The organism is Paenimyroides marinum (genome assembly GCF_900108395.1).
In the GTDB taxonomy this organism is placed as follows: Bacteria; Bacteroidota; Bacteroidia; order Flavobacteriales; family Flavobacteriaceae; genus Flavobacterium; species Flavobacterium marinum.
The window spans coordinates 1-51,704 of record NZ_FNXE01000022.1; the positions used below are offsets into that span (position 1 = coordinate 1).

The 51,704-nt window shown below is 34.4% G+C and carries 52 protein-coding genes, 12 tRNA genes, 1 other RNA gene and 1 pseudogene; 39 read left to right on the plus strand and 27 right to left on the minus strand.

The window, feature by feature from the left end:
• Nucleotides 1–183 precede the first annotated feature (183 nt).
• Complete coding sequence (locus BLW20_RS08320) at nucleotides 184–1,530, plus strand: DEAD/DEAH box helicase (protein WP_091098937.1); 1,347 nt, start codon at nucleotides 184–186, stop codon at nucleotides 1,528–1,530.
• Between the two features lie 34 nt (nucleotides 1,531–1,564).
• On the opposite strand, the gene BLW20_RS08325 is transcribed toward BLW20_RS08320, so the two are convergent.
• Nucleotides 1,565–2,434 (minus strand): PPK2 family polyphosphate kinase, encoded by an 870-nt coding sequence (locus BLW20_RS08325; protein ID WP_091098941.1) that lies wholly within the window; start codon nucleotides 2,432–2,434, stop codon nucleotides 1,565–1,567.
• A 40-nt stretch (nucleotides 2,435–2,474) separates the two neighbouring features.
• Here BLW20_RS08325 and BLW20_RS08330 point away from each other — a divergent pair, with 40 nt between their 5' ends.
• The gene (locus tag BLW20_RS08330) at nucleotides 2,475–3,326 is read left to right on the plus strand and encodes a DUF6929 family protein (protein ID WP_091098944.1); all 852 of its coding nucleotides are present in this window, start codon (nucleotides 2,475–2,477) and stop codon (nucleotides 3,324–3,326) included.
• 61 nt (nucleotides 3,327–3,387) lie between these two features.
• Here the strand turns inward: BLW20_RS08330 and BLW20_RS14690 are convergent, their stop codons facing one another.
• The gene (locus BLW20_RS14690) at nucleotides 3,388–3,549 is read right to left on the minus strand and encodes a hypothetical protein (protein WP_177165058.1); all 162 of its coding nucleotides are present in this window, start codon (nucleotides 3,547–3,549) and stop codon (nucleotides 3,388–3,390) included.
• 156 nt (nucleotides 3,550–3,705) lie between these two features.
• Here BLW20_RS14690 and fumC point away from each other — a divergent pair, with 156 nt between their 5' ends.
• A complete protein-coding gene (fumC, locus tag BLW20_RS08335; protein WP_091098948.1) occupies nucleotides 3,706–5,103 on the plus strand; it encodes a class II fumarate hydratase in 1,398 nt (465 codons plus the stop codon).
• A gap of 138 nt (nucleotides 5,104–5,241) precedes the next feature.
• Complete coding sequence (locus tag BLW20_RS08340; RefSeq protein ID WP_091098952.1) at nucleotides 5,242–6,531, plus strand: UDP-N-acetylmuramoyl-tripeptide--D-alanyl-D-alanine ligase; 1,290 nt, start codon at nucleotides 5,242–5,244, stop codon at nucleotides 6,529–6,531.
• 125 nt (nucleotides 6,532–6,656) lie between these two features.
• Here BLW20_RS08340 and BLW20_RS08345 read toward each other — a convergent pair.
• A tRNA-Ile gene (locus BLW20_RS08345) sits at nucleotides 6,657–6,730 on the minus strand.
• Between the two features lie 79 nt (nucleotides 6,731–6,809).
• The gene (gene mce / locus BLW20_RS08350; RefSeq protein WP_091098956.1) at nucleotides 6,810–7,211 is read right to left on the minus strand and encodes a methylmalonyl-CoA epimerase; all 402 of its coding nucleotides are present in this window, start codon (nucleotides 7,209–7,211) and stop codon (nucleotides 6,810–6,812) included.
• 69 nt (nucleotides 7,212–7,280) lie between these two features.
• Between mce and rbfA the strand changes: the two genes are divergently transcribed.
• From rbfA to BLW20_RS08365, 3 genes are read left to right on the plus strand one after another with little or no spacing between them, the layout of a single operon-like run.
• Nucleotides 7,281–7,673: a 30S ribosome-binding factor RbfA gene (gene rbfA, locus BLW20_RS08355; RefSeq protein ID WP_091098960.1), complete on the plus strand. Its 393-nt coding sequence runs from the start codon at nucleotides 7,281–7,283 to the stop codon at nucleotides 7,671–7,673.
• 3 nt (nucleotides 7,674–7,676) lie between these two features.
• The gene (locus BLW20_RS08360) at nucleotides 7,677–8,870 is read left to right on the plus strand and encodes an ABC transporter permease (protein WP_091098962.1); all 1,194 of its coding nucleotides are present in this window, start codon (nucleotides 7,677–7,679) and stop codon (nucleotides 8,868–8,870) included.
• Nucleotides 8,871–8,930: 60 nt separating this feature from the next.
• Nucleotides 8,931–9,311 (plus strand): hypothetical protein, encoded by a 381-nt coding sequence (locus tag BLW20_RS08365; RefSeq protein WP_091098965.1) that lies wholly within the window; start codon nucleotides 8,931–8,933, stop codon nucleotides 9,309–9,311.
• 34 nt (nucleotides 9,312–9,345) lie between these two features.
• Here the strand turns inward: BLW20_RS08365 and BLW20_RS08370 are convergent, their stop codons facing one another.
• Together BLW20_RS08370 and BLW20_RS08375 are read right to left on the minus strand one after the other, a co-directional pair.
• Nucleotides 9,346–10,029, minus strand: coding sequence for a sterol desaturase family protein (locus BLW20_RS08370; protein WP_091098968.1), 684 nt, complete (start codon nucleotides 10,027–10,029; stop codon nucleotides 9,346–9,348).
• Nucleotides 10,030–10,084: 55 nt separating this feature from the next.
• Nucleotides 10,085–11,092 (minus strand): 3-oxoacyl-ACP synthase III family protein, encoded by a 1,008-nt coding sequence (locus tag BLW20_RS08375; protein ID WP_091098972.1) that lies wholly within the window; start codon nucleotides 11,090–11,092, stop codon nucleotides 10,085–10,087.
• Between the two features lie 104 nt (nucleotides 11,093–11,196).
• On the opposite strand from BLW20_RS08375, the gene BLW20_RS08380 reads away from it, so the two are divergent.
• Nucleotides 11,197–13,614: an alpha/beta hydrolase family protein gene (locus BLW20_RS08380; protein WP_091098976.1), complete on the plus strand. Its 2,418-nt coding sequence runs from the start codon at nucleotides 11,197–11,199 to the stop codon at nucleotides 13,612–13,614.
• 55 nt (nucleotides 13,615–13,669) lie between these two features.
• On the opposite strand, the gene rpmA is transcribed toward BLW20_RS08380, so the two are convergent.
• Both rpmA and rplU read right to left on the minus strand, forming a co-directional pair.
• Entirely contained in the window at nucleotides 13,670–13,930 is a 261-nt protein-coding gene (gene rpmA / locus BLW20_RS08385) for a 50S ribosomal protein L27 (protein WP_091098980.1), read from the minus strand.
• 41 nt (nucleotides 13,931–13,971) lie between these two features.
• Entirely contained in the window at nucleotides 13,972–14,283 is a 312-nt protein-coding gene (rplU, locus tag BLW20_RS08390; RefSeq protein ID WP_091098983.1) for a 50S ribosomal protein L21, read from the minus strand.
• 190 nt (nucleotides 14,284–14,473) lie between these two features.
• On the opposite strand from rplU, the gene BLW20_RS08395 reads away from it, so the two are divergent.
• The 4 genes from BLW20_RS08395 to ssrA all read left to right on the plus strand — a co-directional run bounded on the left by BLW20_RS08395 (nucleotide 14,474) and on the right by ssrA (nucleotide 19,006).
• Nucleotides 14,474–15,799, plus strand: coding sequence for a M16 family metallopeptidase (locus tag BLW20_RS08395; RefSeq protein WP_091098987.1), 1,326 nt, complete (start codon nucleotides 14,474–14,476; stop codon nucleotides 15,797–15,799).
• 13 nt (nucleotides 15,800–15,812) lie between these two features.
• Nucleotides 15,813–17,867, plus strand: a complete 2,055-nt coding sequence (locus tag BLW20_RS08400) for a M16 family metallopeptidase (protein WP_091099104.1) — start codon at nucleotides 15,813–15,815, stop codon at nucleotides 17,865–17,867.
• Between the two features lie 63 nt (nucleotides 17,868–17,930).
• Nucleotides 17,931–18,440 carry a gamma carbonic anhydrase family protein gene (locus BLW20_RS08405; RefSeq protein ID WP_091099107.1) on the plus strand — a complete coding sequence of 170 codons (510 nt, stop codon included), beginning with the start codon at nucleotides 17,931–17,933 and terminating at the stop codon, nucleotides 18,438–18,440.
• A gap of 166 nt (nucleotides 18,441–18,606) precedes the next feature.
• Nucleotides 18,607–19,006, plus strand: a transfer-messenger RNA (tmRNA) gene (ssrA, locus tag BLW20_RS08410).
• A 153-nt stretch (nucleotides 19,007–19,159) separates the two neighbouring features.
• Here the strand turns inward: ssrA and BLW20_RS08415 are convergent.
• The 11 genes from BLW20_RS08415 to BLW20_RS08460 form a co-directional block, all read right to left on the minus strand.
• Nucleotides 19,160–19,687, minus strand: a complete 528-nt coding sequence (locus BLW20_RS08415) for a hypothetical protein (protein WP_143037761.1) — start codon at nucleotides 19,685–19,687, stop codon at nucleotides 19,160–19,162.
• A 92-nt stretch (nucleotides 19,688–19,779) separates the two neighbouring features.
• Nucleotides 19,780–20,091: a hypothetical protein gene (locus BLW20_RS08420; RefSeq protein WP_091098995.1), complete on the minus strand. Its 312-nt coding sequence runs from the start codon at nucleotides 20,089–20,091 to the stop codon at nucleotides 19,780–19,782.
• Nucleotides 20,092–20,441: 350 nt separating this feature from the next.
• Nucleotides 20,442–23,279, minus strand: a complete 2,838-nt coding sequence (locus BLW20_RS08425) for a type I restriction endonuclease subunit R (RefSeq protein WP_091098998.1) — start codon at nucleotides 23,277–23,279, stop codon at nucleotides 20,442–20,444.
• 12 nt (nucleotides 23,280–23,291) lie between these two features.
• Nucleotides 23,292–24,506 (minus strand): restriction endonuclease subunit S, encoded by a 1,215-nt coding sequence (locus tag BLW20_RS08430; protein ID WP_091099002.1) that lies wholly within the window; start codon nucleotides 24,504–24,506, stop codon nucleotides 23,292–23,294.
• A 3-nt stretch (nucleotides 24,507–24,509) separates the two neighbouring features.
• A complete protein-coding gene (locus BLW20_RS08435) occupies nucleotides 24,510–26,096 on the minus strand; it encodes a type I restriction-modification system subunit M (protein ID WP_091099006.1) in 1,587 nt (528 codons plus the stop codon).
• Between the two features lie 115 nt (nucleotides 26,097–26,211).
• Nucleotides 26,212–26,511 (minus strand): DUF6371 domain-containing protein, encoded by a 300-nt coding sequence (locus BLW20_RS08440; RefSeq protein WP_262492799.1) that lies wholly within the window; start codon nucleotides 26,509–26,511, stop codon nucleotides 26,212–26,214.
• Nucleotides 26,499–26,660, minus strand: a complete 162-nt coding sequence (locus tag BLW20_RS14970; RefSeq protein WP_397334305.1) for a DUF6371 domain-containing protein — start codon at nucleotides 26,658–26,660, stop codon at nucleotides 26,499–26,501. The genes BLW20_RS08440 and BLW20_RS14970 overlap by 13 nt, the downstream gene beginning before the upstream one ends.
• Before the next feature lie 482 nt (nucleotides 26,661–27,142).
• Nucleotides 27,143–27,997: an IS4 family transposase gene (locus BLW20_RS08445; RefSeq protein ID WP_143037762.1), complete on the minus strand. Its 855-nt coding sequence runs from the start codon at nucleotides 27,995–27,997 to the stop codon at nucleotides 27,143–27,145.
• 85 nt (nucleotides 27,998–28,082) lie between these two features.
• A complete protein-coding gene (locus tag BLW20_RS08450; RefSeq protein WP_091099013.1) occupies nucleotides 28,083–28,724 on the minus strand; it encodes a CPBP family intramembrane glutamic endopeptidase in 642 nt (213 codons plus the stop codon).
• A 16-nt stretch (nucleotides 28,725–28,740) separates the two neighbouring features.
• Complete coding sequence (locus tag BLW20_RS08455; RefSeq protein ID WP_091099017.1) at nucleotides 28,741–29,502, minus strand: C40 family peptidase; 762 nt, start codon at nucleotides 29,500–29,502, stop codon at nucleotides 28,741–28,743.
• A gap of 67 nt (nucleotides 29,503–29,569) precedes the next feature.
• The gene (locus BLW20_RS08460) at nucleotides 29,570–30,748 is read right to left on the minus strand and encodes a thiolase family protein (protein ID WP_091099020.1); all 1,179 of its coding nucleotides are present in this window, start codon (nucleotides 30,746–30,748) and stop codon (nucleotides 29,570–29,572) included.
• Nucleotides 30,749–31,004: 256 nt separating this feature from the next.
• On the opposite strand from BLW20_RS08460, the gene BLW20_RS08465 reads away from it, so the two are divergent.
• From BLW20_RS08465 to BLW20_RS08570, 22 genes are all read left to right on the plus strand, one after another.
• Nucleotides 31,005–31,088: transfer RNA gene (locus BLW20_RS08465), tRNA-Ser, on the plus strand.
• A 17-nt stretch (nucleotides 31,089–31,105) separates the two neighbouring features.
• Nucleotides 31,106–31,183 (plus strand) — tRNA-Pro (locus tag BLW20_RS08470).
• Between the two features lie 23 nt (nucleotides 31,184–31,206).
• Nucleotides 31,207–31,280 (plus strand) — tRNA-Arg (locus BLW20_RS08475).
• A gap of 29 nt (nucleotides 31,281–31,309) precedes the next feature.
• Nucleotides 31,310–31,382, plus strand: a tRNA-Lys gene (locus tag BLW20_RS08480).
• 16 nt (nucleotides 31,383–31,398) lie between these two features.
• Nucleotides 31,399–31,480 (plus strand) — tRNA-Leu (locus tag BLW20_RS08485).
• Between the two features lie 24 nt (nucleotides 31,481–31,504).
• A tRNA-Lys gene (locus BLW20_RS08490) sits at nucleotides 31,505–31,577 on the plus strand.
• A 37-nt stretch (nucleotides 31,578–31,614) separates the two neighbouring features.
• Nucleotides 31,615–31,687, plus strand: a tRNA-Lys gene (locus tag BLW20_RS08495).
• Nucleotides 31,688–32,087: 400 nt separating this feature from the next.
• A complete protein-coding gene (locus BLW20_RS08500) occupies nucleotides 32,088–32,750 on the plus strand; it encodes a MarR family winged helix-turn-helix transcriptional regulator (RefSeq protein ID WP_091099023.1) in 663 nt (220 codons plus the stop codon).
• Nucleotides 32,747–34,228, plus strand: coding sequence for a phytoene desaturase family protein (locus BLW20_RS08505; RefSeq protein WP_091099027.1), 1,482 nt, complete (start codon nucleotides 32,747–32,749; stop codon nucleotides 34,226–34,228). Before BLW20_RS08500 ends, BLW20_RS08505 begins: the two co-directional genes overlap by 4 nt.
• On the plus strand, nucleotides 34,225–35,061 hold the full coding sequence (locus BLW20_RS08510; protein WP_091099030.1) for a phytoene/squalene synthase family protein: 837 nt from the start codon (nucleotides 34,225–34,227) through the stop codon (nucleotides 35,059–35,061). The genes BLW20_RS08505 and BLW20_RS08510 overlap by 4 nt, the downstream gene beginning before the upstream one ends.
• Nucleotides 35,058–35,516, plus strand: a complete 459-nt coding sequence (locus tag BLW20_RS08515) for a hypothetical protein (RefSeq protein WP_091099034.1) — start codon at nucleotides 35,058–35,060, stop codon at nucleotides 35,514–35,516. Before BLW20_RS08510 ends, BLW20_RS08515 begins: the two co-directional genes overlap by 4 nt.
• A gap of 3 nt (nucleotides 35,517–35,519) precedes the next feature.
• Nucleotides 35,520–35,987: an SRPBCC family protein gene (locus tag BLW20_RS08520; RefSeq protein WP_091099037.1), complete on the plus strand. Its 468-nt coding sequence runs from the start codon at nucleotides 35,520–35,522 to the stop codon at nucleotides 35,985–35,987.
• A 1-nt stretch (nucleotide 35,988) separates the two neighbouring features.
• On the plus strand, nucleotides 35,989–36,447 hold the full coding sequence (locus BLW20_RS08525) for a sterol desaturase family protein (RefSeq protein ID WP_091099041.1): 459 nt from the start codon (nucleotides 35,989–35,991) through the stop codon (nucleotides 36,445–36,447).
• On the plus strand, nucleotides 36,444–37,145 hold the full coding sequence (locus tag BLW20_RS08530) for a lycopene cyclase domain-containing protein (protein ID WP_091099044.1): 702 nt from the start codon (nucleotides 36,444–36,446) through the stop codon (nucleotides 37,143–37,145). The genes BLW20_RS08525 and BLW20_RS08530 overlap by 4 nt, the downstream gene beginning before the upstream one ends.
• Nucleotides 37,129–37,692, plus strand: coding sequence for a lipocalin family protein (locus BLW20_RS08535; RefSeq protein ID WP_091099048.1), 564 nt, complete (start codon nucleotides 37,129–37,131; stop codon nucleotides 37,690–37,692). Before BLW20_RS08530 ends, BLW20_RS08535 begins: the two co-directional genes overlap by 17 nt.
• Nucleotides 37,682–38,989 carry a cryptochrome/photolyase family protein gene (locus tag BLW20_RS08540; protein ID WP_091099051.1) on the plus strand — a complete coding sequence of 436 codons (1,308 nt, stop codon included), beginning with the start codon at nucleotides 37,682–37,684 and terminating at the stop codon, nucleotides 38,987–38,989. Before BLW20_RS08535 ends, BLW20_RS08540 begins: the two co-directional genes overlap by 11 nt.
• A gap of 18 nt (nucleotides 38,990–39,007) precedes the next feature.
• Complete coding sequence (idi, locus tag BLW20_RS08545) at nucleotides 39,008–39,526, plus strand: isopentenyl-diphosphate Delta-isomerase (protein ID WP_091099055.1); 519 nt, start codon at nucleotides 39,008–39,010, stop codon at nucleotides 39,524–39,526.
• Nucleotides 39,523–40,425: a TIGR01777 family oxidoreductase gene (locus BLW20_RS08550; protein ID WP_091099059.1), complete on the plus strand. Its 903-nt coding sequence runs from the start codon at nucleotides 39,523–39,525 to the stop codon at nucleotides 40,423–40,425. The genes idi and BLW20_RS08550 overlap by 4 nt, the downstream gene beginning before the upstream one ends.
• A 434-nt stretch (nucleotides 40,426–40,859) precedes the next feature.
• Nucleotides 40,860–40,932: transfer RNA gene (locus BLW20_RS08555), tRNA-Lys, on the plus strand.
• Between the two features lie 22 nt (nucleotides 40,933–40,954).
• Nucleotides 40,955–41,038: transfer RNA gene (locus tag BLW20_RS08560), tRNA-Ser, on the plus strand.
• Between the two features lie 17 nt (nucleotides 41,039–41,055).
• Nucleotides 41,056–41,133: transfer RNA gene (locus BLW20_RS08565), tRNA-Pro, on the plus strand.
• Nucleotides 41,134–41,156: 23 nt separating this feature from the next.
• Nucleotides 41,157–41,230, plus strand: a tRNA-Arg gene (locus BLW20_RS08570).
• A 132-nt stretch (nucleotides 41,231–41,362) separates the two neighbouring features.
• Here the strand turns inward: BLW20_RS08570 and BLW20_RS08575 are convergent.
• From BLW20_RS08575 to BLW20_RS08600, 6 genes are read right to left on the minus strand one after another with little or no spacing between them, the layout of a single operon-like run.
• Entirely contained in the window at nucleotides 41,363–42,472 is a 1,110-nt protein-coding gene (locus BLW20_RS08575) for a TlpA disulfide reductase family protein (RefSeq protein WP_143037763.1), read from the minus strand.
• A 60-nt stretch (nucleotides 42,473–42,532) separates the two neighbouring features.
• Nucleotides 42,533–43,693, minus strand: coding sequence for a TlpA disulfide reductase family protein (locus BLW20_RS08580; protein WP_245725295.1), 1,161 nt, complete (start codon nucleotides 43,691–43,693; stop codon nucleotides 42,533–42,535).
• A 60-nt stretch (nucleotides 43,694–43,753) separates the two neighbouring features.
• On the minus strand, nucleotides 43,754–44,128 hold the full coding sequence (locus BLW20_RS08585) for a DUF423 domain-containing protein (RefSeq protein WP_091099062.1): 375 nt from the start codon (nucleotides 44,126–44,128) through the stop codon (nucleotides 43,754–43,756).
• 2 nt (nucleotides 44,129–44,130) lie between these two features.
• Nucleotides 44,131–45,060 (minus strand): transglutaminase-like domain-containing protein, encoded by a 930-nt coding sequence (locus BLW20_RS08590; protein WP_091099065.1) that lies wholly within the window; start codon nucleotides 45,058–45,060, stop codon nucleotides 44,131–44,133.
• 9 nt (nucleotides 45,061–45,069) lie between these two features.
• Nucleotides 45,070–45,915: a substrate-binding domain-containing protein gene (locus tag BLW20_RS08595; RefSeq protein WP_091099068.1), complete on the minus strand. Its 846-nt coding sequence runs from the start codon at nucleotides 45,913–45,915 to the stop codon at nucleotides 45,070–45,072.
• A gap of 30 nt (nucleotides 45,916–45,945) precedes the next feature.
• Nucleotides 45,946–46,149 carry a hypothetical protein gene (locus BLW20_RS08600; protein ID WP_143037764.1) on the minus strand — a complete coding sequence of 68 codons (204 nt, stop codon included), beginning with the start codon at nucleotides 46,147–46,149 and terminating at the stop codon, nucleotides 45,946–45,948.
• 80 nt (nucleotides 46,150–46,229) lie between these two features.
• On the opposite strand from BLW20_RS08600, the gene BLW20_RS08605 reads away from it, so the two are divergent.
• From BLW20_RS08605 to BLW20_RS08615, 3 genes are all read left to right on the plus strand, one after another.
• Nucleotides 46,230–46,580, plus strand: a complete 351-nt coding sequence (locus tag BLW20_RS08605) for a translation initiation factor (protein WP_091099076.1) — start codon at nucleotides 46,230–46,232, stop codon at nucleotides 46,578–46,580.
• A 1-nt stretch (nucleotide 46,581) separates the two neighbouring features.
• Nucleotides 46,582–47,454, plus strand: a complete 873-nt coding sequence (locus BLW20_RS08610) for a nucleoside phosphorylase (protein ID WP_091099079.1) — start codon at nucleotides 46,582–46,584, stop codon at nucleotides 47,452–47,454.
• Nucleotides 47,455–47,617: 163 nt separating this feature from the next.
• Nucleotides 47,618–49,120, plus strand: coding sequence for a succinate CoA transferase (locus BLW20_RS08615; protein ID WP_091099083.1), 1,503 nt, complete (start codon nucleotides 47,618–47,620; stop codon nucleotides 49,118–49,120).
• Nucleotides 49,121–49,135: 15 nt separating this feature from the next.
• Here the strand turns inward: BLW20_RS08615 and BLW20_RS08620 are convergent, their stop codons facing one another.
• Nucleotides 49,136–49,366 carry a hypothetical protein gene (locus BLW20_RS08620; protein ID WP_091099091.1) on the minus strand — a complete coding sequence of 77 codons (231 nt, stop codon included), beginning with the start codon at nucleotides 49,364–49,366 and terminating at the stop codon, nucleotides 49,136–49,138.
• 3 nt (nucleotides 49,367–49,369) lie between these two features.
• On the minus strand, nucleotides 49,370–50,752 hold the full coding sequence (locus BLW20_RS08625) for an MATE family efflux transporter (RefSeq protein ID WP_091099097.1): 1,383 nt from the start codon (nucleotides 50,750–50,752) through the stop codon (nucleotides 49,370–49,372).
• 79 nt (nucleotides 50,753–50,831) lie between these two features.
• Between BLW20_RS08625 and BLW20_RS08630 the strand changes: the two genes are divergently transcribed.
• Both BLW20_RS08630 and BLW20_RS15000 read left to right on the plus strand, forming a co-directional pair.
• The gene (locus tag BLW20_RS08630; protein WP_245725296.1) at nucleotides 50,832–51,320 is read left to right on the plus strand and encodes a DUF3570 domain-containing protein; all 489 of its coding nucleotides are present in this window, start codon (nucleotides 50,832–50,834) and stop codon (nucleotides 51,318–51,320) included.
• A gap of 204 nt (nucleotides 51,321–51,524) precedes the next feature.
• Nucleotides 51,525–51,704, plus strand: a pseudogene (locus tag BLW20_RS15000) (IS982 family transposase); the annotation flags it as partial.

The following is a 51,704-nucleotide window of genomic DNA, read 5'->3' on the forward strand; positions in this document are numbered from 1 at the left end:
CGCCGCCTTTTTTTCAAAAGAGGATTACTAAAAAGTAATCCTCTTTTTTCGTTATAGCTTCGGCGTGTCGCTACGGTCGGTTGCTTCGCTAATTCTAAAGCTCGGGGGGAAGTTTTTTTTTCAGGATAACTTTAACAAGAAATATTCCTTTAAGAATGCGTATCTTTGCCGAAAATATTTTTTATGGCAACATTTGAGCAATTCAATTTACCCAAATCTTTACAAAAAGCATTAGACGAATTAGGTTTCATTCATCCTACTCCTATTCAGGAGAAATCTTTTAACATTATCTTATCAGGTAAAGACGTTATGGGAATTGCTCAAACAGGAACCGGAAAAACTTTTGCCTATTTACTTCCTATTCTAAAACAATGGAAATTTCAACCAACCGATGCACCACGTGTCGTTATCTTAGTGCCAACACGCGAATTAGTGGTTCAAGTGGTTGAAGAAGTAGAGAAATTAACTAAATATATGTCAATCCGCGTATTGGGCATTTACGGTGGCGTGAACATCAACACCCAAAAAACATCGGTTTATGACGGCATTGATATTTTAGTGGGAACACCCGGAAGGACTATGGATTTGGCGTTAGACAACGTACTGCGATTTGATGCTTTGCAAAAATTGGTCATTGACGAATTTGATGAGATTCTGAATTTAGGTTTCCGTACCCAGCTAACATCTATTCTTTCCATGATGAAAGATAAAAAGCAAAACATCCTTTTTTCGGCGACAATGACCGAAGAAGTAGATGAAATTTTAGATGATTATTTTAATTTTCCTGAAGAAGTTTCATTAGCACCATCGGGTACACCATTAGAAAAAATCAAACAAAGTGCGTATGCTGCACCTAATTTTTTGACCAAATTAAATATTTTAAAAGATATTTTAACAAATGATGAATCTTCAACACGGGTTTTATTATTTGTAAACAATAAACGATTGGCAGATTATGTTTTGGAACAATTAGAAGAAGATTTTCCGGAACAATTTGGCGTTATCCATTCCAATAAAACACAAAATTATCGTTTAAACACCATGGAATTATTCCAAAATGGTGAATTGCGTGGCTTGGTAACTACCGACATAATGGCTCGCGGATTGGACATTACCGATATTACTCACGTTTTTAATTTGCAGCTGCCCGAAATTCCTGAACAATACATTCACCGCATTGGTAGAACCGGACGTGCCGACAAAGAAGGTTTTGCTGTGAGTTTTGTTAGTCCAAAAGAAGAAGAAGCCCAGTTGGAAATTGAAGAATTAATGGATTATGAAATTCCAATGGTCGAAATTCCTTCACATGTTAAAATCGCCGAACAAAAACTGGAATTTGAAAAAGACCGTGTGAAAATGAAAACCAACAAACGTAAAATTGACACGGAACGCGGTGAAGCCTTTCACGAGAAAAAAGACAAAAATAAAAAGGTAAATTTAGGTGGTCCCGGCAAAAGGAATCCTAGAAAATCGGCTCCAAGAAACCGGGCAGTGGAACGCAAACGAAACGAAAAACGTAAAAAGAAATAAATAAAAACAAAGCTACCAATTGGTAGCTTTGTTTTTATTTATTTTGAAGTAATTCCGCCTTATAATGTGAAATGCGTTCTAAAATTTCAGGTTCAGGTTGCGGATAAGCAATATCTTTATATTCTTTAAGGGTTTCGTAAATTATTTTTGCAACAATTAATCTACTTACATCTTTATCGTCACTTGGAATAATGAACCACTCTCCTTTTTTATGGTTGCTATTTTTTAAAACTTCCTGATAACAAAACTGATATTTATCCCAAAGGTCTCGTTCTTCTAAGTCACCAGGAGAAAATTTCCATTGGTGTTTTGGCTTTTCAATTCGTTTTAACAAACGTTCTTTTTGTTCATTTTTACTAATGTGCAAATAAAATTTTAAAACAATTGTACCATTTTCAGCCCAAAATTTCTCAAACTGGACCATACGTTTCATTCGATCGTTCCAAAAATCAGCAGTCAGCAAATTAATATCTATGTGAGGGTTTCGTTCATTTTCTAAATATTGAGGATGTACCCTTGTTACCAAAACATTCTCGTAATGCGTGCGGTTAAATACTGTAAATTTTCCTTTTTCGGGTAATTTGGTATAATGCCGCCACATAAAATCGTGCTGTAATTCTTTATATGAAGGCGTTTTAAAACTTTCGACCACCACTCCGCGTGCATTAAATCCTTTAAAAACTTCACGAATCATGCTGTCTTTTCCAGCAGTATCCATTCCCTGAAAACAAATCAGAACCGAATAACGGTCATCAGCATACATCATATCCTGAAATTCGGCTATTTTTTTTCGATATTTTTTCAATTCTTTTCTTACCGATACTATATCCAATCCGGTTTCATAAGTTGTTGCAATATTCTTTAAATCTAAATCTTCCGGAACTTTAAAATATTTTCGCTTCATATAAATCTTTTTCTCTAAATTAGTCAATAAAATTTTAACAATGAAAAAATATTTGCTTTCATCGTGGTTAAAAATCGCCGGAATTGTAGCTGCTTCAGGAATTGGTTATGAAAACAACCAGTTACAGTTGGTCTCAGACAATAGCAATGCACTTTATCATTATTTTATAGCTAATGATTCTTTAGCAAAATACAGTTTTGACGAAAATCCGGTCAGCAATTTCATAGAAAAAAAGCAGAAATATGATTTAGAATCGTTTACAAAAATTGACAATACATGGTACGCTTTTGGTTCCGGATCAACCGAAAACCGAAACACAGGATTCATGTTTAACAAGTTTTCTAAATATTCTACAAAGATTGATTTAACTGATCTTTACAGTGAAATGAAAAGTTTTTCTGATTTACAGGATGATGATTTTAACATTGAAGCTGTAACAACTTATAACGAGGACTGGCTTTTTATTAACAGAGGAAACGGACTTAAAAATGCGAATTATATTTTTGTGGTGCAGGGAAAAAACCTGACGGATGAATACAATATTTATTATTTTGAATTTGATTTGCCTAAAATAAATAATGTTCAATCCGGGTTTTCTGATGGTACCGTTATAAACAATACGCTTTACTTTATTGCGACTGCTGAAGATGAGCAATCTACATTTGATGATGGAGCGATAAAAGGAAGCTTGTTTGGAGCGATTGATTTAAAGAAAATGAAAGTCCTTTTCACAGAAAAAATCAGCGATACCAATAAGTTTGAAGGAATTACCGTATTGGAACAAAACAAAAAAAGCATTGTATTTGCCTTGTGTGAAGACAATGATGATGCTTCAAATACACATTCGGTTATTTATAAACTTCAGGTTGATTTAAAGGGAAAAATAAAGTAATTGTTATCAATAAAAAAATCCTTTTCAGTACTGAAAAGGATTTTTACTTTACATAAATTTCTTATGCTTCTTCTCTTTTAGCTTTTCTCTCTTTGATTAAATCAATTGCTCCACCCGCAGCCCAGTAAAACACAAAGCTTACAAGGAAAAACATCAACCAAAATCCCATTGTTAAAACGCCAAGACCGATTAAAAAAGCGATAAATTGTTGAAATTCGAACATAATTTCCGGAATTTTTGTATATACGTTTACAAAGATAGAACGAAACTTTGACTACCCAAACAAAATTCATAATTTATTCTAAAAATTATCTTTTTTCATTTGAAAATGATTTTTTTAAAGTACCTTTATTTAAATTAATTATAAATAACAAACATAATGGAATATAGAATTGAAACCGACACCATGGGTGAAGTAAAAGTTCCTGCCGATAAATATTGGGGAGCACAAACAGAACGTTCCCGAAACAATTTTAAAATTGGTTCTTCTGCCTCGATGCCCCATGAAATAATTGAAGGTTTTGCGTATTTAAAAAAAGCGGCTGCTTATGCCAATCATGAATTAGGCGTTTTATCTATTGAGAAAAGAGATATCATTGCTGCAGTTTGTGATGAAATTTTGGCTGGGAAACTAGACGATCAATTTCCTTTGGTCATCTGGCAAACCGGTTCGGGTACCCAATCAAACATGAATGTGAATGAAGTTATCGCCAATCGGGCACAAGTAGTAGCCGGAAAAAAAATTGGGGAAGGCGAAGCTGTTTTAAAGGCCAATGACGATGTAAACAAATCGCAATCATCAAACGATACTTTTCCAACAGGCATGCACATTGCAGCCTATAAGGCTGTGGTTGAAGTGACTATTCCGGGTGTTGAAAAACTACGAGATACATTGGCAAAAAAAGCCGAAGAATTCAAAAATGTAGTAAAAATTGGTCGTACACATTTAATGGATGCAACCCCCCTTACTTTAGGACAGGAAATTTCTGGATATGTAGCCCAATTAACACATGGCTTAAAAGCATTAAAAAACACTTTACCCCACTTATCTGAAATTGCTTTAGGAGGAACCGCTGTTGGTACTGGTTTAAACACTCCCGAAGGATACGATATTTTGGTAGCCAAATATATTGCTGATTTTACCGGGCATCCGTTTGTTACTGCAGAAAATAAATTTGAGGCCTTAGCGGCACATGATGCCATTGTTGAAACTCATGGAGCTTTGAAGCAATTAGCTGTATCGTTAAACAAAATTGCAAACGATATCCGTATGCTGGCTTCAGGTCCCCGTTCAGGAATCGGAGAAATTCTAATTCCTGAAAACGAACCTGGATCATCGATTATGCCGGGTAAAGTCAACCCTACCCAATGCGAAGCTTTAACAATGGTTGCTGCCCAGGTGATGGGTAATGATGTTGCTATTACCATTGGCGGTACACAAGGTCATTATGAGCTAAATGTTTTTAAACCTTTAATGGCTGCTAATTTCTTACAATCGGCACGTTTACTGGGCGATGCCTGTATCTCTTTTGATGAACATTGTGCACAGGGAATTGAACCAAATTATAATCGTATCAAAGAATTAGTGGACAATTCATTGATGTTGGTGACTGCTCTAAACACCAAAATTGGTTATTACAAAGCAGCCGAAATTGCTCAGACTGCACACAAAAATAATACTACCTTAAAAGAAACGGCTATTGCATTAGGTTATGTAACCGCTGAAGAATTTGACCAATGGGTAAAGCCTGAAGAAATGGTAGGCAGCTTAAAATAAAGTTTAATTGTTTTTTCTGAATAGTCCTTAATTTATTTTTAAGGATTATTTTGTTTTAATGAAAGGTTGTCCTATAAATAAAAATTAGTCTTAAATTTGTTCATCAAAAAAAAGGATTATAATACCTTCTATTTCATTATGCAAACATTTGAACTTTATTCCATATACAATCAATGTAACGGCGTTAGTACCGACACACGCAATATCACTGAAAACAGCCTGTTTTTTGCTTTAAAAGGTGATCATTTCGATGCCAATGACTTTGCCCTGCAAGCGTTAGAAAAAGGTGCTGCTTTTGCAGTTGTTGACAACAAAGAATTATTGAAATTAAACAACAATAAGCTCATTGTTGTTGATGATGTACTTAAAACACTACAAGATTTAGCTTCTTTCCACAGATTTCATATAGGTTTGCCCGTTATTGCACTTACAGGAAGCAACGGCAAAACAACGACCAAAGAATTATTACATACGGTTTTAAATAAAAAATACAACACCATTGCAACCATTGGAAATTTAAACAATCACATTGGTGTGCCTTTAACTTTGTTGAGATTAAACGAAGATACCGATTTGGCAATTATTGAAATGGGAGCTAATCATCAAAATGAAATCGAACGTTTATGTGAAATTGCCCAGCCTGATTTTGGGTTGATTACCAATTTTGGACGTGCCCATTTAGAAGGTTTTGGCGGCGTAGAAGGTGTTATTAAAGGAAAAAGTGAAATATATGATTACTTGCAAGCAAATAGTAAAACCGCTTTTGTGAATTTCGATGATGCTATTCAAAATCAAAAAAGCCTGGACATCTCACGTTTTGGGTTTTCAGTAGAAAATAATTCATCGGCTAATATTCAAATTTCTAAAGCATATGCCCAACCAATGGCAACTATTGAAATTGACAACACAAAAATCACTTCTCAGCTTACAGGACTTTACAATTTGCCAAATATTTCTTTTGCGATTACCATAGGACAATATTTTAATATTTCTTTAGATGATATAAAAGAAGCTATTGAGTCCTACACTCCTCAAAACAATCGGTCTCAGTGGGTAAATATCAACGGTAAAAAAATCTTACTCGATGCTTACAATGCCAATCCAAGCAGTATGCAGGTTGCAATTCAAAACTTTAAACAATTAGAAGGAGATTCTAAACTAATGATTCTAGGCGATATGTTTGAACTAGGAACCGAAGCTAATAAAGAACATTTAACAATAATCAACGAAACGATTGATTCAAACATTTCAACAATCTTTATCGGAGATCATTTTTTTGAGAATCAAATAACAAATAATCAAATCAGATATTTTAAAAACCTCGAAGAAGTTTTTTCTCATTTAGAAACACATCAATTAAATCAAAATTTAATATTGATAAAAGGCTCAAGAGCAATGGCTTTGGAAAAACTTTTAGAACATATATAAATTCTTACAACTCTTGCTTTGGCAGGAGTTTTTTTATTTTTTGAGTTGCAAAACCGCCTTTATAAACACGTTTTGCTCTGTTTAAATATAAAAAAGCCTCACATTTCTGTAAGGCTTCTAAAAAGTGGTCCCACCTGGGCTCGAACCAGGGACCACCTGATTATGAGTCAGGTGCTCTAACCAACTGAGCTATAGGACCGCTGTCAGTTGTTTTTGACGAGTGCAATATTACTACGTTTTTTTAGCTTTTGCAAGCAATGTCTAACTTTTTTTAATTTTTATTTTATTTCCTGACACAGTTCAATTAAAACGCCGTTAGTCCCTTTTGGGTGCAAAAACGCAACTAATTTATTATCAGCTCCTTTTTTGGGTGTTTCATTTAAAACGATGAAACCTTCATTTTTCAATCGGTCAATTTCAGCAAGAATATCCTCCACATCAAAAGCAATATGATGAATCCCTTCTCCTTTTTTTTCTAAGAATTTAGCAATAGGCGAATCGGGTTTTGTGGCTTCTAACAGTTCAATTTTATTTGGTCCATTCATAAAAAACAACGTTTTTACTCCTTCACTTTCCACTTCTTCCTCTTTATAAGCAGATACTCCAAGCAATTTTTCAAATAAATTGTTCGATTCTTTTAAATTCTTAACTGCTATTCCAATATGTTCAATTTTTCGCATGATAAACTAAAAATTTTGTTTGCACAAAGATAGATATATTATCTGCACTAATTTTGTATTTTTGCAGATATGGAAACAAACAGACAAAAAAAAATGGGGGCTTTATTACAAGCCGACCTGGTTGATATATTACAAGGCGAAGTTCGTAAAAACGGAATTTCTAATTTGATTATTTCAGTTTCAAAAGTTAGTGTAACCACCGATTTATCTATTGCAAAGGTATATTTAAGTGTTTTTCCAACCGATAAAGCTCCTGAATTGTTAAAAGCTATCCAATCAAACGCTCCGTTAATTAAGCATGATTTATCGCAACGGGTTAAAAATCAATTAAGAAAAGTCCCGAATTTAATTTTTTATATTGATGATAGCTTAGATTATATCGAAAAAATCGACAGTGCTTTAAAAGGTGATGAAAATCCGATTGAAAACAGAGAATTGCTGGATCGCAGAAAGAAAAAATAACTATTGAATACGGTATTTTACATAGCAAAACGCTACGCTTTCAGTAAAAGTAAAACGAAAGCCATCAACATTATTTCTCGAATTTCAGCTATTGGAATCGTGGTAAGCAGTATGGCATTGTTTGTTGTACTGTCGGTTTTCAGCGGTTTAGAAAACTCGCTTATTTCATTTACCAATGTCATTGATCCTGATCTGGTTCTTCTTCCTTCAAAAGGAAAAATTTTGAAATTAAGTTCTCAACAGGAAAATCAATTAAGGGATCTAAACATTTCGTATTCAAAAATTATTGAAGACCGTGTTATTTTTACTTATGGCGATAAACAAATTGTGGCTTTTGTTAAGGCTGTTGATAGTAATTATATCCATACAGTTGCTGTTACCGATCATATTGTTTACGGACAATGGTTACAGCCAAATACCAACGATGCCGTTTTGGGAAATGTTTTAGCAAACGAATTATCGGCAGGAATGTACTCTAACGATAAATTACTGGAAGTTTTAGCCATGAAACCTGGTAGTGGTTTAATTACGATGCCAAGCGATGCGTATGTGAAATTACCTTTATATACATCCGGGATTTACAGTTTAAATAATATAGAGATAGACAACCGGTACATTTACACAGATATTAATGTAGGTAAAGATTTATTGTTATTTGGTCCGAGTGAATATTCAAAAATTGAATTTAAACTGGAAAACGATACATCAGAAAAATCAATTATTTCTTCTTTAAAAGATATTTTTCCTGATAGCACCATAAAAAATCGTTCGCAGTTAAACGAAGGCTTGTATAAAATGCTAAAAACAGAAAGTTTGGCAATTTATTTGATTTTTACATTAATCATCATCGTCACGCTTTTCTGTTTAACAGGTGCTTTAATTATGATTATCCTTGAGAAAAAAGAGCATTTAAAAACCTTGTATGACCTTGGTCTTTCACAAAAAAAAATAAAAAAGATATTTTTATATCAAGGATTGATTTTATCGGTAGGTGGAATTGTTTTAGGATTGATTTTAGGAATAGCCATTACTTTGTTACAACAACACTTTGGATTTGTAGAAGTATCAGAAGGATTTCCTTATCCTGTTGTTTTTAACTGGCAAAACGGCTTTGTTGTTGTTACAACCATATTAATTCTAAGTATAATTGCTTCATTTATTGCCGCAAACAGAATTAAAATTTTGATGAATAAATAATTTTTGTATTTTTATAGCATTATTTTAAATTTTCAATTAATTAACCTTAAATATTTTAAGATGAAAAAGCTTTTTTTCTTTATTGCAATAGCCTCTTTTTCAACAATTGGTTTCACATCGTGTTCTGAAGACGACCCTGTGGTTGAAATACCTACACCAAACCCTAACCCTAATGTAGAACAGCAATTAGTACTTTCTTCAAATGCAACTTATGTAAAAGAAAAAGATATACTTTTCTCTGAATTAAATAAAGAGGTAACTTTTACAACAAAAAGTGACGGCACTACAATTACAGACGCTACTTATTATGTAGATGGTGTTGAGATTGTTGGAAACAAATATGCACATAAAACCATTGCTATTGTTAAAGTACAGGCTAAACGTGCCGGTTATTTAGATAGTAATATCTTAGAAATACAATTTGCTCAGAAACCTTATTAAATTAAACAAAATAAGAAAAACAAAAAAGTGAAGCTTAAACGGCTTCACTTTTTTGTTTTTTATCAAACATTAATTCTTTTGATTTTTGTCGGTCTATACGGTCTTTTTTAAAATCGAACATTGTTCCAAAAACTTTATCCCAAATGGTGTTACTTACTCCAAATCCAAGGTTTTCATTGCGGTAATGGTGTAAATGGTGATTGCGCCATAAAGGTTGTAAAAATTTAAAAGGTGGTTCAATGGCGTGAATCAAGTAATGCATCGAAGCGTACATTAACCATCCTAAAATAAATCCGGGATAAAAAGCAAAGGCGTATTTTCCTAAAATTAAATACTGCAAAGCAAACAATGCTGCGGCAATAATTAAACTGGGTACCGGTGGCATAAACAAACGCGTTTTATCTTTGGGATAATGGTGGTGGTTTCCGTGCATAATGTATGCAAACTTTTGTAAGCTTTCTTTTTCACTTATTAAATGAAAAATATAACGATGTGCAATATATTCAAAAAAAGTCCAGAAAAACAAAGCGAAGACCGAAACTCCTAACATTGCTAAAAAAGACATGTTATAATTTTCATATCCGTAATAGAAACAATAAATCAAAATAGGTACATGCAATCCCCAGCTAATTGCCGGATGCCCTTTTGTTAACAACTCTAAAAACGGGTTTTTAAATAACCTCGCCTGTCCTGAATTTTGTACTTTTTGTCCTTTCATTACTCACTTTTTTCGCCCTCGAATTTACTAAGAACTATTCTAAACCACAACTTTTTTACCAACGAATAATTGCACTTGCCCAGGTAAAACCACTTCCAAAAGCTGCAAGTACCACTAAATCATTATCTTTAATTTTACCTTTTTCCCATGCTTCGGTCAATGCGATAGGTACCGATGCTGCTGTGGTATTCCCGTAACTTGTTATATTGTTATACACCTGATTGTCGGTTAACTGGAATTTTTGTTGGATAAATTGTGATATTCGCAAATTAGCCTGATGCGGAATTAACATATCAATATCCGAAACTTGCAAATGATTGGCTTCTAATCCTTCATTGATTACTTCTGAAAAACGAACCACCGCATTTTTAAACACAAATTGTCCGTTCATATATGGATAATACGTTTCATCGTTAGGATCGTTATCCCTTAGAATATCAGTAACCCAACGTTTCCCCATTCCCGGAGCCGTTAAAGCCAGTTCTTCAGCATGTTCTCCTTGTGAATGTAAATGAGTAGATAAAATTCCTTTTGACAAATCTTGCGTTCTGCTTAAAACAACTGCACCTGCTCCATCACCAAAAATAACCGATACACTTCTGCCTCGTGTGGTCATATCCAATCCTTTTGAATGAATTTCAGATCCCACTATTAAAACATTTTTATACATTCCGGTTTTTATAAACTGATCGGCAACCGATAAAGCATAAATAAATCCGGAACATTGATTGCGAATGTCTAATGCACCCACATTTTTAATACCCAAATCTTTTTGAAGGGTTACTCCCGGACCCGGAAAATAATAATCAGGACTCAAGGTAGCAAAAACAATAAAATCAATATCGTTTTTATCAATTCCGGCACGCTCAATGGCTATTTTTGAAGCTTTTAATGCCATACCCGAAGTGGTGTCTTCTGGTAAAATCACATGCCTGCGTTCTTTTATACCCGTCCGTTCCTGAATCCATTCGTCATTGGTATCCATCCGTTTAGACAAATCGTTATTGGTCACAATATTTTCAGGAACATAGAACCCCAATCCTGTTATTTTAGAATGATACATAATTTCTTACCTTAGAGATGAAAGCTAATGTACTTAATTTTTTGAAAAGATGAACGATATAAGTGCTATCTTTAAAATACTTATTTTTGTACAAATTAATCAAAATGAAAAGATTTAAACAAACACTATTAGCATTATTATTAGCCACAGCGCCTATGATTGCACAAGAGAACATTACCTATCAAAAACCATCGCACGAAATTTTACAATTGGCAGATTACGAACGTGCACCTTCTGTTTCAATGAGCAGTAATAAAGAATGGATGGTTTTATCGTACCGCAACACCTATAAAAGTTTAGATGAATTAAATCAGGACGAATTGCGTTTAGGTGGTTTGCGAATTAATCCAAATACCAATATATCCAGTACGGCATCGTTTATTAATACTATCAAAATAAAAAAAGTTTCAGATCAAGCAGAAACTAATGTAAAAGGGTTGCCTGCCAATGCCTTAATCAGTAATTTAATTTGGGCACCAAACGAAACCATGCTGGCTTTTACAAATACTACAGCTACCGGAAACGAGTTATGGATTTTAGATTTGAAAACGGCAACAGCAAAGAAACTGACCGACGCTGTTTTAAATGCCAATTTAGGAAATCCGATTACATGGTACAAAAACAGCGATAAATTATTAATTAAAGTGATTCCTGCCGATCGAAAAGCATTGATTAATGCAGAAAAGGCAATTCCAACCGGACCCATTGTTTCCACAGCCGAGGAAGGCGTAATTTCGCAGAACAGAACGTATCAGGATTTATTGAAAAACAAAACCGATGAAGCCAATTTTGAAACCATTGTAACTTCTGAATTATATACGATTGACTTAAACGGAAATAAAAAACTGTTTAAAAATGCCGATTTGTATGCCGGAGAAACTTTTTCGCCCGATGGAACTTACATTTTACTTACCACCATTCAAAAACCGTTTTCATATTTGGTTCCGTTAAATCGTTTTCCTATGAAAACCATAGCTTATACCGCAGAAGGAACCGAAGTAAAACTGGTAAACAATGTACCGTTAAGTGAAGTAATGCCTAAAGGTTTTATGGCAGTTCGCACCGGGAAACGCAGTATGACTTGGCGGGCAGATAAACCTGCAACCTTGTTTTTTGTAGAAGCTTTAGATGAAGGCGATCCGGCAAAAGCAGTTGAATTTCGCGATGCCTTATACACTTGGGAAGCTCCGTTTAACAATCAACCCGAATTACTGACGAAAACTCCACAACGTTACGGAGGAATTTTGTGGGGAGATGATCAAACGGCGATTGTTTACGACCAGTGGTACGATACCCGAAATATTAAAACCTACTTGTTTAATCCTTCTAAAAAATCAGTATTAACAACCATTTGGGATAGAAATTATCAGGATATTTACAGCGATCCCGGCGATTTTCAAACAAAAAAGAATGAATTTGGCAGATATACCCTGCAAAAAGAAAATAACAAACTGTATTTAATTGGCGAAGGGCATACAAAAGAAGGACAGTTTCCTTTTATCGATGAATTTGATCTGGAATCTTTAAAAACCAAACGTTTGTATCAATCAGATGCTACTGATCGTATGGAATCGATCACCGAAATTATTGATGCAAAAAAAGGAGAAATTTTAGTGAATATTCAGTCTAAAACCGATTATCCAAATTATTTCTTCAGAAACATAAAAAACAAAAAAGGATTAAAACAAATCACTTTCAATCAAAATCCGTTCGCAAGTATTAAAAATGTGCACAAAGAAGTGATTAAATACAAACGAAAAGACGGCGTGGAATTATCGGGCACTTTATATTTACCTGCGAATTACAACCGCAAAAACCCCACCGAAAAATTACCGTTATTGATCTGGGCATATCCTGCAGAATATAAAGACAAGAACAGTGCAGGGCAATCATCAGCCAATCCAAACGAATTTACATTTCCTTATTACGGATCATTTGTTTACTGGGCTGCCAAAGGTTATGCTGTTTTAGACGATGCGGCTTTCCCGATTATTGGCGAAGGCACTCAGGAACCTAACGACACTTTTATAGAACAATTGGTAATGAACGCCGAGGCAGCTATTGATGCGGTGGATCAATTAGGATATATCGACAGAACTCGTGTGGGTGTTGGCGGACATTCATACGGAGCATTTATGACAGCAAATTTATTGTCACACTCTAACTTGTTTGCTTGCGGAGTGGCTCGTTCAGGAGCTTACAACCGTACCTTAACTCCGTTTGGTTTTCAAAGTGAACAGCGAAATTATTGGGAAGTTCCCAATGTTTACAATGCCATGTCGCCTTTTATGAATGCCGAAAAAATGAAAACACCTATGTTATTAGTCCACGGAGAAGCTGATAATAACCCAGGAACCTTTACTTTACAAACCGAACGCTATTTTCAGGCTCTAAAAGGTTTAGGCGCACCGGTGCGTATGGTAATTTTACCTAAAGAAAGCCACAGCTATGTTGCTAAAGAAAATATTCTGCACTTACTTTGGGAACAAGAGCAGTTTTTAGATAAGTATTTGAAGAAGTAAGAATCAATAAAAAAGCATCTCAATAGAGATGCTTTTATTTTTTTGTCTAAGAAGATTAAGCTTCAAAAGGAATTACAGAAACAAAAGATTTGTTATCTCTCTTTTTTGTAAACTGTACAACTCCGTCAACTTTAGCGTGTAACGTATGGTCTTTCCCCATATAAACGTTTTCGCCCGGGTTATGTTTTGAACCTCTTTGTCTTACAATGATGTTACCGGCAATAGCTGCCTGTCCACCATAAATCTTAACGCCTAAACGTTTCGATTCTGATTCTCTACCGTTCTTAGAACTACCGACACCTTTCTTGTGAGCCATGATGTTTGGGTTTTAAATTGTTAATACTTTTTGGTTACAGATTAAATGTTGATTCCTTCGATAACGATTTGAGTCAACGCTTGTCTATGACCATTTTTCTTTTTGTATCCTTTTCTTCTTTTCTTTTTGAAAACGATAACTTTATCACCTTGAAGGTGCTTTAAAACTTTCGCTCCTACTGAAGCTCCTGTTATAGCTGGGGCGCCTAAAGTAATTGCTCCGTCGTTGTCAACTAAAAGAACTTTGTCAAAAGTAACATTTGCTCCTTCTTCTGTTGCCAAACGGTGAACATACACTTTTTGGTCTTTGCTAACTTTGAATTGTTGCCCTGCTATCTCTACGATTGCGTACATAACAATAAATTAAAATTATTTTTAAGACTGCAAATATACAAAAAATATCTAAAAACCAAACGTAAGTTGTTCGTTTATACAAAATTAATCGTTTTGAAAAAATATTTCAAAAAAAGAAGAATATAAATGTAACAAAATCACGAAATTGCACACTAATTACAATAATATCAAATTAATTTAAATCGAAGTTATGAGAAAATCTTTAACAGCTTTAGCATCTGCGCTTTTAATTAGTAGCGTAGCAGTTGCTCAGAAAGTTGAATTTGAAGAGTATACACTTGACAATGGTTTACATGTGGTTTTACACCAAGATAAATCAGCGCCTGTTGTAGTTACTTCAGTTATGTACCACGTGGGTGCAAAAGATGAAAACCCTGAACGTACAGGTTTTGCGCACTTTTTTGAACACCTTTTATTTGAAGGTACCGAAAATATTGCTCGCGGAGAATGGTTTAAACTGGTAACGTCAAACGGAGGGCATAACAACGCCAACACGTCTGATGACCGTACGTATTACTACGAAGTATTTCCATCAAACAATTTAGAATTAGCCATTTGGATGGAATCTGACCGTTTGTTGCAACCGGTAATCAATCAAATTGGTGTTGATACACAAAATGAAGTGGTTAAAGAAGAAAAACGTTTGCGTGTTGATAACAGTCCGTACGGAAACTGGATCACTGAAGTTAAGAAAAACTTGTTTAAAAAACACCCTTACCGTTGGGCACCAATTGGTTCTATGGATCATTTAGATGCTGCAACTTTAGAGGAATTCCGTGCATTCAATAAAAAATTCTATGTACCAAACAATGCTGTTTTAGTAATTGCCGGTGATATTGAATTTAACCAAACTAAAGAATTGGTTGAAAAATATTTTGGTGTAATTAAACGCGGAGCCGATGTGCCAAAAGTAAACATTCAGGAAGACGCAATTACCCAACCAATTATCGCAACAGCCGAAGATCCAAACATTCAGATACCAATGTACATCACCGCTTATAGAACACCTTCTATGAAAACACGTGATGCAAGAGTATTGGATATGATTTCTTCTTATTTATCTGGCGGAAAATCATCGCCAATGTATAAAAAGATAGTTGACGAGAAAAAAATGGCGTTGCAATTATTCGCTTTCAATTATGCACAGGAAGATTACGGTATGTACCTAATCGCCGGATTGCCAATGGGCGATACCACTCGTGAAGCATTGCAAAGCGAAATCGATGCTGAAATTACGAAATTACAAACCGAATTGATTTCAGAAAGAGATTACCAAAAATTACAAAACGATTTTGAAAACCGTTATGTAAACGGAAATTCAAACCTTGAATCATTAGCTGAAAATTTAGCAACTAACTATTTATTGTATGGCGATATTAATTTAATTAACGAAGAAATTAATATTTATCGCTCTATTACGAGAGAAGAAATTCGCGATGTTGCTAAAAAATACTTAAACAGCAATTCTCGTTTATTATTAGATTATGTACCTGCAAAAGATGAATCGGCTAAATAAGACAGTAAACAAAATGAAAAAAATATTATTATTCGCATCAGCTTTGTTACTAACAATTAGTGTCGAAGCTCAAATTAAACGCCCGCAACCACAACCTGGTCCAATGCCAACGGTTCATGTAAAAAAACCGCAAGAGTTTACCATGAAAAACGGGTTAAAGGTAATGGTTGTAGAAGATCACAAATTACCTCGCGTAAGCTATATGTTAACTATTGATACCCCACCTTATGTAGAGGGTGATAAAGCCGGAGTATCAAGCTTAACAAGTGCTGTTGTGGGGAACGGAACTACAAAAACATCTAAAGAAAAATTCAACGACGAAATTGATTTCTTGGGTGCCAATGTAAGTTTTTGGAACACCGGAGCATCTGCAAGCGGATTGTCTAAATACAGTTCACGTTTGTTAGAATTAATGGCAGAAGGATCATTAAATCCGTTATTTGCACAAGATGAATTCGATAAGGCAAAACAACAAGCTATTGAAGGATTAAAAGCTGATGAAAAATCGGTAGCTTCAGTAGCTGCTCGTGTAACAGATGCTTTATTGTATGGAAAAGATCACCCAAATGGTGAATTTGTTACCGAACAATCTTTAAACAACGTAACATTAGAAGATGTTAAACAAAACTATGCAACATTCTTTGTGCCGGAAAACGCTTATTTAGTAGTTGTTGGTGATGTTCATTTTAAAGATGTTAAAAAACAAGTAGAGAAATTATTCAAAGGATGGAAGAAAGCTTCTGCACCTGTAGCTACTTATCCTGAAGCAAAAGATGTTGCTAAAACACAAGTTGATTTCGTGGATATGCCAAATGCTGTTCAGTCTGAAATTGCTTTAGTAAACACAGTAAATTTAAAGTTAACCGATAAAGATTATTTTGCAGGATTAATTGCCAACCAAATTTTAGGTGGTGGTGGTGAAGGACGTTTGTTCTTAAATTTACGTGAAGCACACGGATGGACTTACGGGGCTTACTCTTCTTTAGGTTCAGGAAAATACACTTCTAAATTCAAATCATCTGCATCGGTTCGTAATGTGGTTACCGATTCTGCCGTGGTAGAATTTGTAAAAGAAATCCAAAAAATCAGAACCGAACCTGTAACACAGGCAGAATTAGATCTTGCAAAAGCAAAATACATTGGAAACTTTGTAATGGAAACGCAAAAACCCGGCACTATCGCAAGTTTTGCTTTAAGAACTAAAACACAAAGCTTACCAGCCGATTTTTATGAAAACTACATAAAAAACATAGAAGCTGTTACGGTTGAAGATGTTCAGCGTGTGGCAAACAAATATTTTAAAGCTGATAACCAACGTATTGTTATTGTAGGAAAAGGAGCTGATGTTGCCGGAACGTTAGATCGTTTAGGGTATCCTGTAAATTATTATGATCCTTTTGCAAATCCGGTTGAAAAACCTGTGTTTAAAAAAGCAGCTCCTGCAGGCGTAACTTCAAAAACAGTGATCGAAAACTTTATCAATGCAATTGGTGGTGAGAAAAAATTAAAAGAAGTTAAATCGTTAAGCGTTGCTTCAAAAGGATCTATGCAAGGAATGGAATTGACAATGACCCAAAAACAAACCAATAAAGGACAATCTATGATGTCTTTAAACGGAATGGGAATGGAAATCATGAAACAAGTAGTTACTCCATCAATGGGATATGCCGTTCAACAAGGTCAAAAACAAGACTTGACGGGTGACGATTTAAAAGAGGCTCAGGAGTCATCTAAATTATTTGATGAATTAGACGATTTAAAAAATGCTGATTCATTTGAATTAACCGGTATTGAAACATTTAACGGAGAAGAAGTTTATGTGCTTAAAAAAGATAAATCAACTGTTTATTACAGCGTAGCTACAGGTTTTAAAGTAGCCGCAACAGAAGTTGTTGAAGTACAAGGACAAACTTTTGAAATGACTTCTACTTATGGTGATTACAAAGAAGTTAAAGGAATTAAAATTGCTCACGCAACATCTTTACCTTTAGGACCAGGTATGTCGTTAGAATTAAAAGTATCTGAAGTAAAAATCAACGAAGGAGTTTCTGACGCTGATTTTAAATAACATATTTTACAAACAACATAACCGCCTCTAATTTTTTATGAGGCGGTTTTTATTAAAATGCCTATGCCTTTAATTAAAACAATAAACGGAAAAGAACCCAAGTATCCCGAAAGTTGCTTTATAGCAGAAAATGCCACAATAGTTGGAGATGTAGAAATGGGAGAACAATGCAGCGTTTGGTATAATGCAGTAATACGTGGTGATGTGCATTTTATTAAAATGGGTAACAAGGTAAATGTTCAAGATGGGGCAGTAATTCATTGTACGTATCAAAAACACCCAACGGTGATAGGAAATAATGTTTCGATAGGGCATAATGCTATTGTTCATGGTTGTACCATTCACGATAACGTTCTTGTGGGAATGGGTGCAATTATAATGGATAATTGTGTTGTCCATAGCAATGTAATTGTTGCAGCAGGTGCTGTAGTTACACAGAATACGGAATTGCTCCCTAACGGAATTTACGCAGGAGTACCCGCCAAAAGGGTAAAAGAACTTAATGCTTCCAGTTTTTCCGGTGAAATAGACCGCATAAGTAATAATTACGTTTTGTACAGTAGTTGGCAATAACTATTCATCAAGCTTTATTTTACTAAAATTCAATCACATAAAATCGATTCATTCTGAAACGGAATTACAATAAACTAAATTTTGATTGAAATCATATTTTTTAATCAAATATGAAAGAAATCTTGCTCGTTCAATAGTATTTTTTAGTAATTTTACACCTCTTTTTGGGGCCGATCGGTTTTGACAGCAGGTGGAATTAAAAAGTAAGCACGTCGAGCGCTCATTTACAGCTCGTAAATCTCATAAATGAACTTTTTTTACACGGCGAAGAAAACTACGCTTTAGCTGCTTAATTCTGAATTATAGTAAGATCAAGCCTTTGTCCTGTTAGACAGGAAAGCTGAATTCCTTAAAAAAGCCTTGATTTATGGCGTTTTGTAATAAGGAACCGTAAAATAAATCTAGGCAGGTTAGCGTTTCGAACATCTGTCGAAATTTTAGAAACTAAGCAAAAAGCGGTTGTTTTTGACCAAACTTTTTGACGAAAATGTAATCAAAAACTAAACGTGTAGAAAGCTCTTTGATTGCCTGTTTGGACCAGGGTTCGATTCCCTGCGGCTCCACTGAATTAAAATATAACGTGTTGATTTTTAAATCAATGCGTTTTTTATTGCTTTTTTTTTGCACACGATTTGCACACGTGTTTGTGATATACTACTCTTATAAAATAAAGAAAGAGGACTTCAAGCCCTCTTTTCGTATTTAATTCTTTTGCAAATTTACCAATCTTCATTTTTTTCATCAGACATAGCTAATTTGTAAGATAAGACAAATTTTTGTGCGAAAAGTTCTAAACCTTCTTTAGCACGTTTATAATTTACCTGTCCTTTCTTATTAAATATATTATCATTTCCATTAGATATACTTAATTTATAGCCTTTTTTGTTAAATAGATTTACATTAGGCTCGTCAATTTTTACTTTACCGTCTTTAAAAGAAAATGTGATTGAATATTGGTTGTAAAATTCACTAATCATTGCACGAATTAAAGTAGAAGATAATGCAGATACGGTTATAGTTTCATTATCAACAGTGCTAATAATATCTTGAGGAGAAAAATAACTCTTATTTAAATAAATCATAGTTTCTTTAAACAACTCTTCTTTTGTTTTGTTTGGAAATTCTAATACTAAATAATTTTTAGTATGGTCTTCACTATCCACAAAACCTTGAGGGGTTAATTCAAACTTTTGAGAAAACCCATTAAAAGACATTAATATTACAAATAATAGTAGTAGTTTTTTCATATTCAATTATTAAAGTTTAACAAATGTAAACAAGTTTACAAGATTTAATAAAAACAACCCCACACGTAATAAATAATTGAGGGGTATAATAATTAATTCGTAAGAACCAAAAGAGCTGAACCTTTGTGAAATCTGTACCAATAGATATGTGAACCTTGTTCGTTTTCAACTTCTTTAAGTTCATCTCTATTAATATGATACTTTATTTTTCTCCAATTAGTAACTGAGAAATAATTACTCCCAATAGTATAATCTGAAGTTACCTTCTTTTCATTGTTATTGTAATTAATTGTTGCTGTTCCATTCTCAACTTCAATGTAATTAATTTTTCTGTCATCATTATCATCAGAAGAACAACTGAAAAGAATAAAACAGATTGAGAATAAAAATAATAATTTTTTCATAATGAAATTTAGTTATGTTTCACTCAGCCCCAAAATGAAAGTTAGATAAATAAAAAAGCGTGGGACTTACATCTATCTATTCTTGCGGGGCTCTGGTAAGCCTATAGGTAATAAATAGAGAAGCCCACGCCGAAGCGTGAGCGTTCTGCTTATTTATCCTACACCTAATTTGAATTTACCAGATTCCGCAAGGTAGAATAATAGCGTAACGCTTATTTTTTCGATATGTTAATTAGGCAAATATAATGAATTTAAGACATTAAAAAAATGTTAAATAAAAACTTAAAAGATTAACTTAGAAGCTTTACTAACCTTAAAAATCCAATTATAAAATCTTTACGATTGTGTAATTATCCTCTCAAAAACCTATCAGCAAAGTAATTTACTTTAGATATTAAGCGTTCGCCTATTGTTCTACGCTCTCTAAACGATGGTTTTTCTTTCAAGGTTTCAACCAATTCATTGTTTGTGGGAAATCTCCCTGAAAACATATAGGATTCCATTGCTTCTTCTAATCTATTTTCGTTGATATTTTCTTCCTCTACAAGGTATTTGAACTCTTTTACCTTCTCTGTGTTAATAAAATCGCTAAACGCTTCTGTAACGTCTTCATTTTGTTCTAAGATTGGCAATTGTTCAACTATAAACTTTTCTATTAAATCTCGTTTATTTCTTAAAACAGGGTCATTATCAACCATTGATAAAATTTCTGATTGACGTTTTTTCTTGGTTTCTGTTTCAATTTCTTCTTCTTCCAAATTCGCTAATAAACGTAAAATATAATCCACGTTTACAATATCCTTATGAATTAACTCTAAATGGAAATCGACTTCATTTAAAACTGAATCTTTATTCGGTTGGTTTTCTGCTTCTCGTTTTAAATCTTGGTATTTAGAACTATAGTTGTTAAACGCTTGTTCATCTAAAATTAAATCATCAAAAGTAAAATCTGCATACGTATCCATACGATTTTTTAACCTCAACAATTCTCTAAACGCTTTTACAAATTGCAGTTTTTGAGTTTCTGAATAAAAATCATCAACACTTAGATACGTTGGTGCAATTGCTAAAAGGTTTTTTACAGCATCGTTAAATTGGTCAATGTAATCTTCTAAAGGTGGTACAATAATAACTTCTTTTGCATTTCTGTTAGAAAACAATTCAATTGCATCATCAGTTGCTTTTTTAAGATTTCTAAAAACAACAATTTGACCATGTGTTTTTTTCTCGCCTTTTAATCTGTTTGTACGAGAATACGCTTGTATTAGACCATGATATTTTAAATTCTTATCAACATACAATGTATTTAAATTTGGCGAATCAAAACCAGTTAAAAACATATTTACAACAAATAAAATATCAATTTCTTTTTCTCTTACTCGCTTGGCTACGTTTTTATAATAATCGTTAAACGATTTGCTGTCTTTGGTTGAATAGCTTGTACCAAATTCTTTATTGTATTCTTCGATGTATTTATCTAAAACATCTCTTGTATGTATATCAACTTTTGCATTGCTGAAATCTAAATTTTCTTCAGGAATTTCTCCTGATTTATCTTCATTCGGGTCTTGATTAGCTGTATAGCTAAATATAGTTGCAATTTTTAAATCGTGCTTTCCTTCCTTTTTAAGTCTTCTAAACAAATCAAAGTACTTAATTAAGGTTTTGGTATTACTAATACAAAACATTGCTGTAAAACCTTTGTTTTTGGCTTTACTGTCGTGGTTGTTGATGATGTAATTGGCAATTTTTTCAATACGTTCATCACTCTCAAAAAGTTCTGTTGTATCAATGGCTTCTATTTCAATATCTAAATTGTTTTTAGATGTTTCTTTGTATTTGTATCGTCCAACATATTCTATCGAAAAAGGCAAAACGTTATTATCACTAATAGCGTCAGTAATAACGTAATCGTGTAGTCGTTCGCCAAACAAATCGGTTGTTAATTTTTTAACTCCGTTTTTAGATTGTGCGTTTTTTTCTAAAATTGGTGTTCCCGTAAAACCAAATAGTTGATGATTTTTAAAGAACTGAACAATTCTTTTATGTGTTTCTCCGAATTGTGAACGGTGGCACTCATCAAAAATAAAAACAACTTTTTTATCCGCTAAATCGTCCATTACTTTCGTATGCTTTTCTTTGCTGATAGCGGTGTTTAATTTCTGAATGGTGGTTACAATTAGTTTAGTATTTACATCGGCAAATTGTTGTACTAATTTCCTAGTATTATCTGTAGAATCTACAGAACCAGGACTAAACTCGTTAAACTCTCTTGATGTTTGATAATCTAAATCGGTTCTATCTACACAAAAAACAACCTTATCTACCTTTGGCAGTTTAGATAAAATTTGACTTGCTTTAAATGAAGTCAGCGTTTTCCCTGAACCCGTTGTATGCCATATATAACCGTTGGTTGTACTTGTTTTTACTTTATCAATTATCTTTTCTACAGCGTAATATTGATACGGACGTAAAACCATGATTTGTTTAAATCCTTCGTGTAAAACAATGTAACGCGTTATCATTTTACTAACGTGGCATTTATCTAAAAAGGTTTTGGTAAAATCTTCTAAATCAGAAACTCGTTTGTTTTTCTCATCAGTCCAATAGAATGTAAATTTAAAATCTTGGTTTTTACTGTAGGTGTAATATTTTGTATTTGCTCCGTTGCTTATTACATACAATTGCACATACTGAAACAACCCTAAGCCAGCACCGTAACTATGCTTATGATACCTCAACACTTGGTTAAAGGCTTCTTTAATTTCTAAACCTCGTTTTTTTAATTCGATTTGTACCAAAGGTAAACCATTGATAAGAATAGTAACATCGTAACGATTTTCGTACTTGCCATGCATGGTTACTTGATGCGTTACTTGGTATTCGTTTTGACACCAATGCTCTAAGTTTAAGAAATCGACATAAACGGTTTCGTTCGCATCGTTTTTGAATGAAAACTTATCACGTAAAACCTTTGCTTTATCAAACGGATTTAAGGCTTTGGTTAAATGATTTAAGATTTGCTTAAATTCTGAATCGGTATAGGTAGTATGATTAAATTTTTCTAATTGCGTTTTTAGGTTTGCAACTAAATCATCTTCGTTAGTAATGGTTACACGTTCATAACCATTGCTAACTAATTGTTTAATCATTTTATTCTCGAGTGCTTGTTCTGATTGGGTGGTCATAAGTTGTAAAATTTAAACAAACATTTGTTGTAACAATCCTTTTTTATACGTTTCGGTTTTAGTTATTTGGTTTTCTACGGCTTGTATTTGCGTATCTATTGCAGATAAAAAGTTAGCGATTTTAGTTTGTTCTGCTATTGATGGAATGGATAAAGGGCAATTTAGAACTTCATTTTTTTTCAGATTTGTTTGATTTACACCATCATCAAATTTCAAGAAATAACTATTTCTATTAATTATATATTTTAAAAAAATTGGATTATTATGAAGTTGATTTGGTGTTAAAGCGCAAATTCGCTGATTTAATGTATAATAGTTATCTCTATCAATTAGCAAACATTTACCTAATGCTTTACCATTTGGTAAATCACTCATAACCATAACAATGTCATTTTTAAACAATGGTGAAATTAGTTCACTTGTATATTTTGAAACAAGACCATCTGTTGAAATATACTTTGAATTAACAACAATAAAATCTCCGTTTGAATCAATTACTTTCTCATGTCCTTTACCATTTCTAAAATTAATTACCTCTCCCAACGTTTTCTCTTCCCAATCAGGAAAGTTGTTTCCGTTATCGTCTTTAAAGCGGATTTGTTGCGAAAACAATTGTTGCATCACACCTTTTTTGTAGGTGTTTAGTTTTTCTTTTTTTTGGTTTAGAATATCCAACTGTTTATCTACCGCTCCTAAAAAATCAGCGATTTTGGTTTGTTCTTGTAGGGTTGGAATGAAAAGTTTTATTTTCTTTATATCTGAAGCTGGTAAATTTGAAACTGTAGCTTTTCTAATAAATCTATTGATTTGGTTATTTGCATATTCAGTTAAAAAATATTGTTTAAAAAACAACGGATTATTATTCTCTTTCAAACGAATTTTGACTGCATAAGCACTACAAATATAATCCATATCATCACCCTGAAAAACACCTGTTAAACCACATTCAGCAGTTGTTATCATTACTAAATCACCATATTTCAATTTATGAGTTGAAACTACATTTTCATCTAATAAAGCAATTGGCACATTTGAATAATTAATAGTTCCATTCTTTTGTATATCGGTACCTCTAATTGTCTTTACGTTACCTTCAATATTATAATCATTACTATTAAATCTTGGACCATATATATTTGAATCAATACACTTTCCTATAACAGAATAATAATCTTTTTTATCTTCTTTAAACTCAGCAAATCTCAATTTTGGTTGTAAATTTTCCATTGCTTAAAAAGGGGTATTAATGTTTAATTGGTTACAAAAATCGGCAATGGTTTGTTGGTTGGCTTGTAAATCTATATCCAACTGTTTTATATCTTCTGCTATCGCATTTATATCAATGGCTTCTTCTTCCTCAAACGTATCTACATAACGAGGTATGTTCAAGTTGTAATCGTTAGTGCGTACCTCATCAAGCGTTGCTAAGTACGAAAACTTATCTACCGTTGTTCTGTTTTTAAACGTATCTACAATGGCATTAATATGCTGGGGCAATAAAACATTTTGGTTGCCTTGTTTTTCAAAACCTTTGCTAGCATCTATAAACAAAATATTTTCGTTGTCTTTTCGGCATTTTTTTAATACCAAAATACAAGTTGCTATACCCGTACCAAAAAATATATTGGCTGGCAAACCAATTACGGCATCAATAGCGTTTAATTCTTCAATAAAATGTTTACGAATTTTTTCTTCTGTACTTCCTCTAAACAAAACGCCATGCGGTAAAACGGTTGCCATAGTTCCGTTTTCGGCTAAATGGTGGTACATGTGTTGTACAAAAGCAAAATCGGCTTTTCCTTTGGGTGCTAACGCTCCAAATTGAGAAAAACGTTCATCGTCCATAAATAAAGCGTTGGCACTCCAATTGGCAGAAAATGGTGGGTTGGCAACAATGGCTTCAAATTGTTGTTCTTTGTGCTGAGGTCGCTCTAAGGTATCATCGTTTTTAATATCAAACTTTAAATACGATACATCGTGCAAAATCATGTTCATTCGAGCCAAGTTGTACGTTGTTCTGTTCATTTCTTGCCCGTAAAACTGCCCAACTTCTTCTACTTGTTTGGCTACACGCAAAAGCAAAGAACCTGAACCACACGTTGGGTCATAAACCGATTTTAATTTGGTTTTATCGGCAGTTACAATTTTTGCTAAAATGGTAGAAACTTGTTGAGGTGTATAAAATTCGCCCGCTTTTTGTCCAGCACCTTCGGCAAATTTACCAATTAGATATTCGTACGCATCGCCTAAAACATCAGATTCTGTATTGGCTAAATCAAAATCAATTTCGTTTAAGGCATTCATTATTTTAGATATGGTTTGGTTACGCTCTAACGGTGTTTTACCAATCTTTTGCGAGTTTAAATCAATATCATAAAACAAGTTATCAAAATCATCTTGCGACTCAGTTCCAAGTGTAGAACGTTCTATATTACGAAAAACTTTTTCTAAATCATCTAAGATAAAAACATCAGTACTTTCTTCGTTTTCATTTTCTGCTTTTGCGTTTCCTTTTTTAGCTAAAGTCGAAAACAATTCAGAAGGTTTTAAGAAATAACCAACCTTTTCTACTAAAATTGCTTTTAGTTCTTCTAAATCGGCATCGCCTTGCTCTGTACCTTCTTCAATATCAAAATAGGTAATTTCATCAGGTGCTAAAACTTCATTTACTTCTGTTAGTATTTTTTCTGAAAGGTATTTGTAGAAAATAAATCCCAAGATGTAATCTTGAAATTGATTCGCATTCATTTTACCACGTAGTATATTGGCAATATTCCAAAGTTTGCTCTCTAAGATTCGTTTTTGTTCTTCTGACATTTTTAGTGTTTTATTTAAGTGTGAAAGATAGGTAAAAGACGAAATTAATCAAAATAATAGAAGTGGATATGCAAATAAAAATTAAAGTCTAAATTTTAGTACGATAAAAGTGTTTTTATAGTACGTTTTTAATTAAAAAATCTGCCAAATCCAAACCTTTGTTTTTTTCGTCTTCTGTAGCATTTAATTCAAGTATGTTTGATACTTTAATGTTACAGAATTTTTTAAATTCTTTTGCCTTATGATACCATTTATCATAGCAACCTAAATCGGGAAACAAAACAACGTTTTTTCCTGCTAATATACGCAATAATTCAACTTTTAAATTGTTTAAACCACCAGTTGCCAACCAAATATATTTTGGGTAATATACACTGCAAATGATAGCTGTTTTCTCACTTTCTACAATAGCAATTGGTTTATCTGAACCTTTTTCAGATGCATACCAAAAAGTGTTTGTTTTAGCTTAAAATCAACATTATTAATTTTCTTATGTTGCCAGTACAATTTATTGTAAGGTTCTTTTATACGTTTACCAGTATGTTTATTGTACGTCCAAATCATTTTGACAGGAACTATCTTTCAACTGGTTTATTTTTCGCAAATCTTCCAAAAAAGAGTTCGAGTTTTGTATCTTTGGCTCCACAAACTCTTTTTATCACAAGATTTTTACCTCCCTCATTTTCTTTTACTTTAATTCTTTTTAAATCTACAACACTCTATACCAAAATGGAATTAATAAAAAACTTCTAAGTACACGACAAAAATCTTAAACAGTTAACATTGAAGTAGTTATTTTTTGATATAAGTACTCTTGCGAGATAATCTAAACCATATTTAAAGACACTCACCGCTCTATTTCCGTGTTTTTTGATAACTATTGGTTTGATTTGTGTGTCGATGTAATCGACAATTTTGTAGCACCATACAAAAGCTACCATTACCAATAAAATCAATTTTTCCAACCTGTCCAAATGCGTAACGTGTGTGTCTTCCAAATTGAAACCGCTTGATTTTAATCCTCTAAAAAGCGTTTACTCATTTGTTTATATTGTTTTTAGGTATTCGTGATTGCTTCGCAGTTCAATCTGCCATCGTTGCTTGTATTTCTCCAATGCTTCATGGGGTTTATTAAAAGAAACCACTATGCAAAAATCTAATTTTCCGTCTTTTATGGTTTTCATTCCCGAAAGATAACAATATTCACCACGTATCTGCATTATCTTGCTATAATGACGTAACTGACCTGTTTTCAAATTGTTGAACAAGTGCCAAGCCGTTACCTCTTTCTGTCTTTTCGGGCAGTAAATCTTAAAATTGTTCCGTATCCTGATGTGATACCGAATATTGTTTTCATTGAGAAAACCCAACCAATCTTCTCCAACAAACTCTCTGTCTGCCAACAAACAATCTATACAATCTTTTCCGAACCAATTGATAAAATCCTGTATCAAGGCAATCCGTTCTGAAGTATGTGAGTTCCCTCTTTTATCCAACATTCTAAACATCAAAGGAAAAGCTACATTTTTGTAACTCACTCCCAACATTAGAATATTGATATTTTTCTCTCCCAACTTCCAATTGGTTCGGTCTATTACCAAAACAAGAGAATCTTTTTGCGGAAGCAAACTGAAAATAAGTTGGGAAATCCATTTCATCGGCAATTCAACCTCTGCAATAAATCGTTGAATACGTCTGTAATTGCTTGAAGAAGCTGCTTTATTGTCAAATCCTGATGAAAGTTTAGAAAAATTGACACTCCGAACTTTACACAGAGAGCTTATAAATAAACAGATGAGACGGATTCTTGCTAAATTGAGAAAGTCCGTGAAATGGGCTTGAAATACTGTTAATAATTGTGTATCTTCGCTCCTTGAGCTGATGTTCTTTTTTAAAGGCATTACGTCAGAAATAATCCTTTAATATACTGAATATCAGCTTTTTGTTAAAATTTAAAAGAACTTATTTTGTTAATTTTTAATCAAATTATAAATTTTTGTCGTGTACTAAAAAAATATGGAGAACAATTAATACGAATATATTTTTTGTTCTGTCAAATAAATATCCGGCAATTAACGAGTAAATAATAACATTTACCAAAGATAATACTGCAAAAACAGGATCCATTACTGTGAAAAAACCTAAATGAGTCAGAAAGAATAGTGCTGTTGCAAAAAGATTACCTCTACTTATTACAGAAAAATTTGATATTGTATTTGCATTAATAAAAGGTTGAAGAAAACCTCGGTAAATAATTTCTTCAGTTGTAGAACTTATAATATAACCAATAATAGAAATACCTAATGCTGATTTAATCATTTCCGGATAATATTGGTTCTCGGAATATAAAACCTGAAAATAATTATTAACACTAAACAGAATTATCAGGATTAAAATCAAAATCCAATATTTGTTTTTCCACTTAACAGGAGTGAATAAATCCCACTTTCCCCTGCTGAACAGATAAATTAAGAAAACAAATGTAGTAGCCAAAAAAGATTTAAAAAATATTTCTAATAAAGCTTCCTCTGTAAACGTCGATAAACATTGCCGTAAAGCTACTCCTGTCGCAAAAGTAATTATGAAAAGAATGAGTACTTTAATATAAATATTTGTCTTTAATTTCATAATTACAATTTACTGATCAAAGAATAATCTTTTTGATTACCCGTAGTTTGTGGGTGTGTCGTCCTGTATCGGTATTAAGAATTCCCAAATGATCCAAACGATCAATACGAACTTTGCCGTGTGCGTGGATGATGTAATTGTTTTCCATAATGATGCCCACATGAATAATCAGTCCCTCTTCATTATCGAAAAAAGCCAAATCGCCTGCTTCACTTTCTTCAATAAAACTCAACGGTTCGCCAATTTTTGCTTGTTGTGAGGCATCGCGCGGAATAAAATAGCCATTTAAACGGTAAACCATTTGGGTGAAACCAGAGCAATCAATACCAAAAGGTGTTTTTCCGCCCCATAAATAAGGAGCATTAAGATAAAGGAAAGCAGTTTGTAACAGATTTGATTTTGGTTGGACACCTGTAATTATGTTACCGTCAAAAATCAGTTGTTGGGTATTTACATCTGTAAATTCTAAAAAAGTTAAATCGCTACCTAGAGAAACGGGCAGTAAGGTATTGTTTCCCGTTACATAATCAATTAAATCGGCACAGTAGCATTTTGCTTTTTGCTGTATTTTTTGGTATTGATTTTCAGTAATCAGGGTAAATTGTTTGTTGTCAATCCAGCCTTCGTACCCATCGGTAGACAAACAGATTTTAGACCATTTTTCCTTTTGTTCTAAAATGGTAAAAGTTTCCCCGAAAAGAACCTGCGTAACCAATTCACTTCGGTCTGAAGGTTCAAAACGCAAAGGAACAATTGCCAAATTACAGATTGCAAACATATTTAGAATTTAAAAAAAGAAATGAGAAGGCAAGAATTACCTTCTCATTTTACTATAATATACTGTGTTAGATTTTTTCGATTACAATGGCAGAAGCACCACCACCACCATTACAAATAGCAGCCGCACCAATTTTACCGTTGTTTTGATCCAATACATTTAACAAAGTAACTACGATACGAGCACCTGAACAACCAAGAGGGTGCCCTAAAGATACCGCACCACCGTTTACGTTAACTTTGGCAGCATCTAATTTTAAGATGTTTGTATTTGCGATTCCTACAACAGAAAAAGCTTCGTTGAACTCAAAGAAATCAATATCGTTTAAAGAAACTCCTGCTTTGTCTAATGCTTTAGGTAATGCTTTTGCAGGCGCCGTTGTAAACCATTTAGGCTCTTGAGCAGCATCGGCAAATCCTTTAACATAAGCTAAAGGTTTTAAACCTAATTCATTTGCCTTTTCTTCGCTCATTAAAATAACGGCAGCAGCACCATCGTTAATTGTAGATGCGTTTGCAGCAGTAACCGTTCCTTCTTTTGTAAATGCCGGGTTTAATGCCGGAATTTTTTCTAATTTAACGTTTGTGTATTCTTCATCTTTGGTAACCATAATTGGATCGCCTTTACGTTGAGGAACAGCAACCGGAACAATTTCCGCGTCGAATTTACCAGCATCCCAGGCAGCAGCCGATTTTTTGTAAGAATTGATAGCAAATTCATCTTGTTGCTCTCTTGAGATATTGAATTCAGTTGCAGTAGCATCGGCATAAACACCCATTGCTTGGTTTTCGTATGCGTCAGATAAACCATCTCTTTGCATTCCGTCAACAAAAGCGGTGTTTCCAAATTTCACTCCGGTTCTTAAATTTGCATAATGAGGAATCATACTCATGTTTTCCATACCACCGGCAACAATAATATCTGCATCACCGTTAGCAATTGCCTGTGCACCCTGCATGATCGCTTTCATACCAGAAGCACACACTTTATTTACAGTTGTACACGGAACATCAGTAGATAAACCTGCAAATAACGCAGCCTGACGAGCCGGAGCCTGACCGTTACCAGCCTGAACCACGTTACCCATTATAACTTCTTCAACCTTATTTGGATCTAAATTGATTTTTTCTAGAGCACCTTTAATCGCTGCTGCACCTAATTTTGGAGCAGGAACTGTAGATAACGAGCCCATAAAACTACCTATCGGAGTTCTTACAGCTGATACAATTACTACTTTTTTATTCATAATTTTACTAAAGTTTAGTTTAGTGCGAATTTACTAAAATAATATCGTTTTTTACAAGAATATTTAAAAATCAATTCTACAAGAACAAATAAATAACAATTGTTTAAAAATAATTACCTGTTTATTTAATTGATTATTAATATTATGGTGTTTTTCAGGGATAGTTTTTTCAAAAAAAACAAACAAATACTTGCAAAGTCTTAAATCTCGTTATACATTTGCAACCGCTTAACCGATACAAGATTTTGGTTGAGAAGGAGAGGTGCCGGAGTGGTAACGGAGCAGATTGCTAATCTGTCATCGGGTAACCGATGCCAGGGTTCGAATCCCTGTCTCTCCGCATTTAAATGACCGATTCGGGGTGTAGCGTAGCCCGGTCATCGCGCCTGGTTTGGGACCAGGAGGTCGCAGGTTCGAATCCTGCCACCCCGACCAATTAAACATAGTGTTTAGGGATTGGTCCAGTAGCTCAGCTGGATAGAGCAACTGCCTTCTAAGCAGTAGGTCTCAGGTTCGAATCCTGACTGGATCACTAAAAAAATTGATTTTATAAATCATTTTGACTCGATAGCTCAGTTGGTAGAGCACAACACTTTTAATGTTGGGGTCCTGGGTTCGAGCCCCAGTCGGGTCACAAAAAGAAGTTTACAGACCGCGTGGAGGAATTGGTAGACTCGCCATCTTGAGAGGGTGGTGCTGAAAAGCGTATGGGTTCGACTCCCATCGTGGTCACGAAAAAGTCGAAAATAATTTATTGACTCGATAGCTCAGTTGGTAGAGCACAACACTTTTAATGTTGGGGTCCTGGGTTCGAGCCCCAGTCGGGTCACAAATTATATTAAAATATATAACTTTTGGTTATAAAAGACTCGATAGCTCAGTTGGTAGAGCACAACACTTTTAATGTTGGGGTCCTGGGTTCGAGCCCCAGTCGGGTCACAAACAAAAGCCAAAAGGCGCCATTTGAATCCAAAGGGTACCTTTTGGCTTTTTTTGGTATGAGTATCTTCACTTGTGGTTACCCAGTCGCTTTTGTCAACAACCAACCATTGTTTTATTTCTACCTGATTTGTTAAACAGTCCATATGGTTTTTGGGTAAGCTTTTATTTCTTTTCTTTCTATAAGATTCACCTCCAATATTTATTATTAGCTAATTTTCGGTAATAAATTGAATGATACATTATTGCCGTTTCATCCACTAAATACATCCTTATAATATATATACTACCGACCATACCAAGAGTCTTGTATTGCTAAAAATAAACCTGCAAAGAATTTAGTATAAATTTATACATTTAATAAGTCGAATATAGTATATTTGTGAACTAATATAATTATATGAAATATGATATTTTAAAAAATGTTGTCAATCTGCTTGAGGAATTTGAAGAAGATATTCTTCAAGGAAGAACATACCCTAATGATATCGAAGGTTTTAAAAGATGGATAGTTGCCAATTATAAAGGTGAAGAAAAAAATAATGAACCTAATTGGGATGGAAAAGAAAAGGGACGTAGTGCAGAAAGTGTCATTAATACTTTAATTGTCCATATGAACAGATATGCCAAGAGTTATTCCAAGTCCGCCATATTCGGATCGGATTTTTCAACACAGGAAGATTTTATCTACCTCATTAACCTAAAAGCTTTTGGAGAAATGACCAAAATGGACTTGATAAAAAAGAATGTACATGAAAAACCTGCCGGAATGCAAGTTATCAACCGGTTGATTGCACAAGGTTGGGTAAATCAAACCGATTCTGAGACCGACAAAAGAAGTAAAGTTTTAAAAATAAGCAATAAGGGAATTCAGGTTTTAGAAAAGCAAATGGACAAAATCAGAAAAGCAACTGAAATCGTTACAGGAGATTTAACCCATAACGAAAAAATGGAATTGATCAGGTTGCTCAATAAACTCAATGATTTTCATCAACAGATCTACGATAAAAATATTGAACCAGAATATTTATTGAATGAAGTTTTAAAAGATAAAAGGCGATGAAGAAAAAAATAGCCGTTATCGGTTCCGGTTTTTCGGGATTGTCTGCTACAGCTTATTTGGCAAAAGCGGGAAATGAGGTTCACGTATTTGAAAAACACGAGCAGCCAGGTGGAAGAGCAAGGCAATTTTCTACCCAACAAGGTTACGTATTTGATATGGGACCAAGTTGGTACTGGATGCCTGATATTATTGAAAGTTTTTTTGCTGATTTCGGCTACAAAATCTCTGATTTCTTCGAGTTGATTTCATTAAACCCACAGTTTGAAATGATTTTTTCACAAGAGAAAATCAGTGTACCTGAAAGTTTAGAGGAATTAAAAATCTTGTTCGAACAAATCGAAAAGGGTGCAGGATTACAATTAGAAAAATTTATGCGATCGGCTAAATTCAAATATGAAGTCGGTATGCAGGATTTCGTGAATAAGCCTTGCCATAATTGGTCAGAATTCATTTCTCCTAAAATAACTAAAAGTGCATTGAGATTGGATTTGCTGACGAACTTCAGAACCTATGTTGCTAAATACTTCAAAAGTGAAAAATTAAGAACATTGATGGAGTTTCCTGTGATTTTTCTGGGTGCTTCGCCAAAAAATATTCCTGCATTGTATAGTTTGATGAACTATGGGGGTTATGCCTTAGGAACGCATTATCCTATAGGTGGCTTCTATCAATTGGTATTGGCGATGAAAAAAGTAGCCGAAAACCAAGGTGCAACTTTTTATTTTAACAAAACCGTTGAAAGCATAAATACACAAAATGGTAAGGTAAGATCTTTAACTATCAATGGCGAGACCTATGAATTCGATATTGTAATTGCTTCTTCCGATTATCATCATACAGAAACGCTTTTAAATAAAGACCTCAGAAATTATTCTGAGGTGTACTGGAAAAGCAGAACGTTTGCACCATCAAGTTTGATCTATTATTTAGGCATCAATCAAATTATTCCCAACCTAAAACATCATACACTCTTCTTTGAAAATGACTTAGACGAACACATTGATTGTATCTATGGCGAGAAGAAATGGCCGGAAAAGCCTCTTTTTTATGTTTGTTGCCCATCAAAAACAGATAATGCCGTTGCCCCTAAAGACAAAGAAAACCTGTTTTTGTTGATGCCTTTGGCAATCGGAATAAACGATGAAGAATTAACACGGGAAAAGTATTTAATGGAAATGCTTTCAAGAATTGAAAGACATACGGGCATAGCCGATTTACAGTCAATGATTGAGTACAAAAGAAGCTTCTGTGTCAGCGATTTTATTTCAGATTACAATGCGTACGGTGGCAATGCGTACGGACTGGCAAACACACTTGGTCAAACTGCAGTTTTGAAACCTAAAATAATAAATAAAAGATTGAAAAATTTATTCTACACGGGTCAATTGACCGTTCCCGGCCCCGGAGTTCCTCCGTCCATCCTATCGGGTAAAATTGTAGCGAACGAAATAATCAAGCTTAAACAAGAAGGACTATGAAAAAGATCTTTGACGAACTATCGTGCTCGGTAAGCAAGATAACAACCCAAAAATACAGTACAAGTTTTTCCTTGGGAATTTTAGCTCTGAAACCGACCATCCGTTCTGCCATATATGCGATATACGGGTACGTAAGATTGGCAGATGAAATCGTTGATAGTTTTCACGGGTACGATAAAGAGAAGCTATTGAATCGATTAAAAGCAGAAACGGACAATGCACTGCATGAAGGAATTTCGCTTAACCCTATTCTACAATCTTTTCAAGAAACCGTACATAAATACCAAATTGAGAAAAAGCTAATCGAGCAATTTTTGCACAGTATGGAAATGGATCTGCAGAAATTAGATTACAATTCAGAACTATATAAGGAATATATTTTTGGTTCAGCGGAAGTGGTTGGGTTAATGTGCCTGCAAGTTTTTACGGATGGGAATAGGGAAAAATACAATGAACTGAAACCCTATGCAATGAAGTTGGGATCGGCTTTTCAGAAGGTCAATTTTTTAAGGGACCTGAAAGAGGATTATGTGGTTTTGGGTAGGACATATTTTCCGAATATTGATATGTGTGTATTCGATAATTACGTGAAATCGCAGATTGAAAACGAAATAGAAGAAGAGTTTAAAGAAGCCTTAACCGGGATCAGGAAACTGCCCCATTCATCCATGTTTGGTGTGTATCTGGCGTATAAATACTATTTGTCTCTGTTCCGAAAGATAAAAAGTAAATCTTCCAAAGAGATACTGAAAAATAGGGTTCGTATTCCTAATTCCGAAAAGGCATTTGTGGCATTTAAAAGTTATATAAGATATAAAACCGCTCATTTATGATGAAATTTCTTGGTTTACTGATATCTGTCTTATGTTTACTGACAAGTTTTAATACAACCAGTTTGGATACAGTAAGGGCAAATTACAGCAAAGTGGTATCTGATAAAGAATTGTGTGAAAAAATGATTGCGGAATTAGCGGAAGCAAAGAACAATTCAGCTACACATTTGGCTTATTTAGGTGCTTTGCTAACCATTTGGGCCAATCACGTCTTTAATCCGATAAGTAAACTCAACACATTTAAAGAAGGGAAGAAAAACATCGAGCAAGCAATCAAAAAAGAACCTGCCAATGTGGAATTAAGGTTTATCCGCCTTTCGGTTCAAAAAAATGCACCGTCTTTTTTAGGCTATAAATCAAACATAAATGAGGATACCGAATTTATTAAGGAGAACCGCCACCAAATCGGGTCGGAGATTTTGAAGAAAAATATAGAAATGCTTTTAATAGACTAAGCTATGAAACACAGGTTATACAGGGAGCAACAATTGAATTGCGATATCGAAACAGCGTGGCATTTTTTCTCTTCTCCAAAGAACCTGTCGAAAATAACACCCAAGGATATGGGTTTTACCGTGCTGTCGGATTATAACAGCGAACAGATTGTTGAAGGAATGGTTATCGATTATATCGTTTCGCCGTTGCTGAAAGTTCCGTTGAAGTGGAGAACGAGAATTACCCATGTGACGCCCCATAAAAGCTTTACTGATTTTCAGGAGAAAGGGCCCTATAAATACTGGAACCATTTTCATGAATTTATCCCCCATAAAGGTGGTGTGCTGATGAAAGATACGGTAGATTATGAATTGCCTTTCGGCTTTCTGGGGAAGGTTGCCCATCGGCTTTTTGTGAAAAAGAAATTGGCGGATATCTTTGATTTCCGCTACGGAGTTTTGGAGAAAATGTTTAACTCAATAAAGAACTGATATGAATTTTTTAATCGTATTGCTCACGTTTACATTGATGGAAGGGGCAACCTGGATTATCCATAAATATGTTATGCACGGTTTTCTTTGGGTTTTGCACAAAGACCATCATGACCACAGCAATGAGGGCGTTCTTGAAAAGAACGACTATTTCTTTGTCATATTTGCTATACCCACGATTGCTTTGATGTATTTCGGTTCGCTTGAAAATTTCAACTATCTGTTTTATATCGGGTTGGGCATTATGCTTTACGGAATGGCTTATTTTTTTGTGCACGATATTTTTATCCACCAACGTATCAAATTTCTGTCCCAGACCCAAAGTGTCTATTTTTTGGCACTGCGCAGGGCACACAAACAACATCACAAACATATCGGAAAAGAAGACGGCGAATGTTTCGGGTTTTTATATGTGCCTTTCAAATATTTCAAAATGTATTTTAATTCCGCGAAAAAATGATGGGATATACTTACTCCTTGGTATTGTTTTTTTCGGTCATTATTTGTTTCATCGCATCTTTTGACAGGCGGATTCTTTTTAACCGCCATTTTGGTGCGTTTATAAAGTCTGCAATCCTTGTGGCAATTCCCTTCATTGCTTGGGATGTATGGTTTACGGCAAAAGGTGTTTGGTGGTTCAACACAGATTATACGCTCGGAATAGCATTGGCTGGGTTACCAATTGAAGAATGGCTTTTTTTTATCTGTATTCCGTTTTCATGTGTATTTACCTATTTCTGTTTCGATAAGTTTTTCAGATGGGAATGGCTATCCGGCTTAAATAACCTGATCGTTTTTGTCAGCGTCATTATCTGTTCCGTGATGGCTCTGGTGCACTTTGATAAGATCTATACACTGATCACGGCCACAGCTACCATTACAACCCTGATCTATCTGCATTTTGTTGCCAAGGCGGATTGGATAGGCAAAGCATCGTTGGTGTTTACGATATTGATGTTAGGTTTCTTTCCGGTCAATGGCATTCTGACCGGTACCGAATTGGAAACACCAATCGTGAATTACAATCCCGGTGATTTTCTGGGTATACGGATACTAACGATACCCATTGAGGATGCCGTTTATGGATATACACAGTTCCTTTTGGTACTTTATTTTTTTAAACGGTTTAAACATATAGATGATGAAAGCAAAAAATAAAATTTTAACAGTGGCCTTTTCCATAGGGTTAATTGCTCTTTTACATTCCTGCGCCTCGATCCCCAAAAGGGCAAAAGCAGTGAAAAACTTTGACGTCGATGAATATTTAGGTACTTGGTACGAAATTGCCCGATTTGATTCTCGTTTTGAAAGAGACTTGGACAATGTTTCCGCTCAATACAGTCTGAACGAAAATGGCAATGTCATCGTCTTGAACAGTGGCTATAATCATAATAAGCAAGAATGGAAAAAAGCGGACGGTTTAGCAAAGTTCAGAGGAGATAAAAATGTTGCAAAACTGAAAGTAAGTTTTTTCGGTCCTTTTTATTCTGGTTACAATGTGGTCGCATTGGACAAAAATTACCAGTATGCGCTGGTTGCGGGAAAAAACCTAAAGTATTTATGGATTTTATCAAGAACAAAGAAAGTTCCCAAAGAGGTTAAAACAAACTATCTGGAAATTGCAGAAGGGATTGGCTATGATACCTCTAAACTGATCTGGGTAAAGCACGACAGGAACGATAATCCATTTTTGAATGAAAAATAAGGTCTCCGTTTTTTGGTTCCGCAGAGATCTGCGTTTGGAAGACAATGTGGGTTTGTATCAGGCACTTGCTTCCGAATTACCCGTGTTGCCGGTTTTTATTTTTGATGAAACCATCTTAACTCAATTAGAAGATAAAAAAGACCGAAGGGTTGACTATATCCATCAGGTACTCTCGGCAATAAATAGCGGGTTGAAGACATTCAACGCAAGATTGAATACATTTTATGGAAATCCGTTGGATGTTTTTAAAATGCTTTCCGAAAAATATGCTGTTCAAGGCGTTTTCTGCAATCGGGATTATGAACCGCAAGCCATTAAACGGGATATGGAGATTTACCAGTTTTTCAACGAACAGAATATTTCTTTTAAGGCATTCAAAGACCAGGTCATTTTTGATAAAAACGATGTATTGAAAAATGACGGCACACCCTATACGGTTTATACCCCGTATTCAAAAAAATGGAAAGAGCTATTGACAGAAAAAGATTATAAGTCGTATAATCCTGATTGCACTAATTTTTTCAGACAGCGGTTTGCCGAAATTCATTCGTTGAATGAATTCGGTTTTGAAAAAACAGATATAACTTTTGACCCCCCGAAATTAGATGCAAAAATCATTGACGAATACGAAAAATTCAGGGATTATCCTGCAATGCAACGGACAACAGAATTGAGCATCGCTCTTCGATTTGGCACCATAAATATTCGTAAATGCGTAGCTTTTGCATTGAACCACAATCAAACGTGGCTGAATGAATTGATCTGGCGAGAGTTTTTTATGCAGATCTTATATCATTTCCCCAAAGTGGTTAATCAATCTTTTAAATCGAAATACGATAACATCAAATGGCGAAACAATGAGCGGGAATTTGAAAAATGGTGCGAGGGAAAAACAGGGTATCCGATTGTCGATGCCGGAATGCGACAATTGAACCAAACAGGGTTTATGCATAATCGTGTTCGGATGATTACAGCGAGTTTTCTGTGTAAACATTTACTGATTGACTGGCGTTGGGGCGAAGCCTACTTTGCGCAAAAGCTGAACGATTACGATCTATCGGCCAACAATGGAAACTGGCAATGGGCATCGGGTTCGGGTTGCGATGCTGCACCTTATTTCAGGGTGTTTAATCCAACTGTTCAAACCGAAAAGTTTGACAAAAACTTGGAATACATCAAAAAATGGGTTCCGGAATTTGGAACAGATGCTTACCCCCAACAAATAGTAGAACACAGTTTCGCAAGAGACAGAGCTTTGAAAGTATATGGAGAAGCTGTCAGGGAAAACAATCAATAACGCTTTAATTAAAGTAAAATGGAGAGAAACAATGTAGTGTTGGTCGATGAAAACGATAATGCCATTGCTGAAATGGAAAAATTGGTTGCCCACGAGCAAGGGCGTCTTCACCGGGCATTTTCGGTATTTATATTTAATGATAACGGAGAGCTTCTTTTGCAGCAGCGTGCAAGCCACAAGTATCACGGAGCAGGGTTATGGACGAACACTTGTTGTTCGCATCCGCAATGGGGAGAGACTGTTGCTTTAGGTGCAGAGGAGCGGTTAAACTACGAAATGGGAATGGAATGTGATTTAAAATTGGTCTATTCATTTATTTACAATGAGCGGGTTGAAAACAATTTGACGGAACACGAACTGGATTATGTTTTTGTTGGTTATTCTGACCAATGTCCTGTTTTAAACAAAGATGAAGTACAGGACTATAAGTGGATGAATGCGGATGAAACTCTATCTGATATAAAAAATAATCCATCGCATTACACGGTCTGGTTCAAACAGGTTTTTCCGGAGTTACTTTCAAAAATCAATTCATGAAAAAGATATTAATCGCCGGAGGTACAGGTTTTGTCGGAAAAGCATTGATAAAGCACCTAGTAAATTGTGGTTATATGGTCAATGTGTTAACACGGAGGAACAAAATCAGCAGCATGGAGAACATTCGGTATTTTGAATGGGATATAAAGAAAGGATTTATTGACGAAAAAGCATTTGAGGGCGTTTCGAAAATCATCAATCTAACAGGCGCAAACATTACCGAAAAGCGTTGGACGGAAAAAAGGAAAGTTGAAATAATCGAAAGCCGGACCAAGGCAATAGATTTACTTTTTACCTATGTTACAACAAGGAATTTTAGCATAGATATCTTCATTTCATCTTCTGCCGTAGGTTATTATGGTGCGATTACTACGGATGAAATATTTACAGAGAAATCCAATAACGGCAGCGATTTTTTGGCTTCGGTTTGCCGGAAATGGGAAAAATCAGCACTGCAATTTGAAAGTTTGGGTGTTGCTACCGTGATTTTAAGAAAAGGCGTTGTCCTTGGGAGAGATGGTGGTATGTATCAAAAATTAGCACCTTTGGCGAAGTTGGGTATCAATACATCTTTAGGAAATGGCAGGCAATACTTACCCTGGATTGACATCCGGGATTTAGTCCGGTTGTATGAATTCATCTTGAAGACAGATGAACTCAGCGGGGTTTTTAATGCTGTTTCTTCCGAGCACATTATGATGAATGATTTTTCTAAAGCCCTGCTAAGGTCATTCGGAAAAACGAGTTTTTTGCCCAATGTACCAGCATTTCTGGTAAGGTTATTTTTGGGGGAAATGTCCGTGATGTTGTTAAAGGGTTCTAGGGTCAGCAATTACAAAATAAAACAAACCGGCTTTAAATTTGAGTATAGCTCGATTGAGAAGACATTTTTTATGTAGTAATAAAGCTGGTTGAAGACTTTAGTATAGCTTTCTTTATTGACATTTTTTACAATTTCCGTTTTTCCGTGTTTAAGATAATTTTCGGTTTAGCGGAGCTAACTTTATTTTTATCTAGATCATACTTATAAGAGGTGTCTTTCAATTGGTTCAATCGCCTTAAATCTTCCAATAAAGAGTTCGAGTTTTGTACCAGTGGGTTCACTTTAAAGACAGATCTATTTATTTTAGATTTGTCTTTTTTTATAATTATAAACTGATTTGATGAATTTTACTTAAAAGAATATCTTACTGTTTATAGTTTAAATTATTATCAACAAACGCTTTATATTTTTGTTGTTTTTTTATTAAAATTAATTTGTTAAAAATAAAAAAAGACTCTAAATTTGTTGCGTTCTATACCTGTCTTTAACATAGGTAATAAGTTCTGAAACGACTCGATAGCTCAGTTGGTAGAGCACAACACTTTTAATGTTGGGGTCCTGGGTTCGAGCCCCAGTCGGGTCACAAAATTTATTTCGGATTTTTAGGAGAGGTGCCGGAGTGGTAACGGAGCAGATTGCTAATCTGTCATCGGGTAACCGATGCCAGGGTTCGAATCCCTGTCTCTCCGCATTTAAATGACCGATTCGGGGTGTAGCGTAGCCCGGTCATCGCGCCTGGTTTGGGACCAGGAGGTCGCAGGTTCGAATCCTGCCACCCCGACCAATTAAACATAGTGTTTAGGGATTGGTCCAGTAGCTCAGCTGGATAGAGCAACTGCCTTCTAAGCAGTAGGTCTCAGGTTCGAATCCTGACTGGATCACAAATCGTACTTTTTAAGTGCGATTTTTTTGTTCCTAATCTTTTCTTCTTACCAGATATTTTAAAAAATAAAAGTTTACCATTTAGAAAAATGATAAACTTTATAGTTAAAGGTTAAGAGGGGGGCATCACTTTATTTGAAAAGTTCTTTGAGTTTGTTTTCTAACTCATCGCCTCTTAAATCTTTGGCTATGATGACTCCATTTTTATCTAAAATGATTGTTTTAGGAATAGAAGTTATTTTGAAAGTTTGTAACAAAGGTTCGTTCCATCCTTTTAAATCAGAAAGTTGAAGCCACGATAATTGATCTTTTTCTATGGCATTTATCCATTTTTGTTTATCGTTATCTAATGAAATTCCAATGATGTTTAAGCCTTTGTCTTTGTATTTATTGTAAAGTGCCACCACGTTAGGATTTTCTTTTCGACAAGGAGCACACCACGAAGCCCAAAAATCAATAATGGTGTATTTCTCAAGGTTTTTATAAAGTGTTTGTTTTGTTTCATTCACATCTGTTAATGAGAAATCGGCAACTTTTGCACCTATTTTAACGTTCTTATATTCTCTTAAAAAAGAAGCTAATTTTTGTCCGTTTTCAGAATTTTTATCTATTAGTTCCAAATCAGAATAAAATTTCTCTAATACATCGTAATCCTCTTCTTTAAAAGTGCTTTTTAATTTTTCGGCTATTAAGATTTTTGTGTATGCATTCTTTTTATTTTGTTCTATAAATTTGAACTTAGCGATGTCTATTTTATTTTTAACGGCTTTTTCTAATAAAAAGTGTTTGTAATAAGCTTCTTGTTCTTCGGGTGTAAACTTTGAAGGATTTAAAATTTTAGGCTTTTGTTTTGTAAGCTTGTCTAATTCTTGGTAATAGGGTTTTATAAAATGTTCGTATTTTGATAACCCCTCATTTTTTTCCGTTCCTTTTAAAGAGTAAGTGTTATTTGCTAGATTAAATTTAATATTGGTAGTCCCTTTAACATTGTAAAGTTTTATATAGAAATCGGGATTGTCTTTTGTATCTATATAAATCAATTTATCGTTATCTGCAATATGGAATTCAAATTTGTTTTTGTTTACTACGGTACTGTCTAAAACGATCCAGTTATAATTGGTAAATTCTTTAAGATAAACAGTAAAATTTGTAGTATTCTTTTTTACATCTCCTTTAATTGTGTGTTGTGCATTTACTATAAACGGGATGAAAAGTAAACATAAAATAAATTGCTTTTTCATAGTTGTAAAAAATAAAAGTCGGTAACAATGTACCGACTTTTTATGATATTTGAAAGAATATTATTTTAAAAGTTCTGCAACTTTTGCTTCTAATTCTGCTCCTCTTAAATTTTTAGCAACAATTGTTCCGTTTGCATCTAAAAGGATCGTTGCAGGGATTGCATCAATTGCGTATTCTTTCGCTATTTCATCGTCCCAATATTTTAAGTTTGATATTTGTAACCAATCTAATTTATCGTCTGCGATAGCTTTTACCCAATTTTCTTTTTCTTTGTCTAATGAAACGCCGATTACTTTAAAACCTTGTGCCTTGTATTTGTTGTAAAGTGCCACTACGTTAGGGTTTTCTTTACGACAAGGTCCACACCACGAAGCCCAAAAATCTACCAAAGTTACTTTTCCTAAGTTTTTATGTAAAGATTCTGCTTTACCTTCAGGAGTATTGGCTGTGAAATCAGGTGCTTTTTTTCCAATAGCTACTTTTTCTTGCTTTGCAGCATGCTCTTTTTCGTTTTCTTCAATTTTTTTCAAGTTATCTGCAAACTCTTTTCCTTTTTTGGTATCTTTTACAGAAGCATCGAAAGCATTGTAGTAATTTTTAATTTCTTCTGTTGTCAAGGCATCAGACATTGCCAATTGCGTTAACAGCAACAAAGAAATATAAGAATCTTTATTGGTGCTGATAAAGTTTTTGTTGAAATCAACATATTTTTCTTGAATTTTAGAAACCTGCTCTCTTAAAGACTGTATTGTTAACTGATCCCCCTTTTGTTGTGCTTCTATAAATGCAGCTTGGTTTTGCTGTTCAAAATCCTGCATTTCTTTTTGTATTTCTTTCTGCATTTTAAGAGCTTCTTCATTGTAAGAAGTCATTAAATCGTTGTTTTTTGTACCAGTTACTTTAGTACTTTCCTGATTTGCCTTGTCAAAAGAGAATTTAATTTCACCTTTTTCTAACACCATAGGATACATAAACATTTTTGTGGTATCCAATTCAATAAAATATAAATCAACTTCTGGCGCTTTGCTGTTTTTAAATTCAAATAATCCGCCTTTAACTACCGTTGAATCTATTTTGGTAAATCCGTTTTCATCTTGTTTGTTAATATAAACTTTAGTTCCGTCTTCAAAACCTTTTACTTCACCGTTAATTGTGTATCCGTCTTTATTACAAGAAACTAAAACTGCTGCGGTAAACGCAAGCGCAAAAAATTTTTTCATTTAAAATAGTAAATTTAATTTGGGGTAAATGTATAAAATATAATGTTAATAAAATTAAAATTAACTGATAGAGTTTAAAATTAACAGAATCCAGCTTAAAAGCAACAGTAATCCGCCAATGGGTGTAATGGGACCTAAAACTTTTAACTTTTTGTTTAGAGCTCCACTAATGCAAAGTCCGTAAATACTGAAACTGAACAATATAATGCCTAAAGTTAGCGAATAATATAACAGGTTTTGATAATTTGTGACAAACTTTAAATTAAATCCTACAAGTACTAATAATAATGCGTGATACATTTGATATTTTACGCCGGTTTCAAAATTTTTTAGTTGCTCATCATTAAAAAATTTCTTTAAAGCGTGTGCACCAAAAGCGCCAAGAATAATTCCTAATGCGCCAAAAACGGCTCCTGTGGTAATAAAAATATTCATAATTAGTTCAATGTTAATTCTCCTAAAATTTCTTCAGACATAAATGGTCCTCCGGGATATTTCGCCGTATAATCTAAATTCAGCCAGATCTTTCCACGCTCGTCTATGTGGTAATGTATGGTTCTTCCTTTTGATTCCTGAACAAATAGAACTTCTTTAATCAGATAAATAACGTTTTCCAGGTCGGCTTTTGTTCCAATCAACATTTCGGGATACATGTGTTCTTTGGTGTGGATCAGTCTTGGTGTTCCGCCAATAGCTCTGATAGATGCCGCCATTAAAATGGAATGATCGTCGCAATCTCCCGAAAAATGTTGTAACGATTCTGAAGCGGTGGCAATATATTCACGGTTTTTAGGGTCGTTTACATAATTCCATTTGCTTTGAATTTCTTTAAAAATCGCAAAACATTGAATAATTTGTCGGTATTCTCTGTAGCCTTTGATGTTTCTGAAATGTTTTGATGTAGCGCCCACAGCAAAATTGCGTACTTGGGGATTATCAAATTCTATTGCTTTTAAAATTTTTGATTTGTTAGGAAAAGGCAACAATTTTGAAACAATAATATCCTGCGGATTAGGATTGTCGCTCATAGCATAAATCATGGAACGATAATCTTCAAAAACCGATTTAAAACCGTAACCTGTAAACAACGTTCCAAATAATAAAACCAGTAAGTAAAGAACAATTGCAAAGAATAAAAACCGTTTTATGTAATGTAAGCAGTACGTTACAATTAAAGTAATGACCAAAAAAAGTAAAATCCTGTCTAAGTGAAGGGGCCACTCCGGATCAATTAAATTTTGATGCATAATGATAAAAACCGGAATTAAAATTAAAACCGTTAACAAAAAAATTATAATAGTGTCCCAGGGTTTAGGCAGGCTAAACTTGTTAAGGGTACGCAATAATTTAATGTTTGGTTTTTTCATCAGCGGTTTTTATACAACTACTTCACTGTATTTTAAAGGTTGTTTTATGATGTTATATTTTAATAAGTCGGCAATAATTTGGTTAAACTGGGTTTCAGAAGGCTTTTTCTGACTCCATTTGGTAATTTGTAGCCATTGTTTAATATCGCTTAACTGCTGATTAAAAACGCTTGCCAATGTTTTATCGATACTTGGTATCATTTTAAACTCGCTGGTGGTTTGATTGATGATTTCTAATAGATGTTCAACCATTGCTTTGTTTTCAGAATAAAAGTCTTTTCGTGCCACGATCATAAAACACGGCCACGGGGTGGGACACACACCCACACGTCTAAAAACACCTTGGTCAACAACGGGTTGTGTCATAAAACGATCCCACATAAAATAATCGGCTTTTTGGGCAGATAATGCTTCCACGGCACCATCTATCGTGTGAACCACTTCAAATTTAACAGAATCAAAATCCCAGTTTTGGTTAGAAGCGTTTACATACGTCATTAATTCAGAACCTGATCCATAACGAGAAATAGCTGCTGTTTTTCCAAATAAATCATCAATGGTTTGATAGCTGCTTTTGGCATTTACGTGGATACCCCATTGCAAAGGCGATTGCACAAAGGTTTGCAAAATTACCGATTCGTTTCCGTTAGAAATATCCTTTAAAATACCTTCGGTTAAAATCACGGCCACATCGGTTTCGTCTGTACGCAACATCTCGCACATTTTTCCTGTCCCTTCAGGTACGTCATTCCATTGAACATCAATACCCGCCTGATGAAACAAACCTTCATCTATCGTTAGCTGCCACGGAAAATTAAAATGTTCGGGTACGCCTATAATTCTTACAGTTTTCATTTATTGATGGATCTTTTTTACGTAAATGTACTATTTTAATTTATTATTTAACATAGTTATCAATGTTTGATATTTTGATAATTCAACCAGCTCTTCGTTAATGGTGGTGTAATCTGTAAGATCATTGATTAATTCCTGGGCGCTGTCAATTTTTTTCTTTGCAAGTAACGGTTGTTTGTTTGCAATGGCATCGATAGCTTCTTGTGTCAACTGATGTAAAATGGTTAATTTCAAAATGGCTAATTTTATTCTTAGCAAAAATAAGCTTTCTGTATAGTTTATGTATCTTTGATAATCAAAATTAATCGTTAAAAATGGCAAAAAAAATATCAAGTTTAGAAGATTTAGGCGGATTTGTGTTTTCTACCAATAAAGAGTTTGATTTCGATCGAAATGCTGATGCTGAAGAAACATTGGCACCTGGCGAGCAGTTGCTTGAAGCACATTTAGATAAGAAAAACCGGGGTGGAAAAACAGCAACAGTGATTAAAGGTTTTGTGGGATCTGCCGATGATTTAAAAGCATTAGCCAAGGAACTTAAAACACTTTGTGGCGTGGGTGGCAGTGCAAAAGACAACGAAATAATTATTCAGGGAAATTTTCGCGATAAAATAATGGATTACCTGAAAAACAAAGGCTATAAAGTAAAAAGAGTAGGAGGCTGATATGAAAAATATAAAAGAGTCAGAATTAATTTTAAATCCTGATGGCAGTGTGTACCACCTGAATCTGAAACCCGAAAATATTGCAAACGACATTATTTTTGTAGGCGATCAAGACAGGGTAGAAGCCATTACCAAATATTTTGATGTGGTTGAATTCAGTACGCAAAAAAGAGAATTTAAAACACAAACGGGTATTTACAAAGGAAAACGCTTAACGGTTATTTCCACAGGAATTGGTCCTGATAACATTGATATTGTCCTAAACGAATTAGACGCTTTGATAAATATCGATTTAAAAACCCGCATGGTAAAACCCCAATTAACCCGCTTAAATATTATTCGCGTGGGAACATCAGGATCGTTACAAGCCGATATTCCCGTTGATGCGTTTCTGGTTTCAGCCGCCGCCATTGGTACCGATAATATGTTGCACAGTTATGATTCGCAAAATATTCAAAACCAATCAATGAATGAATTATTTGTGAAACATACCGTCTGGGATAAAACAAAGGGGATGCCTTATGCCGTGGAAGCCGACAACGATTTATTAAAAAAATTCAAAAAAGAACACGTTTTTTCGGGTATAACAATAACAGCCGGTGGTTTTTACGGAGCCCAAGGCAGGGTGTTGCGTTTAAAATTGAGCGATGCTGCGTTGAATGACAAAATAGATTCGTTTGAATTTGAAAACTTAAAAGCAACCAATTTAGAAATGGAAACAGCCGCCATTTACGGATTGTCAAAATTATTGAATCACAGAGCCATATCTTTAAATGCAATCGTTGCCAATAGAAAAGATGGAAATTTTAGTGCCAATCCATACAAAACCATCGACGAATTGATCCAATTTGCATTAAATACAATTATTGAATAATTTTTTTTAATGAAATTCTATTTAATCAATAAAAATTATTTCTTAAAAAATTGATTACTTTATTGGTAAATGCGTCTGTTTGTAAAATATTTATTCGCTTCGGTTTTAATGTTTGAGTATTTTGTAAATTTGTGAAGAACTAAATAATAAGCAATTTCAAATAATGAACAGAATTTTATATCAGGCTTACGCTGACAAGATTACTACTGCTGATAAAGCGGCATTATTAATTGAAAATAATCATGTGGTAGGCGCAAGCGGATTCACCAAAGCAGGCGATAGCAAATCGGTTTTGCCGGCTTTTGCTAAAAGAGCAGAAAATGAAGATGTGGCAATAACTTTAATTACAGGAGCTTCTTTAGGATATACCACCGATGCCGATTTGGCGGAAAATAATGCATTAATACGCAGAATGCCTTTTATGGCAGATCCCGCATTGCGGAAATCAATCAACGATTACCAACTAAAATACATAGATCAACATTTAAGTGAAACAGTCGAACAGCTCATTTGCGGACATATTGCCCCAGTTGATGTGGCTATTATTGAAGCATCGCTAATCGATGAAAACGGAAATATTGTACCAACGACTTCAATAGGTAATTCTGCTTTTTTTGCCTCACAAGCTAAAAAGATTATTATCGAGATCAATACGCAAATTCCGTTGAGTTTTAGGGGAATTCATGATTGTTCGGTACCTGAATCATACCCCAACCGCGATGTAATCAATATTCACACACCCATGGATCGTATGGGCGAACCATTTATAAAAATTGATCCTGAAAAAGTAGCGGCCATTGTTTATACAGATATTAACGATCAGCCGGCAGTAGTTGCAGAACCCGATGAAACAACAACAGCTATTTCAAAACATCTTTTAAACTTTTTTGAACAAGAAGTAGCTAAAGGAAAACTCACTTATAATCTGTTACCATTACAAGCAGGAATTGGTAAAATTGCCAATTCGGTTTTAATGGGATTTAAAGATTCCAATTTTAAGAATTTAACCATGTATTCTGAAGTTTTGCAGGATTCTACTTTTGAATTGATCGATTCAGGCAATCTTGATTTCGCCTCAGGGTCTTCAATCACGGTTTCCGAAGGATGTTATGCCAAACTGATAGAAAATTTTGATAAATACAAAAATAAATTGATTTTGCGTCCGCAAAACATTTCTAATGCTCCCGAGGTAGTTCGCAGATTAGGCGTTATCGGTATCAATACAGCCATTGAATTTGATATATACGGCAATGTGAACTCTACTCATATTTCGGGCAGTAAAATGATGAACGGCATTGGTGGTTCAGGTGATTTTGCCCGCAATGCGTACTTGAGTATTTTTGTATGTCCGGCGGTATCAAAAGAAAATAAAATATCGCACGTGGTACCAATGGTAACACATCATGACCACACAGAACACGATGTTGATATTTTAGTAACCGATCAGGGATTGGCAGATTTACGCGGATTGGCACCAAGAGAACGTGCTGAAGTGATTATTGAAAATTGCGTACACCCTGATTTTAAAGCAGAAATTCGCGATTATTTTCAACGAGCTTGTGAACAAACCGGCGGACAAACACCACATATTTTAGAAGAAGCATTTAAATTCCATACCCGTTTAAAACAAACAGGAAGTATGCAGAAAGAAAAAACACTTGTGTAAAACAAGTGTTTTTTTTTATTCCTCGGCAAAACGGGTAATTTCTCTTTCGTAAAATGTTGCCGCCAAATCAATTAATCGATTCATTTCTTCTTTTAATTCAACTTCCTCACTTTCGTCTAATTCTTCTAAAAACTCAATGTCTTCTGTTTCTAAATCAATAATAAAACGCGGGTATTCTAAGTGAATTACGAATAAATTATCAGGAAAATCAGTGTTGTCGGCTAAAACGAACTTCGGTAAATCCATTGTTTAAATTTTAATATGGTTGTTAATGTATTTTTTTGACATATAATTGAAGCGAAGATACGAAAAAAATGCTGCTACGGTTAATCCTGCCAATAATCCGTACCAAATACCTTCTGCACCTAAATTGGTATATAAAGCTAAATAAACGCAAAGCGGAAATCCAACTACCCAATATGAAATAAAAGTAATAATCATGGGTAAATTAACGTCTTGCAAACCCCGTAATGCTCCTAACGCAGTTACCTGAATACCATCGGATATTTGAAAGATCGCTGCGATTAACAATAATTTTCCTGCTATTTCAATTACTTCATGGTTCATTAAAAGCTGCTCGGTATCATTGGTGTCTAAGAATAATAACGGAATATAATTATGAAAAAGGATGAAAAACAATGCAAATCCGCAGTATAAAATAAAAGTCATTAACATGATTGATTTTGCTACGGTTTCCATTTTAACGTAATCTTTTAATCCTTTTTGATTACCCACGCGAATCATTCCGGCTACACTTAGTCCCGAAGCAAACATAAAGGTCATTGAAGCCATTGATAAGGCAATTTGGTTGGCTGCCTGCGCTTCGGTGCCCAACATTCCGGAAATCCATACAGCAGCTGTAAACAAGGCTACTTCAAACAAAGACTGCATAGATGAAGGAATGCCAATGCCTGCAATGTATTTAGATGTCTTTAAGTTAATCTCTTTTAATGTTATTTTTTGCAGATAGGGTGTAAAAACATCTAATCGGTACAAAACAAAGACAAAATACAGCAACATTACAATCCTTGATATTAATGTTCCGTAGGCCGCACCCATCATACCCATTTCGGGGAAAATCCACACACCGTAAATCAATAAGTAATTAAAAACCACATTCACAATATTGGCAATAATGGTGGCATACATAGAATATTTTGTTTGAGATTTTCCATCGGAAAATTGTTTAAATCCCTGATAAATAACCAAAGGAACTAATGAAAGCGCTACTATATCTAAAAATGGTTTAGCCATTTGGGTAACTTCTACAGGTTGCAGCATCAAATCGATGAGAGGCTTAAAAAAATACAAAAGGGTGAACAAAAGTATTCCTAAAAAGGTGCAAAGAAACACACCGTTTATAAACACATTTCTGCCTTTAACAATATCATTTTCAGTATCTGCTGAAGCTATAAGAGGAGTAATTGCCGTAGAAAAACCCACCCCAACAGATAAGGCTATAAAAACAAAACTATTGGCCAATGAAGCAGCCGCAAGTTCGGTAGCGCCAATTTTTCCCACCATAATGTTGTCAACAATTCCCACAATGGTATGTCCCAGCATTGCAAGGATTATTGGATATGCCAATTTAAAATTATAGTTAAATTCCTGAGTGTATTTTTTTAAATTCATTCATTTTTTTTGCAAAGATACCCACTAAAAACGATGTATTGGCACAACAGTTGGATATATTATCTCTAAAAAAGTTCAGATGATGAAAAAAGTGATATTTACAGCTATTGGAACCTTAGTTTTAAGTTCGGCAGCTTTTAGCCAGACTCCGTATAACAAAGGATTTCGCTTAGGGTTAGGTTTAAACGGAGGTTTCCCCACAGATGGTGATTACGATGGAAGCTTGGGAATTGATGCACGTTTACAATACGATTTTACAAAAAAGACATCGATTACCCTAACGTCGGGATATACCCATTTGTTTGCAGAACCTGAAGAAGTAGGTTTTGTACCTGCAAAATTGGGTTTTAAATACTTTTTGGGAAATCAGTTTTATGCAATGGGTGAAGCCGGTGCAGCTTTTGGTGTGAATGGCAACATTGATAATTCATTGATTGTGGCTCCCGTTTTTGGTTTTGCCAATAAATATTTAGACGCAAGTGTTCGATATGAATATTACAGCGATTACGAAACAGACCAGATAGCTTTGCGATTAGCTTATGGATTTAGTTTGAAAAAGAAGAAATAACCCATTTTAAATGGGTTATTTTTTATAACCTGAGTTCGATTATTATTTAGGATAAATATATTGTGTAAAAAAAGAAATAGTTGTATATTTAATTATCTGATTGTTAAATATTTAAACAACTATTTCTTATGATTAATTTCGATAAAATTACAGAACTGCGAAGCACATCACGAACACAGAAATAGAATAAAAAATAGTGAGTAAATTTTTTGTCTTGTTGATGAATTTTGCCAGCAATTTTTTCCTTTTCTTGAAAAAAACAGTATTGGAAACAAATCTAAAAGACCCCCAATGATGTCACCCAGTGAAATAATCAGTATTATGATTCTTTTTCATTTGAGCGGTTTCAGATGCTTTAAGCACTTTTACATTTTCTATATTCAA

What these genes read in the sequence shown, in the direction of transcription:
- BLW20_RS08320 (WP_091098937.1), top strand. Translation starts at nt 184, where the DNA reads ATGGCAACATTTGAGCAATTCAATTTACCCAAATCTTTACAAAAAGCA.
- BLW20_RS08325 (WP_091098941.1), bottom strand. Translation starts at nt 2,434, where the DNA reads ATGAAGCGAAAATATTTTAAAGTTCCGGAAGATTTAGATTTAAAGAAT.
- BLW20_RS08330 (WP_091098944.1), top strand. Translation starts at nt 2,475, where the DNA reads ATGAAAAAATATTTGCTTTCATCGTGGTTAAAAATCGCCGGAATTGTA.
- BLW20_RS14690 (WP_177165058.1), bottom strand. Translation starts at nt 3,549, where the DNA reads ATGTTCGAATTTCAACAATTTATCGCTTTTTTAATCGGTCTTGGCGTT.
- fumC (WP_091098948.1), top strand. Translation starts at nt 3,706, where the DNA reads ATGGAATATAGAATTGAAACCGACACCATGGGTGAAGTAAAAGTTCCT.
- BLW20_RS08340 (WP_091098952.1), top strand. Translation starts at nt 5,242, where the DNA reads ATGCAAACATTTGAACTTTATTCCATATACAATCAATGTAACGGCGTT.
- mce (WP_091098956.1), bottom strand. Translation starts at nt 7,211, where the DNA reads ATGCGAAAAATTGAACATATTGGAATAGCAGTTAAGAATTTAAAAGAA.
- rbfA (WP_091098960.1), top strand. Translation starts at nt 7,281, where the DNA reads ATGGAAACAAACAGACAAAAAAAAATGGGGGCTTTATTACAAGCCGAC.
- BLW20_RS08365 (WP_091098965.1), top strand. Translation starts at nt 8,931, where the DNA reads ATGAAAAAGCTTTTTTTCTTTATTGCAATAGCCTCTTTTTCAACAATT.
- BLW20_RS08370 (WP_091098968.1), bottom strand. Translation starts at nt 10,029, where the DNA reads ATGAAAGGACAAAAAGTACAAAATTCAGGACAGGCGAGGTTATTTAAA.
- BLW20_RS08375 (WP_091098972.1), bottom strand. Translation starts at nt 11,092, where the DNA reads ATGTATCATTCTAAAATAACAGGATTGGGGTTCTATGTTCCTGAAAAT.
- BLW20_RS08380 (WP_091098976.1), top strand. Translation starts at nt 11,197, where the DNA reads ATGAAAAGATTTAAACAAACACTATTAGCATTATTATTAGCCACAGCG.
- rpmA (WP_091098980.1), bottom strand. Translation starts at nt 13,930, where the DNA reads ATGGCTCACAAGAAAGGTGTCGGTAGTTCTAAGAACGGTAGAGAATCA.
- rplU (WP_091098983.1), bottom strand. Translation starts at nt 14,283, where the DNA reads ATGTACGCAATCGTAGAGATAGCAGGGCAACAATTCAAAGTTAGCAAA.
- BLW20_RS08395 (WP_091098987.1), top strand. Translation starts at nt 14,474, where the DNA reads ATGAGAAAATCTTTAACAGCTTTAGCATCTGCGCTTTTAATTAGTAGC.
- BLW20_RS08400 (WP_091099104.1), top strand. Translation starts at nt 15,813, where the DNA reads ATGAAAAAAATATTATTATTCGCATCAGCTTTGTTACTAACAATTAGT.
- BLW20_RS08405 (WP_091099107.1), top strand. Translation starts at nt 17,931, where the DNA reads ATGCCTTTAATTAAAACAATAAACGGAAAAGAACCCAAGTATCCCGAA.
- BLW20_RS08415 (WP_143037761.1), bottom strand. Translation starts at nt 19,687, where the DNA reads ATGAAAAAACTACTACTATTATTTGTAATATTAATGTCTTTTAATGGG.
- BLW20_RS08420 (WP_091098995.1), bottom strand. Translation starts at nt 20,091, where the DNA reads ATGAAAAAATTATTATTTTTATTCTCAATCTGTTTTATTCTTTTCAGT.
- BLW20_RS08425 (WP_091098998.1), bottom strand. Translation starts at nt 23,279, where the DNA reads ATGACCACCCAATCAGAACAAGCACTCGAGAATAAAATGATTAAACAA.
- BLW20_RS08430 (WP_091099002.1), bottom strand. Translation starts at nt 24,506, where the DNA reads ATGGAAAATTTACAACCAAAATTGAGATTTGCTGAGTTTAAAGAAGAT.
- BLW20_RS08435 (WP_091099006.1), bottom strand. Translation starts at nt 26,096, where the DNA reads ATGTCAGAAGAACAAAAACGAATCTTAGAGAGCAAACTTTGGAATATT.
- BLW20_RS14970 (WP_397334305.1), bottom strand. Translation starts at nt 26,660, where the DNA reads ATGATTTGGACGTACAATAAACATACTGGTAAACGTATAAAAGAACCT.
- BLW20_RS08445 (WP_143037762.1), bottom strand. Translation starts at nt 27,997, where the DNA reads ATGCCTTTAAAAAAGAACATCAGCTCAAGGAGCGAAGATACACAATTA.
- BLW20_RS08450 (WP_091099013.1), bottom strand. Translation starts at nt 28,724, where the DNA reads ATGAAATTAAAGACAAATATTTATATTAAAGTACTCATTCTTTTCATA.
- BLW20_RS08455 (WP_091099017.1), bottom strand. Translation starts at nt 29,502, where the DNA reads ATGTTTGCAATCTGTAATTTGGCAATTGTTCCTTTGCGTTTTGAACCT.
- BLW20_RS08460 (WP_091099020.1), bottom strand. Translation starts at nt 30,748, where the DNA reads ATGAATAAAAAAGTAGTAATTGTATCAGCTGTAAGAACTCCGATAGGT.
- BLW20_RS08500 (WP_091099023.1), top strand. Translation starts at nt 32,088, where the DNA reads ATGAAATATGATATTTTAAAAAATGTTGTCAATCTGCTTGAGGAATTT.
- BLW20_RS08505 (WP_091099027.1), top strand. Translation starts at nt 32,747, where the DNA reads ATGAAGAAAAAAATAGCCGTTATCGGTTCCGGTTTTTCGGGATTGTCT.
- BLW20_RS08510 (WP_091099030.1), top strand. Translation starts at nt 34,225, where the DNA reads ATGAAAAAGATCTTTGACGAACTATCGTGCTCGGTAAGCAAGATAACA.
- BLW20_RS08515 (WP_091099034.1), top strand. Translation starts at nt 35,058, where the DNA reads ATGATGAAATTTCTTGGTTTACTGATATCTGTCTTATGTTTACTGACA.
- BLW20_RS08520 (WP_091099037.1), top strand. Translation starts at nt 35,520, where the DNA reads ATGAAACACAGGTTATACAGGGAGCAACAATTGAATTGCGATATCGAA.
- BLW20_RS08525 (WP_091099041.1), top strand. Translation starts at nt 35,989, where the DNA reads ATGAATTTTTTAATCGTATTGCTCACGTTTACATTGATGGAAGGGGCA.
- BLW20_RS08530 (WP_091099044.1), top strand. Translation starts at nt 36,444, where the DNA reads ATGATGGGATATACTTACTCCTTGGTATTGTTTTTTTCGGTCATTATT.
- BLW20_RS08535 (WP_091099048.1), top strand. Translation starts at nt 37,129, where the DNA reads ATGAAAGCAAAAAATAAAATTTTAACAGTGGCCTTTTCCATAGGGTTA.
- BLW20_RS08540 (WP_091099051.1), top strand. Translation starts at nt 37,682, where the DNA reads ATGAAAAATAAGGTCTCCGTTTTTTGGTTCCGCAGAGATCTGCGTTTG.
- idi (WP_091099055.1), top strand. Translation starts at nt 39,008, where the DNA reads ATGGAGAGAAACAATGTAGTGTTGGTCGATGAAAACGATAATGCCATT.
- BLW20_RS08550 (WP_091099059.1), top strand. Translation starts at nt 39,523, where the DNA reads ATGAAAAAGATATTAATCGCCGGAGGTACAGGTTTTGTCGGAAAAGCA.
- BLW20_RS08575 (WP_143037763.1), bottom strand. Translation starts at nt 42,472, where the DNA reads ATGAAAAAGCAATTTATTTTATGTTTACTTTTCATCCCGTTTATAGTA.
- BLW20_RS08580 (WP_245725295.1), bottom strand. Translation starts at nt 43,693, where the DNA reads ATGAAAAAATTTTTTGCGCTTGCGTTTACCGCAGCAGTTTTAGTTTCT.
- BLW20_RS08585 (WP_091099062.1), bottom strand. Translation starts at nt 44,128, where the DNA reads ATGAATATTTTTATTACCACAGGAGCCGTTTTTGGCGCATTAGGAATT.
- BLW20_RS08590 (WP_091099065.1), bottom strand. Translation starts at nt 45,060, where the DNA reads ATGAAAAAACCAAACATTAAATTATTGCGTACCCTTAACAAGTTTAGC.
- BLW20_RS08595 (WP_091099068.1), bottom strand. Translation starts at nt 45,915, where the DNA reads ATGAAAACTGTAAGAATTATAGGCGTACCCGAACATTTTAATTTTCCG.
- BLW20_RS08605 (WP_091099076.1), top strand. Translation starts at nt 46,230, where the DNA reads ATGGCAAAAAAAATATCAAGTTTAGAAGATTTAGGCGGATTTGTGTTT.
- BLW20_RS08610 (WP_091099079.1), top strand. Translation starts at nt 46,582, where the DNA reads ATGAAAAATATAAAAGAGTCAGAATTAATTTTAAATCCTGATGGCAGT.
- BLW20_RS08615 (WP_091099083.1), top strand. Translation starts at nt 47,618, where the DNA reads ATGAACAGAATTTTATATCAGGCTTACGCTGACAAGATTACTACTGCT.
- BLW20_RS08620 (WP_091099091.1), bottom strand. Translation starts at nt 49,366, where the DNA reads ATGGATTTACCGAAGTTCGTTTTAGCCGACAACACTGATTTTCCTGAT.
- BLW20_RS08625 (WP_091099097.1), bottom strand. Translation starts at nt 50,752, where the DNA reads ATGAATTTAAAAAAATACACTCAGGAATTTAACTATAATTTTAAATTG.
- BLW20_RS08630 (WP_245725296.1), top strand. Translation starts at nt 50,832, where the DNA reads ATGATGAAAAAAGTGATATTTACAGCTATTGGAACCTTAGTTTTAAGT.